Below are 56,446 nucleotides of genomic sequence, written 5' to 3' on the forward strand. Positions count from 1 at the left end.
ATGACTACGAACCCTAAAGTTGACTTCTTTTTCATCAAAGCCAAAAATTGGCAGGAAGAACTGGAGAGATTGAGAATGATCATCCTTGACTTCGGGCTTACCGAAGAGTTAAAGTGGGGTGTCCCTTGTTATACCTTAAACAACAGCAACGTAGTTTTGATCCATGCGTTTAAAGCGTACTGCGCCATCTTGTTTTTTAAAGGCGCATTGTTAAATAATGGCGATGGCATGCTGATCCAACAAACAGAGAATGTGCAGTCGGCGCGGCAGCTTAGGTTTACAAGTCTAATGGAAATAGTTGATCAGGAACCCACACTGAAAGCCTATATCTATGAAGCTATTGAAGTAGAAAAAGCCGGTTTAAAAGTAGAGCTTAAAAAAACCAAAGAGTTTAAAATGCCCGATGAATTTCGGCATAAATTAGACGCTATTCCTGCATTGAAAACCGCTTTTGAGGCATTAACGCCGGGTAGGCAAAGGGCTTATCTGCTATATTTTTCTTCAGCCAAACAATCGGCCACCCGCCAGGCAAGGGTTGAAAAATATATGCCGCAAATATTGAACGGCAAGGGGTTAGATGATTAGCCATAAGCTTTTCATCTCGTAACAATTTTTATACGCAGCAATAGTTATCATTGCATTAACATCGAAATAATATAAAACCGATTAACTTTACCAATGGATATTAAAACGTCCAAGATGTACAAGATGATCTTAACTTCGAAAATAAAAGCTGCGGCTGCGCTTAGCGCAGCCGCAATAGTGTTAATAGCAGCTTCTGCTTATAAAAAAGATGTTCCGGCTTCGGGTATTGAAAAGGTAAACCATGTTGTGGTTATCTACATGGAAAACCACAGTTTTGACAACTTATGGGGCGAGTTTCCGGGTGCTGATGGGCTATCAGATGCTAAAAAGAAAAACATAATTCAGCGGGATGCTATGGGGCAACCTTATGTTACGCTGCCGCCGGTACCGCGCAGTACTGCCTTTCCAACAAACCTGCCTAATAATTATTTTAATATTGACCAGTATGTGCCAAATGATCTGGTTACTCCTGACGTTACCCACCAGTATTACCAGGAGCAGTTACAATTAAATGGTGGTAAGATGGATCATTTCGTCCAATATAATACCAGCAAAGGTTTAGCTATGGGTTATTACAAAACGGCACAGATCCCATTGTATGATTTGGCTAAGCAATATACTTTATGTGATCACTTTTTTCATAGCGCATTTGGTGGATCGTTTCTTAACCACCAATGGCTGATAGCTGCTGCTACCCCAGTATTTCCAAATGCTCCTCTTACGATGGTGGCACAGCTGGACTCGGCTGGAAAACTGATCAAGGATGGCTCGGTAACCCCGGACGGTTATGCGGTAAACACACTTAATTCTATAAATCTTCATCCAAAAAACGCAGTTCTTGAAAGGCTGGTACCCAATCAAACCAACCCAACCATCGGCGATCGTCTTTCTGAAAAAAATATTTCATGGGCATGGTATTCGGGTGGTTGGAACGTAGCCAACGCCGGATCTACACCACCAATGTTCTCTTATCATCATCAGCCTTTTGTATATTTTAAAAACTATGCAGCCGGGACTGAAGCACGCAAAGAACACTTAAAGGATGAGTCAGAGTTTTTAACTGCTGCCAAAAACGGAACATTACCTGCAGTATCTTTTGTTAAACCCACCGGGGTGGAAAATGAACACCCGGGCGGTTCTACTGTTGCTGTTGCCGAAAAACACGCGGTTGCATTAATAAATGCAGTACTTAACGGCCCTAATGGCAAGGATGCAGTAATCATCCTGACCTATGATGAGAACGGCGGTTTTTGGGATCACATTGCACCACCAAAAATAGACAAATGGGGTCCGGGGTCACGCGTTCCTGCGCTTATAATTTCGCCATTCGCAAAAAAGAATTACGTCGATCATCATAAATACGAAACAGTAAGCATCCTGGCTTTTATTGAAAAAAGATGGAAGTTAAAACCATTAACCAGCCGGGACGAACATGCCGATCCGCTGAGCCATGCGTTTGACTTTTAAGGCAACCATTGCCTGCCTGCTGGCTGTTACCGGCTGTTGTATATTGGCTTTCCGGAAGGAAAAAATTGCAACCTCTGAGACTATTCGACAGGAACTTGTAATACAATCAGATGGCTTGTTGGCAGCTATACATCGATTACAAGTCGCCCCTGCCAAAGATCTGCAACAACGGTTCAGGGAGGCGCGATTGGCCTACAAACGCCTGGAGTGGGCGGTAGAATATTTTGACCCGCTAACCACCCGCCAGGTTAACGGCCCGCCCGTACCCGAAACCGAACTGACAGGATTGGTTATTGAGCCAGATGGGCTGCAGGTGATTGAAGGATTATTGTTCCCAAAGTTTACCTTATCTTCCCAAAAGGAATTAGCCAAGCGGCTAAATAGTTTGGCCGCTAATGCAACGCAATTTCAATACTATTTCACGCATGCCAACCTACAGGATTGGCAAATACTGGATGCTTTAAAACAGGAAATATTCAGAGTAGAGATATTGGGGCTGAATGATTTTGACGACCCGTTGGCTCGCCAATGCTTTGCAGAATCGGCAGCGGCTTTGCAAAGCACACAAAAGGTGGTACTGTGTTACCAAGGGATTTATAAATTACAATTGCCGTATCATTTTCAGCAAGCCATCCATTATCTTTCAAGATCAACAAATTTTGACCAGTTTGATCGCGCAGCATTTATTATAAATTACGCCAATCCGCTTACCCGCGCATTAACTAAACTGCATAAGCAATTGCACCTGCCTGATATCCGGTACAATCGCCTGTTAAAACAGGATACAGAAACGCTATTCGACCGTAATGCATTCAACCGTAACGCCTACATCGCAGCGCCGGAAGATTCGGCGACGGTACAAAAGATCGCTTTAGGAAAAAAGTTGTTCTTTGATCCACAACTATCCGGCAATGGTATGCGTAGTTGCGGTTCTTGTCATCAGCCAGACAAAGCTTTTACAGATGGGCTGGCAAAGAACCTTGATCTTAAAGGGAAACGTTTCCTTACCCGCAATACACCCACGTTGATTAACGCGGCATTGCAACCCTCACAATTTTATGATATGCGGGCCGCCTCGCTGGAGGACCAGGCGCATGATGTAATGAGTAATAAGGACGAGATGCATGGCGATATGCAGATCTCTACGGGTAAGCTTTGGAAGGATGCAGAATATCGTAAACTATTTAAGGATGCGTTCCCGGTTATTGACCGCAAGGCTATAGACACCGCCGAAATAATGAACGTATTAGCCAGCTATGTTCGCAGCCTTACAGAACTAAACAGCCGGTTTGATGTTTATATGCGCGGCGACAACAGCGCCTTAAATCAGTCTGAGATAAGAGGGTTTAATTTGTTTATGGGGAAAGCACGTTGTGCAACTTGCCACTACCTGCCTTTGTTTAACGGCAGCCTGCCACCCCGATATATGCAAATGGATGCCGAAGTAATTGGCGTACCTAAAACCAAAGCAGGTAAAGCTATCGACCCGGATGAGGGGCTTTACGGTATTTCACCATTTGCTTTTAACCACCACTCCTTTAAAGTCACCGCCGTTCGTAACGCGGCCCGTACAGCGCCTTATATGCACAATGGGGTTTATAAATCGTTAGAAGAAGTTATTGATTTCTATAATAAAGGCGGTGGCGCAGGGATAGGTTTAAATGTACCGAACCAAACATTGGCCACGGGTAAACTGAACCTTACGGCAGCCGAAAAAAAGCAACTCATCGCTTTTATAAAAAGTTTGGATAGCCGTTAGCATCCGCAGGAAATCTTTGTTACCTTTAATCCAACACGACCTAAACGGTAAGGCATGAAATATCTGATATTTGGTATAGCTATATGGAGCCTGGCTTTAGTTAGCTGCCATAATGAAGCAAAAACTAGGGAAACCCGAAAAGATTCGATAGTTAAGATAACCACTATTGCTACCACAAAAACAATAGTTACTTCAAACCCTGCGAACGATAAACAGGAGATTCAGACCCTGATAAGAAAAGTTTTAAATGAACATTCCATTGACCTGCTCCCTGCGATATTTAACAGGCAGGACAGCCTTTGCACCGGGTTTGATATGGGCATACTCAAACAAAACATGGAGAAATTGAAAGCGAGCAATCTTTTCTCGGCTACGTTTATAGAAAATTACAAACAGATCATTTTAACCCTTGATAAGAAGATCAAGAACAAAGAATTTTCGCCATGGCATACCGGAGAATTGCCAACTTTTATTTTTGCAAACGACGTTGACCCATGGACGCTTTGTCAGGATGTGCCCTACGACGAACCCAACGCGTTAGACTATGTTGAAGTAACACCTGCGAAGCTAAACGGCGACAGAGGTGAGTGGATGTGGAAATGGGGAAATTTGCCAAAGGGGCAAAATAGCGGTTGGAGAGATTTTAGCTATAAGTTTAATGTAGAGAAGGAAAACGGCGTTTGGAAAGTTTCCTATATGCAGGGCTTTGACTTCAAGGAAAGCACACATAAAGACGGCTTATAGATCATTTCTTTTATTATCACTATGAATTTTTTACCAACAGAGATCATCGATCTTAATACACACATTGAAAACATAACAGATGTTTACAAAAACATACCCGTAACGGAAGTTAACAACCATGTAGTGCGTTTAGCCGTAATGACCGAAGATTTTTATTGGCATTATCACCCTAACTCTGACGAGACATTTATGGTTATTGAAGGAACTTTGTTGCTTGACTTTGAAAATGGCACTATAGAGTTGAACAAGGGGCAACTAATAACCGTACCCAAAAACGTGGCACACCGCACGCGGCCGAAAGATGGCAGGTCGGTAAATCTAACCATAGAGCTTACTGCAATGGAAACAGTGAGGATAGAGAGGGAATAAAACAGTTTACCTTTAAAAGCAAAAAGCCTCCGGTTTTTCGAGCGGAGGCTTTTTGCTTTAGTTTATTTTACGCGTTCGATATAATCGCCGGTACGGGTATCAACCTTTATCTTATCGCCCTGGTTTATAAACAGGGGAACTTTTATTTCTACGCCATTTTCTGCAGTAGCAGTTTTTAACGCGCCGGATGAGGTGTCGCCTTTAACTGCAGGCTCAGAGTAAGTAATTTCTAATTCGACGTTGTTAGGCATTTGCGCCATTATAGGCTCTTCGCTTTCAAACGACACGATAATATTCATTCCCTCTGTTAAAAACCTTACAGATGGGCCTAAGAGCGTTTTAGAGATATTATGCTGATCAAAGGTCTCATTGTTCATGATCACCATAAAATCGCCGTCGTCATACAGGTATTGGTAATCGCTGGTTTCTACGCGGCAAATCTCAACCTGTTCGTCGGTAGCTAAGCGTGCCTCTACAATTTTGCCGGTTTTAATGTTCCTAAACTTATCTAAATAAAACGCGCCGCCTTTGCCCGGTGTACGATGCATAACTTCGGTAACAGTTACCAGTTCGCCGTTATAGCGTAATATATTCCCTACTTTAACTTCAGATGCCTTTGCCATGAAAATCCTTTTTTTGTTTTAGACCGCAAAGGTATATTAAGTTATGAGATTTTGAGAATTAGCCGAAATTTAAGCTGACATTATGCGTTACATTTATATTTTCGCTATTTTCGTATATATCGCATACAAACATGACACATCTAACTATAGATAATAAAAAATATGTGCTTATCCCGGAAGAAAACTACCAGGAGCTACAAAAACAAGCAGCATTAAAATCGAAGCCCGAAAAAACATTTTCTGTTGAGGAAGCCAGAGACTACAGCAAAAAGCTGATTAGAACATGGGCTTCAGAAAAGTAGCCATCAAAGAATCGGCAGCCGAAAGCATAGCCGGCATATCATGGTATTTGGAATCGGAAGGATTGCTGGCAACAGCCGAAAAATTTGCTGATGATGCATACGATTTTCTTTCGAAATTAGGAGACAATCGAAAAGGCTATCGGCCCTGTCGTGATCCTGAAAGAGATCTATTGGGTTATAAATGCATCCCTTATCGCAAAAAATACACCATTGTATTTATAGAACTTGATACAGAAATTATTGTATGCGAGTTTATACTATCAAAAAGAATTTATTGGTAACTCACAAAACATTCTTATCCCTACCCCAAATTCTCCTTAAAGAAATCAATAGTACGTTTCCAGGCTAATTCCGCGGCGGCTTTATCATAACGCGGTGTGGTGTCGTTATGGAAGCCATGGTTTGCGCCTTCGTAAATAAAGCCTTGGTACTTTTTGTTGTTTGCTTTTAATGCAGCCTCGTAAGCGGGCCAGCCACCGGTTATCCTTGTATCTAATGATGCGTAATGCAATAGCAATGGTGCTTTAATTTTAGGCACATCTTCGGCCGCCGGCTGGCTGCCATAAAACGGAACAGATGCCGCCAATTCAGGGATGCGCACTGCCATCATATTACAAATGCCGCCGCCATAGCAAAAACCAACCACGCCTACTTTTCCATTGCAATCCGGGTGATTTTTAAGGTAATTGAACGCATCTATAAAATTCTGCTCCATTTCGCCTTTATCGCGTTTCGCCTGCATTTCGCGGCCGGCATCATCATTACCCGGATAGCCGCCCAGGGGTGTTAATGCATCAGGTGCAATGCTGATAAAGCCGGCAAGGGCTGCGCGTCTGCCTACATCTTCAATATATGGGTTTAGTCCACGGTTCTCATGCACCACTATAACACCGCCAAGTTTGCCTTTGGCATCCGCGGGTTTTGATAATTGCGCTTTTATTGAGCCGCCGCCTTTTGGTGAATCGTATTTAATATATTCTGTTTTTAAACGCGGATCGTCCGGCTGAATTTGAATATTACCTTTATAATCAGGCATCAGAAAACTCATTAGTGCAGGTACAGTTAAGCTACCCACCGCATACAATGATAACTTTTCCATAAAGCCGCGGCGATCCAAACGATTATGCGCATAGGCATCATAAAGATCAAACACTTCCTGTTTGATATCTTCTTTTTTGATCTGATCCATAATATGATTGATGGGTTTATCCAAAAATAATGATTTACGGCGAAATAATACTATGGCGCTTTTGTAACCTTACTCCTAAAATAGCCTTCGGCTATATGAGTGACCTTTGCGTCTGCGCCCTTTTCTATTATCTTAAACTTAACTTTGCCATAAATACTATCTCCAATTGAATAGTTAGATTTATTTAGTGCTAAACTCTGTTCTATTACGTCAAATGTAGGTTCAGGTTTGCCTAATACAATATTATCGGTGCCGAAGTATGGCTTGACATCGAATAAATGATTCCGGCAATTAATAGTAAATCCCGACCATTCTTCGCCATCGCTAATCCCGATGTTAATTTTCAAAACACTGTCTATCACGAAGCTTTTGCAATTGTAATTCCGAGCATTAATGGTGTCGGTTAATTTCTGGAATCTATCGTTAAAATAGCTTACATCACTGGTTTTTGGCCACGCATAATAACCAACTTCTGGATAGTCTCTCTCTTTATCAAGTTTTTTATAGACGGGATTCTTAGTAATATCGGCGTTTATTATAATATTACCGGCTTCTATCTTGTGGCAAGCGGTGTTAAAACAACCGATAAACGCTATGCAGATCCATACCGGGAGACGTAGGCTTAAGCTGAATATGTTTGCGGTTTTTTGTTTCATACTGCTAAAATATTGACGCGTTGTTGCTTTTCTCAATTTTTGCAATTAGCTCACATTCAATACATTGTGTCGAAATCTTGTTTCATTTTGTTTCACTCGATTTTTACAATTAGCTTACTTACAGTTAGTTAAGCCCAAATCTTGTTTCACTTGTTTCATCTGTTTCATAAACATGTGAAACAAACAACCGTTATATAGCGTCCACTCCCGGTTTGGCGTTAATTTTCTTCCAGATGGTAAATCCCCCGAAAACAAGCATCAACCCAACAAACACATACACCCATGGAGATAAATTGCGCCCGTATATCATTAAATAAGTATAAGGTATACTATAGCCTATAGCAGCCAGCAGCATGGTTAATATGACCGGCTTTTTTTCTCGTAGTTTCTTGATGGTTACCCCTATAAAGATAACCATGGTGAGTTTACCTATAAAATATAGTGAGCCCAGCAACAATGGGTTAACATCATGTTTTTCGCCAAGGCCGATAATCCAATCTTTAAATACTATAAAATAATGCTCCATTGGCTGTAAGATATAAATTTTATAATTTAAAGCCTATTTAAACGAGATCAACGTATCAGGCAATGCTTCTACCCTTTCGCAGCAAAGCTGCTCCATGGCTTGTTTAAATTGCGTTTTAAGCATAGCTATGGTATGGTCGCCGCCTTTGTTACCCAGGGCTGATACACCGTACATAAACGGCCTGCCCATAAAGGTAAACTTAGCGCCGCATGCTAATGCCCTTGCAATATCCGGACCAGAACGCACACCGCCATCCATCATAATGGTTAGCTTATCACTGTATTTTGCCGCAAGGGTATGTAATGACCGGATAGACGATTCGCCGGCATCTATCTGCCTGCCCCCGTGGTTTGATACAATGATCCCATCAGCACCAAGTGCTATGGTTTTCTCCATGTCCTGCTCGCTGACAATGCCTTTTAATACCAGCTTGCCTTTCCATTGATCACGGATAGCGGCTATCTTGTCAACATCTACCCGCTTATCAAACGATGCATTCATGAACTGGCCCAGCTGGCCCATGTTCAGGCTTTTATCCATGTATTTTTTAAGGGTAGCAAACTCAGGGATACCATGCATCAGCGTAGAGATAGACCACTCGGGCCGAATGCACGATTGAAATATATTATTGATATTCATTTTTGGCGGCATAGATAAGCCTGCCTTGATCTCGCGATACCTGATACCGAACGACGGCACATCAACCAGTACTACCAAAACCTTGCATTCCGTATCTCTTAATCGCTGTAAAATATCATCGCGCATACTGGTTTTAGCCGGATGATATAACTGGTACCAAAATTGACCCTCGGACACTTCGGCGATGCGCTCTATACTGGCCGTTGATACCGTACTTAGGATATAAGGGATGTTATGCTTTAAAGCTGCCTTAGCCAAAATCTCGGGTGCGTTGGGCCACATTAAGCCCTGCAAGCCTATAGGCGCTATACCCATTGGCGCGTCATACCTATGGCCAAAAATATCTGCGCTGGTATCAACACCCTCATACTTTTTAAGGTATTGCGGCATCAGGGTGATGTCGTGAAAATCGGTCTCGTTTTTTAAAAGGTTAACCTCTTCGTTACAGCCGCCTTCCAAATAATCAAAAGCGAACTTGGGGATACGCTTTTTTGCTTTCTTTTTCAGATCGCCAATTGATGGATAACGTGGATCATAACTTAACAGGTCGGCCGGCATAGTACGTTGCTTATTTGGTTAATATTGGTAAAAGGTAATTTAGTTTTTAAAAGTATGACAAAAATCACCACCAAGCAACCCCTACAATCTTAAACCAATTACCGCCCGGTAAAAATATGCTTTATAAACTCCCATACCGACCTGCGTTTTTCGCCATATCCTTTCATGATATCAGGTACTTCATCCAACGTTATTACCAGATCATGGTTATAAACATAGCTCAAATGATCTTTAGGCACTTTCGTTAAAAAATCTGTATGCCACTCCATAAACCACGACCATTTAGCACCTTCGGCAAAAGCTTGTGCCGGGTCTGGCGGGATGCCGCATTCATGAAAAGCTATAGGCATTACATCGCCCACAATTGCCCGTGTTTGGTTATACATTTCCAAACGCGATAAATCGGCTTTGTAAGTATCGGGGCCGGCAATGTCTACATATTCGCGGCCGGGGTACCAGGCCGCGTCAGGCTTATCCATATAGCAAAGTACCCATATTAAGTTGTCCAGCTTTTGGTCATGCACGTAATAGTTGTACATGGTTATCCATAAGCGTTTAAACTGCGTGGGGCCCTTTTTGCCCCACCAAAACCAACTGCCGTTAAGCTCATGGAATGGGCGCCATAAAACCGGGATGTGCGCCCGCTGTAGCTTTTTAAGCAGCTTTGCTTTTTCTTTTAACTCTTTCCAAAAGGCATTATACTCGGGGGTACCTTCCTGGAAGATTTGATCTATATCAACCGCTTTTTTTGAATTTTCATAACCGCTGCCAATGCCGGGTGCGCCCCAGTGCCACATTATAGTGGGTATGCCGCCTTTGCGCCACCATTGCTTTGCAAACTTTATCTCCTTTTTATTTTTATTGCTGTCAATAAAATCAAGGCCCCTGATGGCAGGAAGTTTGCCGGTGGTTTCTTTAACATATTTTAGTTCATCATAGCCCCAGTTGGAGGTCATTTGGCCGGATAGTATTTTTTTGCCATACATATCCTGTATATACTTATACAGTGCCCTGGCTTCGCGCGATGCATTTTTATTGGAAAGCTCCAGCCGCTACTGGCTGTAAGCCCTGGTGTTTAAACCCGCCAGCAAAACAAAGCCGGCAAATATTTTAAATAGCATTGATGTGGTTAAAAATGAGTCTGTTTGTTACAGTCAAATATAACCGTCCGCATTCCAAAAAAATAAAATAAATTAAATATGGCTGATATTACCGGAACGAATAATCTATCAGCTTAAAATTCTGGCCCGCTGCAAGTGTATCCAGGTGCCATGATGACCCAACATCTTGAATATAATAGGTAAATCCGGCAGCTAATTCTGAGTTATCGTAAAATATCTTTTTTTCAAATACCAGTTTGTCAGCCAGCTTAGGTATGTCCTTAATTTTCATTGTGGTGATCGTCGAGTCGAAAAGAGTTTTTGTATGATTTCTGATAAACAGCGAGAAGGTAATGTTATGATTATTCGTCGAGAAATCTTGTTCGGTATATAAGTTAAATTTTATTGTCCGGGTTAATGGCAATGTTGGTGTTACTTCAACTTGTTTTGTGCAGGATGTGATCAATAAAAATAATGCGAAAATTGATACTGATAGTACTAAGGTTGTTTTCATTGTGATTAAGTAATATTTTAATTTTGAATAGACGCTACTTTTTGCAAAACGTTACAAAAAACAGCTACAAAGTGAAGACATTACGGAGGGATGGGTTAAATGGTTGCCCGGTTTTTATTGATCCTGTTTTGCTGAACCCTATCGTACTCTTTAACATAATCCGGGTGCTCTGTGCCCATCACTCTGTCCCAAAATCTAAAATACAGGCCATAATTGGCATTAAATTTACTATGGTGCAGGTTGTGGTGTACAGATGTATTTGAAATATTAAACAGTAAGGTATAACGCAACCATTTGGGTGCTATCTCATAACCCAAATGCCCATAAACATTTATTACAAACCCGATTATTACAAACAGGGTGATAGACAGCACGTTCATTGGTAAAATCAGGGTTATTACCAGCAACACCAATCCTTCCGTAAAAGCTTCGATGATATGGAACGAATAGGATGTCCAGGGCGATGGCACCGTAGACTTATGATGCACCACATGCGCATACCTGAATATTTTAGGGTGGTGCAGCAAACGGTGCATCCAGTAAAAATAGGTATCATGTATAATTAGGCTTAATACCACACTGGCAACTAACCACCACGTTGGATATGCACTAAAGCCGGTATAAACCCGGGTTATATTTTTAACCGGCGTATATAAAACCAGGCAGCCAATAACTGCGAAAACCAGTGTGGTTTGCATAGAGTGCAATATCTCCCTGATAAAATCACGGCGAGAGGCAGACCTGTCCTGTATTTTAGATTCGCTTAACCTTTCTTTAAGCCAGATATAATAGATAACAAAAGGGATACCGGCCAGTACAAAATACCTGGCTGCAGACATGCTAAAGATCTTTACAAATGGTTCAAACAGCTGTTGCATTGTCTGCCTTAAATTGTTAGCTAATTACAAATAAACGTTATTTGGATGAAGTTATGAAACCCTGTTGAAAAATCATTTAACCTAAATTAAACTATTTTACTTACAAGGTGTTATTCTTTTAAAACGCCAAGCCATGAATGATATTTTGTTTGCTCAGGAATTTGCTAAAGAGCTGGAGGCCGAGTCTCAGGCCAGCATAAAATGTTTGGAACGGATCCCAGCTGAAAAATTTGGCTTTAAACCTCACGAACGCTCAATGGAAATGGGTTATATGGCCCTGCTCGTCGCCGAAATCCCTGGCTGGATAAGCTATACGCTTGCTAACCCTCATATAGATTTTGCTACCTATCCGCATGATAAAGCGACTAACCCACAGGAACTTGTAGACCTTTTCAAGACAAACTCGGCAAAAGCTAAAGAGTCGCTATCGGCTATTAAAGAGGGTATTTTGGATGACCCTTTTGATCTGAGGAAAGGCGACGAAATACTATTGCGATCAACCCGGCGCGAACAGTTATCATCTATGATAAATCATTTGGTACATCACCGCGGACAGCTACGGTTTATATGCGTTTAAATGATATTATGGTGCCATCCATATATGGCCCATCGGCAGATGACAGGAGTTTTAAATCGTAGCTGCTTTGATTTATTATTGCAGATTGTAAAGACCATATTATAGCTAATTGTGCCGATTAATTCTGGCTTTAGCGAAAAAAAAAATGAAAACTTAAAACCTCACTTTTTGTTACATTAGCTCATAATTAGCCCCCTAAAAGCTATGCGAATAATTTTACCGGACCAACTATTACGCCGTGTTTTGTTATGTTTTTGTTTTGCGGTACAACCTTTCCTGGGGTTTTCACAAAATGTAATAACATATTCGCCCGACACTACCCTTATTTCGCCGGGAAAAATAAAAAAATTATCAGTTGAAGAACTGATGAATATTGAAGTAACGTCTGTTTCCAAACGATCAGAAAAGCTATCAGAAGTAGCATCAGCTATCCAGGTAATTACCGAGGAAGATATCCGTCGTTCCGGCGCCACTAATCTGCCCGAAGCTTTGCGGCTTTCGCCTAACTTGCAGGTAGCCCAGTATAATGCATACGCCTGGATCATCAGCGCGCGTGGGTTTAACAATGTTTTTTCAAACAAGCTGCTGGTGATGATAGACGGACGCACCGTTTACAGCCCGCTTTTTGCCGGTGTTTACTGGGATGCGCAAAGCGTTATGTTAGAAGATGTGGACCGTATTGAAGTTATAAGCGGTCCGGGCGGCACACTTTGGGGCGCAAACGCGGTAAATGGTGTTATCAATATCATTACCAAAAAAGCCAAGGACACACAGGGTGTTTATGTATCTGCCGCCGCAGGCACCAATCTGCATGATCAAATTTCGGCACGTTATGGTGGCAAGATAGGCTCATCTTTAACTTATAGAATATATGGAATGCGCAATGAGATCGATCCAACACTAAACGCAAACCGGATAAACAATAGCGACAACTGGCATATCAACCAGGGTGGATTTAGATTGGATTATGATGGTGGTGGTAAAAATAAGCTGTCGTTCCAGGGTAACGCTGAGGGCGGCACTGAGCATACTAACCCCGGCCCCAGCAGTTTTGATCACCAGGATATAATGGGGCAATGGTCTCATAGTTTCTCAACCGGATCGGATCTGCAGGTACAGGTTTATTACGACAGGATATGGCGCCGTGATCTGCCAAGCCTGTTTAATGATGAGTTAGAAACCTATGATATAGACCTGCAGCATAATTTCAAGATTGATAAAAACAATCACCTGTTATGGGGGCTTGGCTATAGATTTGCACATGACGACTCGCAAAACACCACCGCTTTTATTGGATTTTTACCTACTGTACGTAACCTGCATTTATACAATGGCTTTATACAGGACGAGATTCAGCTGGTTCCGGATGTTTTTAAGTTAACCGTTGGGACGAAGTTGCTGCATAACGATTATTCGGGTTTTGAAATTCAGCCCAGCGCCCGTTTTGCCTGGACACCCGGACAGCAACAAACCGTATGGGCAGCTGCATCCCGCGCGGTACGCACACCAAGCCGTATAGATGTTGATTATCATATCCCCACTTACCCGGTGCCTTCAACTACTCAAAGCGTTGGTGGCGGGCCAAACTTTGTGTCGGAAAAACTTTATGCTTACGAACTGGGTTATCGGGTACAAGCAGCTAAAAACCTATCCCTATCTGTTGCTACATTTTATAATGACTATGATGATTTGTATAGCGTTGAAGTAGCACCGGGCACTAAAACATATCTAATACAAAACGGCATGGAAGGAAATTCGGAAGGGATTGAATTTTCCGGTCTGTACCAGGCTGCTAACAGCTGGCGTTTACGCGGGGGATATACTTTTTTCCATAAAAACATCAAGGATAAACCGGGCCATGTATTTGACGTAACATACGAAGGTACCGACCCCCAAAACCAAATTGTGCTACAATCAATATTTGATTTATTTAAGCATTTCCAGTTTGATGTAACTGGCCGGTATGTAGGCGGTCGCCCGCTTTCTGTAATTGCAGGTGTACCAGCGGTATCTGCTTATTGCAACCTGGATGTACGTTTGGCCTGGCAGGTAAAATTTATGGAACTTTCGGTAGTAGGGCAAAATATCGCCAATAAAAGCCATGTAGAATTTGCGTCTAACCGTATTCCCAGAAATATATATGGCAAAGTTTCATTCAGGTTTTAATGGCTAACAGGATATTTAAAGTAGGTTATATATTAAAAGGCACCGGGCTGTCGGCCGTGATGCTTGCTTTTGCCCTGTTTTTTACTATCCAACAAACCCGTGCTCAAAATAAGCCCGCGCTTGAATACCAGGTTAAGGCGGCATTCCTTTATAATTTTACAAGGTTTATTAGCTGGCCTGCGTCGGCATTTAATTCGCCTAAAGCTCCGTTTATTATAGGCATTGTAGGGAACGATCCGTTTGGATCATACCTGGAGGATATAATTGACCAGGAAAAAGTTGATGATCACCCAATAATAGTTCAACGCTATCATGATATAAGGGACATCAATAACTGCCAGATTTTATATATATCTGCAGGCGATAATAATAAGATAAAAGAGATTATTGCCGGGGTGGCACATAAAAATGTGCTTACTGTAAGTGATGCTGATAAATTTGTAAACTGGGGAGGTATAATCAACTTTTTTAAGGATGATAATAAGCTGAGAGTACAAATAAATACGGCTGCCGCAAAAGCCGCCGGGGTAGAAATAAGTTCAAAGTTATTGAAGATATCTAAAATTCATTGATTAGGCTATAATGATTAACAACATCAAAAACACATCTATTCAGCGCAAACTGATGCGGGTAATACTGGTTACCTGCTCGGTAGTTTTAGTGCTGATGTGCGGTGCATATCTTGTATTTGAATACTTTAGCTCGAAGAATACGATCAAAAACAACGTATCCACATTAGCGGTAATCATTGCTTCAAACAGCTCGGCTGCGCTTGCTTTTGACAGCCCGGCCGATGCCACTGAGATATTGGATGCTTTAAATGCAAACAAGCATATTGTAGCTGCTGCCCTTTATAATAAGAACGGAAAACTCTTTGCCAAATATCCGGCTGATATTGCTACTAATCTGTTACCCTCAAAACCCGCAGCAAACGGCTATCAGTTTAATGCATCTTACCTCGAAGGCTATCAGCCGGTTATGCAGCAGTCTGTAACTATGGGTACGTTATATATTAAATCAAACCTTGAGGTAATGTATAGCCAGATAAACCATTTATTATTGATAGGGCTGTTGCTTACGCTGAGTTCGTTGGTTATTGCTTACCTGCTCTCTAATATCTTACAAAAAACAATATCCCGGCCTATTCTTGATCTTGAAAAAGTGGCTAATATGGTTTCAAAGGATCATGATTATTCTACACGTGTCTTAAAAACAAGCAATGATGAAATCGGCTCACTGACCGACGCGTTTAACCAGATGCTGACCCAAATCGAGCAGCAAAATTTAGCTATAATAAGTTCGGAAGAGGCCAGTTCAAAACTGGCTGCAATAGTTGAATCATCAAGCGATGCCATCATCAGTAAAACTCCTGCCGGTATTATTACCAGCTGGAATAAATCGGCCGAACGAATACTGGGTTACAGCGCCGAAGAAATGATCGGTCAATCTATCTTAAAGATCATCCCCCCCGACCGTCAGGACGAAGAACCACAAATAATACAACGTTTATTGAGCGGAGAAAGGGTAGAAAACTTTGACACGCTGCGTCTTAAAAAAGACAATACCTTAATAAATATCTCGCTATCCATTTCCCCTATCAGAGATACTAAAGGAACTATCATAGGTTTCTCAAAAATAGCACGCGATATCACCGAAAAGAAGCAGGAGGAAATGCGAAAAAATGACTTTATAGCCATTGTAAGCCATGAATTAAAAACGCCTTTAACCTCGGTAAAATCTTATATACAGGTATTGCTGGCAATTGCTAAAAAAGACGAAGCAACATTTAGCCTGAACGCTTTAACCCGGGCCGATATCCAGATAAAGAAAATGACCACCCTGATACAGGACTTCTTAAACCTTGCCCGCTTGGAAGATGGTAAGATGCACCTGAACAAGGAAAACTTTGAGCTGCACTCATTTATAGAAGAAATAGTAAACGAAGTGCAGTTTTTGGCTGTAAACCATACTATACTTTTTACAGATTGCAAGGGAATTATTATAAATGCCGATAAAGAAAAGATGGGCCAGGTATTAAATAACCTGCTAAGCAATGCTATTAAGTACTCGCCTAAAGGGGGTGATATTAATATTACCTGCAAAACAATTGATGGTAAGATTAGGATAGCCGTGACCGATCAAGGCGTAGGGATAAATAAACGCGACCAAAAGAAACTATTCGACCGCTTTTACCGGGTAAAAAACGAGAAGTTGAAAACAGTTTCAGGGTTCGGGATAGGGTTATACCTGGTATCAGAAATTGTACGTTACCATAATAGCAAAATAGAGGTGGAAAGCACCGAGGATCAGGGTTCTACGTTTTATTTTGACCTTGATATCAAATCAAAGTAACATAAGCTAAATTTAAGCGTTTTAAAGCAAAGCCGCCCGTAATATGCATAAAAGACTGATCCTGCTGTTTTGTATTTTCACCAATTTCGCGCTGGCGCAAACCACCGAAAACTGGGACCTGAAAGAAAACAAAGACGGCGTAAAAATATTTACCAGGGATATAGAAAACTCTAAAATTAAAGCAATAAGGGTTGAGTGCCAGGTGCAAGCCTCGCTATCACAGGTAGTTGCAGCGCTGATGGATATCCGCAACAGCGAAGAATGGCTATACCATACCGCCGGTAATTACATGGTAAAGCAGGTATCGCCTGCCGAATTATATTATTACTCGTTAATAGAAATGCCCTGGCCCGTAAGCAACCGCGATTTCATAGCCCACCTAAAAGTAACCCAGGACGAGGCTACCAAAGCCGTAACCGTCGACGCGCCATGTTTGCCCAACATGGTACCGGTAAAACCCAATATAATCCGCATAGCCAACTCTAAAGGCAAGTGGGTACTATACCCTGTTAATAAGCAGGAAGTCAAAATTATTTATACCCTGCATGCCGATCCCGGGGGCAGCATACCTGCCTGGCTCACCAACCTTTTTGTAACACAGGGGCCATCGCAAAGCTTTAAAAAGTTTAAGGTGCATATCCAAAAGCCTGTGTATAAGAACGCTAAGCTGGATTATATTACAGACTAACCCCGCCTATTTTATCCCGCTGGGTAAGGTACTAACCGACGTCCACCCACCATCTACAATCAGGCTTTGCCCGGTGATGTGCTTAGCCTTGTCCGACACCAGGAACAGCGCAGTATGAGCTATATCGCTAACATAGGCCGGCCGGCCCATAGGGGTAATTTCGGACCACACCCGCTCATAATCTTCCTCAAGTGTAGTACGCTCGGTTAAGGTAGCGCCGGGGGCAATGGTGTTTACGTTGATCTTATAAGGCGATAGCTCAATCACCAGGTTTTTGGCCAGCATCTCAAGGGCCGCCTTGGTCATGGCGTAGGCGGCAAGATCCTTCAGTGCCTGGTGGCCCACTACCGACGAGGTGAACAGCAGCGCGCCCCCGTTGGGTTGCAGCTTCATTTTATTGGAAGCCGCCTGTGCCAGGAAGAACGTCCCGCCCAGGTTAACCTGCAGCACTTTAAAGAGCGCCTCCTGGGTATAGGTGGCAAAATCTCCGTATAGGGTGATGCCGGCATTGGCTATAACAATGTCCAGCTGGCCGTACTGGTCAACCGCGAAATCAACCATTTTATGGATAAAGTCCACGTCGCTTGCATCCCCCGGGAAGGCTATACAGCGTTTAGCCCCCTCGGTATTTATTTGATTAGCAGCCTTTTGTGCAAGTGTTTCATCCAGGTCGTTTAGTAATACGGTGGCCCCGCCGGCAACAAGCAAGCGGCAGATCTCAAAACCAATACCCTGGCCCGCGCCGGTAACGATGGCTACTTTATCTTTAAACTCCATATCTAAATTAATGCTGATAATTGGTTATCAAAATTGGCCCGGACTTTATATCCGGGCCACCAAATTAAGTAAATATTTTACATGTTTTTATTTATGCACAAAAACCTCCCGTTTATGCATAAAAAGTTGCCATTTAAGCACCATTTCGTGGCTGTAAATGCACCATTTGTTACCACATAAGTACCATTATTTACCATTTGTATTGCGCACTCATCAAAAAAATTATGCATTGTATTGTATTTGGTTTTTTGTAGGTTAGTGTCACGGTTTAATCGTCACCAATTACAATTTTTCAGACCCTATCCACCATGAAGACCAGCTACTTTTTGCCGCTTTTATTTTTAACATTTTGCGGGCTGCATACCCTGGCCCAAAACGCGGCGGTGCGCCAGCCCGGCGGCTCATTAAAACTTTTAAAAACCGGCACCGGCAAACCCCGCAACATCGTCTTCATTTTGGCCGACGACCACCGCTACGACGCCCTCGGCTTTTTACATACCCAGGACTTCATCGAAACCCCCAACCTGGACCGTATGGCCCGCGAGGGCGCCTACCTGCCCAACGCCTTCGTCAACAACTCGCTTTGCTCGCCGTCGCGGGCTTCGATCTTGACGGGCCTGTACTCGCATAAGCATACCGTTATTGATAACAACCACGCGGTGCCCAATAATTTGATCTTCTTCCCGCAGTATTTGCAGCAGGTGGGCTACCAAACCGCCATGATAGGCAAGTGGCATGCCGGTAATGATGGCGACGAGCCCAAGCGCGGCTTTAACTACTGGCTGTCGTTTAAGGGGCAGGGCTCCTACTGGCCCGTGAAGAACGGCCTTAACTTTAACGGCAAGCACATCCCCCAAAAGGGTTATATTACTGACGAGCTTACCGACTACGCCATCGACTTCCTTAGCCACCGCAAACGCGACAAGCCGTTTATGCTGTACCTGGCCCATAAAGGCGTACATGCCGACTTTATCCCCGCCGACCGCGACAAGGGCCGCGCCGCCAAATACCAGTTTAAACCACCCTTCACTATGGACCCCAAGAATGTTGAGGGCGCGCCTATGTGGGTGCAGAACCAGCGTAACTCGTGGCACGGGGTCGACTTTCCGTACCATAGCGATCTGGACATAGGCGAGTATTATAAACGCTATGCCGAGACGCTGCACAGTGTGGATGAGTCGGTTGGTAAGGTGATGGAATACTTGAAGAAGGAAGGTTTGCTGGAGAGCACCCTTATTATTTATATGGGCGATAACGGCTTCCAATTTGGCGAGCATGGTTTGATTGATAAGCGCAACGCTTACGAAGCCTCTATGCGCGTGCCCCTGCTGGCCTATTGCCCGCAGCTCATCAAGCCCGGCACCGTGGTAAAACAAGTGGTGGCCAATATTGATGTGGCCCCAACCCTGCTTGATGCCGCCGGCTTAAAGGCCCCGGCGTACATGGATGGCGCAAGCTACCTGCCCCTGCTTCAGGGCAAAACCGTTACCAACTGGCGCAAGGGGTTGCTGTACGAATATTATTGGGAGCGCTCCTTCCCACAAACGCCAACCATGCACGCCCTGCGTAACAACCAGTTTAAATACATCCATTACTACGGCATCTGGGATACCGACGAGCTGTACGACCTGCAGGCCGACCCGCTGGAAACCAAAAACCTCATCCGCGACACTGCCTACGCCAAAACGGTAAAATCCATGAATAAGCAATTGTTCCAGGCCCTGGCCGATACCAAAGGCATGTACCTGCCCCTAAATACCGACGTAGGCGGCCAGCAAAACCTCCGCAACAAACACGGCGCGGCCGAGGCTAAGTTCCCGGGGTATTTGATAAAGGAACCGAAGAAGGGGAAGGATAAGGATTAATTAACAGGTGGTGACAAAGTTGTGTCACCATTTTATTGGGTAGGGTTGCCGTACTTTGTAATGTTGGCTGAGGTGATGGATTAATTAGGGCTGGCGCAAGTATGTCGGGCGGGATAAGCGGGCAAAGGCTACTTGTGCCTTATATAACTTTTCAACGAATTATAAATTATACTTATATTTAATTATGAGTACCAAGTACAAGTTTCATGACCAGGAGAAGTTATATTTTATAACATTTGCGGTAGTTGGTTGGATAGATTTGTTTATAAGAAATGAGTATCGGCAAGTATTATTGGACAGCTGGAAGCATTGTCAAAAAAACAAAGGCTTGCAAGTTTTTAGTTGGTGTATAATGACCAGCCACGTGCATATGATAATTGGCACCGAAAAGGATAACATGGAAGACATACTGCGCGACATGAAACGGCATACCGCTATGGCCTTGAGAAAATGTATAGAAGACCACCCACAGGAAAGCCGGCGCGAATGGATATTGAAATTAATGAAAGCCGCAGGAACAGCAAATAGTAATAATACCGGTTTCCAGCTTTGGCGGCAAGACAATCATCCTATTGAATTATTCACCCAAAAAGTAACCCAACAAAAATTAGATTATATTCATAACAACCCGGTAACAGCCGGCTTTGTTGAAAGTCCGGAAGAGTATTTATATAGCAGTGCTAAAGATTATTATGGTTTGCAGTCAGACTTATTTCCGGACATTATGTTAATAGAGCCGATGGTAATGAAATAGTTTGATAGGCACAAGTAGCATTTGCACGCATGGCTTGCCCGACATACTATTAAGGCTATTAAGGCACAAGTAGCATTTGCACGCATGGCTTGCCCGACATACTATAAGGCTATTAAGGCACAAGTAGCATTTGCACGCATGGCTTGCCCGACATACTTGCGCCAGCGGGGCAGGCTGCTCGACATACTTGCATTATGAAGAATTGATTACTCATTGTTTAGCCAAGTTTATTTTTTTAACAAATTTAATTGTGCAACTAATGTTGACGGATTTTTTTTTGAGAGTTTTGAAATATACTCATTTAAAATATGCAATCGTTTTCTATCGACCGAGTTAATGTAAGCTAGCCAACCTTGAACTTCATCTATGAGGTCAAAATTGCTTTGCTGGTTTGCCAATGTTAAGTGATGTATTTTAGCTCTAACAATTTTCATTTTCTTTACCCCAATTCCAAATGAATCGTTCGAAATTATTAAACCAGTTACCTTTTTTGCCCTTGCCGCCCCTGCTATACGAGTTTTTTTCTCATTAACTTCGAATTTCTCACTATTTATAATGTTCTTGATAATAGGAATAATTTGAACTAGCTTACTGGGGTTAAATCCTGAAAACGTTAAATCGTCTGCATATCTTGTATAAGTTAACCCTCTTTTACCTACATATCCTTGAATTCTAACATCTAATTTCCAAAGTATCAAATTTGCCAATTTCGGAGAACAGGGCCCACCTTGGGGTAAGGCTCCATTGAAAGTACATATATTGGTCATCAAAGTGGCAATATCTCTATTATAACCAACTGATTTAAATACATTATATACCATGTTTGATTTAACGGAAGGGAAAAAATCTGACAAATCAATAGACAAAACTGTACTAGCGAATTTGTGAGGCTCAACATTATCACTTATGGAGGTCCCACGCTCAAATCCTTTACAAGACGAGGATACTTTTAGTTTGTTAAGGATATGAAACAAAATCCAAGATTGCAGCCCTTTTAGTCTCCTATTAGGCTGGGATATCAATCTAGCCTTTCCGTTACTTTTTAGAATTTCGTAAGTTTTGTAATGATATTGTGAATGCTTTGATAACTGAAAAATTGTATATTTTGATACATGAGTTATAATAGAAAAATCATCTATAGTTTGAATTATTGGAAGTCCAAAAAAACTGAGTCTTATGTTGTCTGATTTATCCATCTTAAAAATATAGGAAAGCTACTTTTACTTCATAAATTTTGAGTGAAGTTTTCGACTAAAACCTACCGGATTTTAGTTGAAAAATTTGCGATTACAATGCTTAGTTTTAAACTCGAATGTCGGAACAACATTCCATCACCGAAGTGTCTAAAAGCCAGCTTTACCTATATTCTAAGTTTTTTATTTCTCAGTTTTAAATTTAAAATTTCTAACCTTAAATCATCTAAAGCGGTAGTTTCATCTTGTATTTTAATCCTACTGCTTGTTTTTTTTAAGCTAAAATAATGCTTTATTCCTAATCCCGTTAATTTATACCCTATATGAGTTAATTCTATGAATTTTTTTTTAGTCATTATGGTTAGCGCAGTTGTAGTGATTTGAAATGAATTAGAAGTATCCGTTATTACCGCTTCGACAAGTTTTACTAGGTTTTCTTTACTAATTGGTTCTAAGAGGTAGATAGCAGGCAACAAGAAATTATCTAGCTGCAAAAGGTTTATCTTTTCTGTCTTTTTTGTACTTACCTTTTTAATCTTTCTTATAGATGATTGGATATCTTTAATATGTCTTAATATCAATTCAGGATTTATATATATTATTCCCTCCTTATTTGCTTTTTTTACAAGTTTTAATGGCCCTTGATTAATAAAGCTTTTATCCTTTTTATATTTTTGATCGACAAGGCATATTAATTTTCCTCTTAGATTTTCATCATTAGCAAAAGCTCCAAGTTCTGAAAATGATCCGGGACTTTCTGGTATTAACAAAATCACATCGATACTTTCAGCAAGTAGATTTTCTAAAGAAAGCAAATCCTTACCTTTGGAATTGTATAATAACTCGTCAAAAATATCCTCAGGAAATATTAAATCATATAAATAAGAATTCCATTCTGTTGAAAGAGCTCGCGATACTTGGTATCTTATCTTATCTTTTTTATTGATGTCAGCACCACATAAAAAAACTGAAGTCTTATAACTGTTTATCGGCTTATAAAACTCACTTTGGATTTTTGAGGCAAGTTTCCAATACTCATTTGACGATATTATGTGTTCACCCTGCATACTCTTATAATCCATTTAATGCATAAATATAAATTTACGATAAATTATATGCATTTTCTAATTGTTCAAGAATATACCAATCTAAGCAATTTTTAGGAGTAACCATTTCATGATTAATCAAACAAAGAAGTAAATGTTCAACAATGGAAAAAAAGTCGGGGTTGTTGATTAGTGGTTTTTATGCGTTATAGGGTTTCTCCGCCCCCCCCCCGCTGGCGCAAGTTTGTCGGGCGGGTTAAGCGGGCGAAGGCAACTTGTGCCTTATAGCAAGTATGTTAGCCCTTCAAACAGTAACAGCCCGACCAACTAAGTCAATCTACTACATAAAAATCTTTGAATACCAGGTGGCTTTATCGAATACGGTCGTCCAGTTGCGTTCGCGGTCACGGCCCATTAAGCCGGATTTTGCATTGGTCTGCACAGAAATAGAATTGCCATTATTGATCAACTTCCAAATCTCTGTTACGTAAACCAATTCTTGTTTCTGAATATTTACATGGTAAGGAGTGGCAGTCATCAAGCGTACAATTGAATTCACAGTCATAGTTTGACCATCAGCCGACCACTTTACGGTAAACGTCTTCCCGAATCCCGGCACACGATGACCAATTTCGGTTACTTTATCGAAGATAAGTTTTTCCTGGCTTTTAGCCGGGCCATAGCGGGGAGACGGATCTGATACCGCTATACTTAAAAAATTCGCCTGCTGTGCTATTTTCATGGTTTTATATAGCATACGGTCGCCCTCGGTGTAGGTGCAAACAATATTTCCGCCCATACTTATCGACTCTTTAGACTTCCATTCGCCGGAAAAGTCAGCACGATGAATGCCCTTTTTTTGCTGAGCCTTTACAGGAAAATAAATTATGCCAACCAGCATGACAACCAGGCCGAACAAAACATTGCTATTATTTTTCATATCTATCAGAATTAGTTCAGCAAATCTACTTTGATAGTTTTCGGCCCGGCGAATCTGTATTGTAAATATTAATGTAAACTTTGTAAATAAAATATTGACATTATGCTTCTTACCCGCTGTCGCGTTAGTCCGGATTTATAATCCCGGACTAACGGGCTAACACCGGCAGGTTTAATTTACAAGCCTTGTAAAACAATTAATTATACTGTCGGTTAGCTTTTTGCGGGCACAAATAGCCCGCGCCTGTTATGGAACCCAGAACACCAACCAAGATACTCAGCCAACAAGAACTCCGGCATTTTTTTATCAGTCATTTAAACCGGATCTATTGTGCCAAAAGCCAGTTGGTAGAAAAACTACCTGAACTTGAAAAGCGCTCGCACTACCTGGATCTGCAGCAGGCGATAGGCGAAACCGTGGATGTTGTTACCATCCAGATACGGCGGATGAAAGAGATCTATATTATGCTGGATACCTTTTACACCCCGGAGAGCTGCGCGGGCCTCGCCGGGATCATGGACGAGGCGTTCCAGTCCATAGGCAAACCCGGCGACAGTGCGGCACTGCGCGATCTTTCTATTTTATTTTACCTGCAAAATATTGAAAGCATAGAAATGGCTTCTTTTAAGATGATGATATATGTAGCCGACAAGCTGGAACAACCCGATGTTTCGCAGTTACTACTGGAATGCTATGATGAGGCTAAAGAAGATAAGGCATTGCTTAAAGCGATAACGGCCAATTATGTTAATTGAGCCGGCTACCCCATCCTGGTAAAAGCCCCCTCATTTTTATCAAAAACGTTACTTAATTTATAGCGGACTGAAAAGAAGAATAACTTATATTAGCTATTCAACTATTTATCAATGCTTTATTACAAAACTGCCGGCAGCGGAAAGACTATTGTTTTTATTCATGGTAACTCTCAGTCTACCGGGATTTGGGACGGATTTATAGACGAGCCATCATTGGCCGGGTACAGGCTGGTTAGGGTAGATTTGCCGGGGCAGGGGCAATCTTTTAGAAGTACAGACCCCGAAAAAGATTATACGCTGAAGGGCATGGCTGTGCATTTGCTTGATTTTTTGCAGCCATTTGATGATTACATAATAGTAACCAGCTCGTTGGCCGGTAACGTTGTTGCAGAAATTATTACCCAACTAAAGGGCTGCAAAGGGCTTTTTTTAACGGGAGCGTCCATAATAGGTGAAAAAGTTACCGTAGCCGACATTGTAAAACCCAATCCTTTTTTTTCGGCAGTTTTTACAGCGCAGCCAACTGACGAAGAATTGAAAGGGCTGATAAGTAACTGGGCAATACATATAAACGAGGCATCCAAAAAAGATTATATAAAGCTATTTTGGGCTACCGACCCCGCCGTACGAACGCAGTTGGGCGCAGCAATTGCCCTGGCCGACTGGAGCGACGAGGTGGCTAATTTAGAACAGCTGGAATACCCCGTTGCTGTGGTGTATGGCGCGGAAGAAAAAGTGGTTTTCGCTGATCATCTTAACAAAACGGATATTAAACTGTGGCAGCACAGCATTATTGAAATACCGGAGGCCGGGCATTGCTGCCAGCTTGATCAGCCTGCGCAATTGGCGGGTTTAATTAGCCGGTACGCTGCTGATATTTTCAGATCAGCCGGTTCCTGATAGCGAAGGCCACCATTTCGGTTATGTTTTTGGTATTGGTTTTGCGCAGCATATTTTGCTTGTGGTTTACTATTGTAAACTCGCTTAACGACAGCTTATCTGCAACTTGTTTGCTGCTGTAGCCCTCGCTTAAATATTGCAATACAACCTTTTCCTGCCTTGTTACCAGCGAGTCCTCAAAATTCGGATAAAAGTAATTGGAGCTGACCAGTTCCTTTTTACTGTCAACAGCCCTGGCAATGGTGTGCACCATTACCGTATCTGTTTTAAACTCAGTAATATCAAGGATCATCCCAAGGCTGTATAACGGCAGCCCGGTTTCTTTGGATGTTATAAAAGAGTTACGCTGTAATACGTGCGCCAGCTTTTTATCCTGCCGGGTGAACCTGAAATTATACGAGAAAATATATTGGTGATGATCTTGCTGCGATGTTTGTTTTAAAAACGCGGTATTATGCGTAAACACCTGCTGATTAAAGATCCGGAAATCATCCTTATGGTACACCTCAATCAGTTTTTCGAGCCGTGATTCTATAAACTCGCGGGGATGATAGCCGGAGATCCCCTGGATCTCATTGGTCATTACCAGGTATTGCTGCGCTGTGTAATCAAGCACATAAAATAAAGGGACGGTATGGTGAAGGAACCCGCCCAAATTTTTGAAATTTTGCAGCAGGTCCTGAATGTTCCGCAAATCTGCAACCTCACCGGCATACCATGCTTTTTGCAGGTTTCCCATATAGGTTATGTCCAGGTCGTTCCGGCTTTTCATGTTTCAGCTTACAATTATAAAAGATGGATTCGCAATATACGCCACAAGGGATAGGCGTATACAACAGTTAAAAATAGCAATATATTACTATTTTTTAGCATAGGTTCCCTACTTAATTTTAGTCCGTCAGTAAATTAAAACAAAGCCCCTTTTTAAAAACACATGAATTACCTGTTACATGAAACAACTTAAAACAGCCTTAATTTTAATTTTAGTTGCTTCGATAACCATAACCGGCTGTTCAAAGTCCAGCGACCCGACACCTGCTGACAATACTGGCGGCACTACCGGGGGAGGCACTAACGGAGGAGGTACTAACGGCGGTGGTACTAACGGGGGAGGTACTTCGGCAACGGTTACTACGCCCAATACACAGTTTCTTGCGCAACAAGATTATAGCGTATCAAACGCCGGCGCTTATTCTACCCAGCAATTTACCTTATCGGCAACTACTAAGGTGGTTTTTCGTTTTACATCGCAATACCAGGCGCAGGCAGCAATAATAGCTCCTGATCAGTTAAGCAATTTCCAGGGCAATAAATCATTTACCGGCTATGGCATATTTGATAAACAGCTTGGCATCAATCCGCTAACATTAGCCCCGGGCACTTACTATCTCGCTATCAGGAATGCCAGTACCGGTGCCAATAAATGGAGCGTAGAACTTGACTACGCCATTACCCTGCCGGCATCAGATAAGGCAAGCTATTATGATACCTATGTTAGCGGCGCAAAAAGCTTAACTGCCGGCACCCGTTTTTGGCAGCCTTTTACCGTACAAAATGGTTACAGGTACTTTTTGGATGGATGTAACGTAAACTGCGATGTTCGCATTATTTCTGCAAGCCAGCTGGCAGCTTTCCAGGCCAATCAAACCTATCAATATTTTACAGATTACTACCAGGCAGGCGGTGCTTCGCCGGGACTGTCAGAACTAAAATTACCGGCAGGAGATTATTACATGGTGTCTTATAATTCGGTCGCGGGGGCATTGGTTTACAACATGGAGCGATGGAAGCTTAATTAAAATACTTCCAATATTAAAATTTACTCCTGCAAATTGGATTGGTACCGCAATAAATAACATTAACAAACATGCGGGTTACCTCGGTTAGGTGGCCCGTATACTTCAATCTGCCCGGTATGGGGATTGAGCATTTAAGCGTATAAATTTAGTAACTGTGCTTTATCAATTTGGTTGTTGCTTTCAATTTGTTAAACTCCTGCGCCGCCTGGCTTCCTGCTATAAAAATAGCCTGATCGCTGTAGCTATGGCTGTTTTATTAACAGGCAATATAAGTTACGGGCAGGTATGTTCGGGCAGCCTTGGCGACCCAATAGTAAACATTACGTTTGGTGCAGGTACAGGCAACGGGCCGGCACTTGGTGCCAATATTACCAACCTTGGCTATACCACATCGTGCCCGACAGACGGGCAGTACATGATCGTCAACCAAAGTACATCTTGTTATACTGATAACTGGCATATTGTAACCCAGGACCATACCGGCGACACCAATGGTCGTTTTATGCTCATCAACGCCCAACTGGCCCCCAATGATTTTTATGTACAACGGGTAGATAACCTTTGCGGCGGTACTACCTACCAGTTTGCAGCCTGGGCGTTAAATATGGTAACCCGGATAGGTAATAACCCAAACATCACCTTTAGTATTGAAAAAACCGATGGTACACCATTAAACAGCGTAACCAGCGGGGCTATCCCCGTTACCGCTGCAAGCACCTGGCGGCAATATGCTTTTTATTTTACTATCCCGGCGGGCGTAAGCTCGGTAGTGATCCGTATGCGCAATAATGCCCCTGGAGGGTTGGGGAACGACCTGGCTATAGATGACATTACCTTCAGGCCCGCCGGGCCGGCCATTAGTGTAGGGATACAGGGCACCGCCGGCACATCAGTAACCGTGTGCCCGTCGGCCTCGTCGGCGGTTTCTTTATTTGCAAATGCAGGCGCCTGTTATTTAAATACCGCCTACCAGTGGCAGCAAAGCACCGACAATGGCACCACCTGGGCAAATGTAACCGGTGCATCATCATCAACCTACCAGTTACCAGCCTTAACAAGCGGCACCTATTTATATCGCGCCGTGGTAGCCGAGGCCGGCAATGTCGACTTAAATACCTGCCGGGTAATATCAAATCCTTTAACGGTTGTTGTCAGTCCCCCTGCAACGTCAAGTGTTGCTATTACTGCATCGGCAACTACCACTTGCACCGGTACAGCCGTTACTTTTACCGCTACACCTACCGGCGGCGGTACTACGCCGGCATATCAATGGATGATTAACGGCATAAATGCCGGTACCAACAGCGCAACATTTACCAGTACTACATTACAAAATAACGATGTGGTGAGCTGCGTACTAACTCCAGGTTTAGCCTGCTCGGTCCCGGCAACGTCAAACCAGGTAACTATAAAAGTTGTATCACCCGTTACTTCGGTTGTTGTAAATGCATCGGCTACCGCTACTTGCCCCGGCACGGCCGTTACTTTTACCGCTACAGCTACCGGCGGCGGAGGATCCACACCAGGCTATCAATGGTTAATTAACGGGATAAATGCCGGTACCAATAGTGCAACTTTTACAACTGCCACCTTACAAAACAATGACGTGGTGAGCTGCGTAGTAACAACTGGTTTAGCATGCTCAGCTCCGGCAACGTCAAACCAGCTAACGATGAAAATTCTTTCTTCCGTTAACTCGATCACTATAGGCGCATCAGCTACTACCATTTGCCCCGTCGCAGCCGTTACTTTTACGGCCACCCCTACCGGCGGCGGTGCTACACCGGCATATCAATGGATGGTTAACGGCATAAATGCCGGCACCAACAGCGCAACTTTTACCAGTACTGCATTACAAAATAACGATGTAGTGAGCTGCGTACTAACTACGGGTTTAGCCTGCTCGGTCCCGGCGACGTCAAACCAGGTAACTATAAAAGTTGTTGCTCAGGTTACTGCGGTTGCCATTACTGCATCGGCAACTACCATTTGCACCGGCACAGCCGTTACCTTTACCGCTACACCTACCGGCGGCGGTACTACGCCGGCATATCAATGGATGGTTAACGGGCTAAATGCCGGTACTAACAGCGCAACCTTTACCAGTACTGCGTTACAAAATAACGACGTGGTGAGCTGCGTGCTAACTACAAGTTTAGCCTGCTCGGTCCCGGCAACGTCAAACCAGGTAACTATAAAAGTTGTTTCTCCGGTTACTGCGGTTGTTGTAAGTACACCGGCAGCCAAAATATGTAACGGGCAGCCGGCAAATTTCACGGCAACGGCAACTAATGCCGCCCCCGACGTAGTTTACCAATGGACGGTTAATAATTTAGCTGCCGGCACCGACGCCAACACCTTTACAAGCTCCACGCTGATGGATGGGGATGCTATAGCCTGTTCGGCCACCAATCCGGCTATTTCCTGCACTGTGCCGGTTGTTGCAAAATCTTTACCGGTAATCATAACAGTTGAAAGCCTGCCAGTAATTAGCTTTAGCCAAAGTAATTACACCATTTATGAGGGAGAAAAAATCAGTTTACAGCCTGTAATAACCAGCGGTACGGGCGCCACCTATGTATGGTCGCCGGCTACGGGCTTAGACAATGTTACTATCGCCAATCCTGTAGCGTCACCAACAAAAACTACTGAATATACATTAATGGTAATCTCTGCCCTGGGTTGTACAACTACCGGCCTGCCTGTTAAGGTTACGGTATTGTATAAAAACATTGTAGTACCTAATTCTTTCACCCCGAACAATGACGGCATTAACGATACCTGGGTAATTCCCGGATTAGAAACCGACCCCTCGGCTATTATAACGGTTTTTAACCGCTATGGCGGCATTGTTTACGAAAGCCACGGTTACACCACACCCTGGAATGGCCACTATAAAAATACCCCGCTCCCATTTGGGGCATATTACTACGTAATTGCAATTAAAAACAATACGCAAAAGCTTAGTGGTTGTATTACTATAATTGATTAATGATGGTGACTTGTCCGCTAACCCACCCTTTTTTGCAGTAGCAGTCCCGATAGCTATCGGGATAAGTAGCAGTTGCAGTTGATTTGCAGGATGGTTATTATTTGCAGAAATTGATGCGCCTTTAGGCGGCCTGCAGGCGTATGAGTGTAAAGCGCGGCCCGGATTTAATCGGGAAAACGCCAATAATTACCTATGCTGTAAGATACATTAACTTAAATAGTCCATTTTCGTAATAGCATTTGGCACCAAATGGCTGAAATGCTGAAAGTTTATAGAATGAAATCCACCAGCAGGGGAGCCGCTGTTAACAAAAGTCTTCTCGCGGCCAGCCGTTCTTATTTTTGAATGTTCGACATACCCTTGCTCAATAAGTATAATTTCTGGCCGGGCCCAGGTTTTTTTTGGGGTGGGCGTGGCTATTTTGTTTTCTGTTTCCATGCAGCGGGCTCCTTTGATAAATTATATTAAGTGCTTGTTTTTGAGTAATTTGCTGCAATATAAAAAATATCCTAATAGTTTACATTAGTTAAGTTCGTCACCATTTTAATCGGGCACCATTTATAGGTACCTAAAAGTGCCGGAAACAGCCCGGACTTATTTTCACGATGCAACACTATTGTAAAGAGTTTGTGGAACATTTCCCGAGCCCGCCGGGCCAGCGACCAAATAAGGCTGATTAGGCGTATTCTGGATTTCATGAAAGCTGGTGATATTTCCTTTAGCATCCACCTCATTTCCTGAAATAATTACTATTTCTGGGCGGGACCAGGTTTTTTTTGGGGTTGGATCGGCTATTATGTTTTCTGTTTCCATACAATGGGTTACTTTGATAAATTAAATATATGTTTTTTGCGTAAACAGCGCCTAAAATAAAAAACATCCAAATTGTTTACGTTAGCCATTTTATGAAAAACCTTCCCTACTTTAATGGCGATGAAAAAGCCGATGCCTTATGATTTTCTGCTGGATTATTTACCGCCCGCGGTGGTGATCAAACAAAATTTTGGCATGTACTACGTTTACTGGGAAGGCAAGATCGTATTGATCCTGCGTAACCAACCAAAAGACAGCCACCACAACGGTATCTGGATCTCGACCAGGTGCGGGGATCATGCCAGCCTGAAGGCGGACATACCGGCCATTACCGATTTTGTGTTTAATGAAGGTGAGGTATTTGATACGGCCTGGCTATTATTACACCCGGATCATGATGATTTTGAAACCGCCGCCATCGGCATCTGCGACTTGATAACGCACCGCGACAAAAGAATTGGAAAAGCCACCAAAAAGGCAGCCGAACTGGTCCGGCTACAATAACGCGTAAGATTCGCGCAGGTAAACAAACAAAGCCGGGCGCAAATCATCAAGCACCGAAATGCGGATGTGGTTCTCGAACTTATTACCTAAGGCAGCGCTTTTAACTACCGGTTTCTCCGGGTGCGCCGTTTTTGAATAAAACTTTATATCCAGTTCCTTTTTCATCGGCCGGATAACCAGGAAGACCCATCGCCGGGTAAAGACGATACAATTTGGCGTGGTGCCAACCAGCACGCCGTCCCAGTCGGCAACCTCGGCCAGGATCTTATCAAACACCAGCACCAGTTCGGCGGGGCGCCCCTCAAAAAGGCTGTCCACGCTTACCCGCGCGCAATAATGCCGCTGTTGGGGCCGGGGTAATTCACGATCGCATTTTGGGCAAGTCCAGCTCATAAATCTTTAACCGTAAAGATAACGAACTGTTTTTTTACAGTTAGGTAAAGATTGCAGTAAGCCCGCCATAAGGCGTTTCGAGCGCATGCATAATCTGCGTTAACCGGTGTTTGGCGCCGTTAGTTGCAGGATTATCCAGCATGGTTTCTATATTCCTGTCAACCGCCGCTCTAACGTCGTGCTGGGTAACGGCGCGGTTAATGCGAATGCTTTCGGGCAGATCTTTACCGGTAAAATAGTCAATCAGTTCTTGTTCGGTCATGCGGTAAAGGTAAGATTTAAATAGTCGCGCTTCGCCGCACCCATCTGCTTAAAAAAATAAATTTGCATATTTAAAAATAGTTGGTAAGTTTACACTTACGGTAAGCAAATACTTACCATGTAAAATATAAATTATGAGTGCAAGCAGTAATGCCTTTAATGCTTTAGGCGACCCAACCCGCCGGGCGATATTTGAAAAATTACAGGGCCGGCCCTTAGCCGTTGTCGACATCTGGGATGGTTTGCCCATTAGCCGTCCGGCAGTATCTCAGCATTTAAAAGTGTTGAAAGAAGCCAAGCTCATCAATTTACGTGCAGATGGCAATAAAAATATCTATGAGCTTAACCGTGAAGGGATATTGGCGATGCGGGATTACCTTGACAAATTCTGGGATGACGCGCTGACTAATTTTAAAATGCTGGCCGAAAACATTGAAAAAGAAAATAACACACCTCAATAAATAAGTATGCAAACCATCAGCTTAACTTCCATCAAAAAAGAGTTTACGGTCGAAACCACGCAAGAGAGGGCCTTTAAAGTATTTACCGAAAAAATGGACCTCTGGTGGCCGCGACAGCACCACATAGGCAGCACAGCTATGACGGAGATGGTGGTAGAACCTTACGTAAACGGGCGCTGGTACTCAAAACATACCGACGGCAGCGAAGCTAACGTGGGCCGCGTGCTAACCTATCAGCCTTATGACCTTTTTGTGCTGGCCTGGCAGATTGACGGCAATTTTAAATGTGACCCGAACCTGGTTACTGAAGTTGTAGTAGCGTTTATCCCCGAAGGGCCAAAAACTACGCGGGTAAAATTTGAGCATAAAGACCTGCAAAAACTGGCGGACGGCACCAAGGTGATAGAAAGCATGGACGAGGGCTGGGGCATGATAATGGAGCAGTACAAAAACATAACTGAAAAATGAAAGCAAAAATTTTATTGCGTATCGGCAGTGTTATTATGCTGCTGCATACTTTGGGCCACACCATGGGCGCGCTAACCTGGAAAGAAGCCCCCAACGCGGCCGTGAAACAAGTTGTTGACGGGATGCTGAATAACCGATTCGATTTTATGGGCCGGTCGGCCAGTATTGGTGATTTTTATACAGGTTATGGCTACACCATGATCGGTGTCCTGTTACTCATCGCTGTTTTACTGTGGCTGTTATCAACACAACCTTCGTTGCCGGTAATATTGGCGCTTGGCCTGTTCTTGCTGTTTATGGGTGTGATATAGTTTATTTATTTCTTCCCGTTTGCCGCCGCGTTTTCGCTTTTGGCGGGGATAGCGACTTTATTGGCTTATCGGAAATTAAAATAACGGTAGTCAGCCACGACGGTCTTAAAATAAAAAGGAACTGCCTCCCGGGAAGCTGTTCCTGTTACTTATTAACGGCGCTACCCGGTTATTTTTTACTCTTGTTGATGATCTTATAGATATCAAGCCGCCGGTCCTTAAGGTTGCGTACAGCACCAAAATTGTGGAGCTCCTTTAACAAGTCAACGTCCACGTCAGCTATCAGCGTAGTTTCGGTATTCGGGGTAGCTTCGGCTTTAATACCGTTACTGGGGAACGAAAAATCTGAAGGTGTAAAAACGGCCGACTGCGCATATTGGATATCCATATTGTGTACCTTGGGCAGGTTACCCACACTACCCGCAATGGCAACGTAACATTCGTTTTCAATGGCCCTGGCCTGCGCGCAGCACCGCACCCGGGTATAACCGTTTTGGGTGTCCGTCATAAATGGTACAAATAAGATCTGCATCCCCTGGTCGGCTAACAGGCGGGGCAGTTCCGGGAACTCCACATCATAGCAAATCAGGATCCCGATCTTGCCGCAATCGGTATCGTAGGTTTGAATGGTATCGCCGCCAACCATCCCCCAGGCACTTTGCTCGGCCGGTGTAAGGTGGATCTTCCGGTACATTTCATATGAACCGTCGCGCCGGCAAAGGTAGCCTACGTTTTGCAGCACGCCGTTTTCAAGGAAAGGCATGCTGCCGGTAATGATGTTGATATTGTAGCTAATGGCATATTCCATAAATTTATCGCGCAGCGGGATCGTAAAATTAGCGATCTCGCGCATGGCATCTGCCCCGCTCAAATGGTTATAAGCGGTCATCAGCGGCGCGTTGAACAGTTCAGGGAACAGCACAAAATCGCTTTGATAATCGCTGATCACATCTACGAAAAACTCGATCTGCTCGCATAACGACTCAAGGTTAGGGAAAGGCCGCATCTGCCATTGTACCAGCCCCAGGCGGACAACGGATTTTTTGGAATTGATGTGTGCGGCTTCTTCGTTATAATAAATGTTATTCCATTCTAATAGCGACGCGTATTCCAACGATTGGGTATCACCAGGCAGATAGCCTTTTAAAATCTTGCGGACGTGAAAGTCATTAGCCAGCTGGAAGGATAAGGTAGGGTCATAGATCTCTTTGCCCTTCACTTTTTCCAGGTAGACTTTTGGCGTTAGCTTGTCTGCGTAATCTTTATATTTGGGGATGCGTCCGCCGGCAATAATGGCCCGCAGGTTATGTCGTTCGCAGATCTCCTTGCGCGCATCATAGAGGCGGCGCCCGATACGCATGCCGCGGAAATCGGGATGTACAAAGAAATCGATCCCATACAATACATCTCCTGTTTCATCATAGGTAGAAAAGGTATAATTACCGGTGATCTGGGTATAAGTATGATTATCGCCAAACTTTTCATAGTCGACAATAAGAGAAAGCGCGCAGCCGGCTATATGTCCGTTAACCAGGATACAGATCTGCCCTTCCGGAAAGATCTCTACCAACTGGCTGATATGGGTTTCGTCCCAAAATGAGGCACCCTCCCATTCGGAGTAAGCTTCCATCATGGAAGCTTTTAAACCGAGGTAATCATCTTTGGTAAGGGTCCGTAATTCTATCTTAAGGTCTTCGTTCTTAGTTTCGTTTTCCATTTGTTTTACTCCGCAGGCTCGTTGGTCTGGCCCGGTCTGCAAAGTAAAGGGATAAAAATGATAAAAGTTTTATTATAAAAAAAAAGGAACCGCCTCCTAAGAAGCGGTTCCTTTTACATATCAATATTTATTGTTTTTAGAATAAAGAGAACTCTACCCTACGGTTTTGCTGACGACCGGCTGCGGTTTTATTGCTCGCAATTGGTTGGTTAGGCCCGTAACCTGTAGCTTCAATTGTTGAAGCATTAGCACCTTTAGATACCAGGTAAGCTTTTACTGCTTCTGCTCTGTCTTTTGACAAGCTTAAGTTAAGCGCCATTGAACCTGTATTATCGGTATGGCCGGCTAATTTAAGGCTGAAATTCTTTTGAACCAACAGGTCCGCAACGCGGTCAAGTGTTGCGTATGATCTTGCTTTGATAGTAGCTTTACCCAAATCAAATTCAAGGTTCCTGATCGCTTCACCTACTACCTTACGGTCGGCTTCGGTCACTATCACTTTTTCGCGGATAATTTGTTTTGGCGTGCTTAACGGGCAACCTGCGCCATCAACAACAGTGTTAGCAGCAGTGCCGGGGCATTTGTCAAATTTATTGGCAACACCATCCATATCGTCGTCACCCATATCTTTAGCATATTGGGCAGCAGCGGCATCAAAAGCAGCCTGGTCACGCAAACGGTTTTGTTCGGCAATAGCTAAACGGTTACGCAATTCATTTGCTTCAGCAGCACTTTCTTCGCGGATAGCGGCAATAGCACTGAAGTTTTGCAATTGTGAAGTTTTCTTTTTACCCAATGCGATCTCGATACCGGCATGAGCGTAAGCATAACGATCATTTAACGTACCTACAACGCCATCAAAATCACGTGCTTTAACAAAAGCAACGGTATAACCCAGGTCGATATTAACTACGCGTGATAAACCTAATTTAAAACCGGCACCAATTGGTACAAACCAGTTGTTATGGTAATTGCTGTTGTTACCGGCGGGGGTATTAACAACATGCGCGCTTGATGACATATAACCGGCACCCGCTGTTAAGTAAGGTGCAAGGAAATTGCGTTTTTGATTAAGGCTAACGTTTGCTACCGTAAAGTTTGCACTAACTGATCCTGACCAGTTGATGCGGCTGTTATAGCTGCTGGCATCCTGCGCGGCAGAACCTGCAGGCAATGTATTTGCGCGTACACCTTTAACGGTACCGGCAAGGAAATCGGCCTGTATGCCAAAGCCTGGTAAAATTTGTTTTTTGATGTAAGCTCCGTAACCCCAGCTAATTTGCGGGCTTCTGAAGTCGCCATTGTTTTCGTTGTTAAATGGGGTAGCTGCAGTTAGAATACCACCATTAAGGCCAATTGACCAGGTGCGGAATTGTCTTTTTTGAAAACGGTTTGTTGAATCGCCCATGTTTTGGGCAGACGCTGTAACTGATAAGCCTACTAATGCAAGGGCAACCAGCGATTTTGTAAAATTAAAGTTCATTCTATAGATAATTTGTCCAGTCAGGGCTTATGCCCGACGGTGTCCTCTTTCCAATTATCTTGCCTCAGATGAATTTTGAGCTATTTTTAATAAAGTTTGGCAAAATTGGGGGTGTAAAACATAACACAATATAATTGTCGTGCAAATTTTTTTTTGTGCTGTTTAACCGACACAAGTGTTCGCTGGGCGGGAATTTTATTAAAAGCGATCGCTTAAAACTCTTTATCGCCTACCTCGCTGGTTGGTAGTTTTATTTTGCTGGTAAACTTGTTTAAGTTAAAGCTGAGGTTGATCAAGAACACATCCGTTTCTGAAATGTAATTGGTAGTAGTGTAAAAGTTAGCCCCCGAAGTGGTGATGCGTTGCTTGTTGGCGCCAAGGAAACCCATGTTCATGTTTTGCCAAAGTAACGATGCGGCTAACCTGCCATTCATAAAAGTTTTTTTGAAGGATGTATTGGGGACAAAGAACGCTCCGTCCTGGCCCTGCGCTGTCGGCCTTTTAGACAAGTAGTTTACATTTGCGCCAAGGGTTAAGGTTTTATTAAGCATAAAACTGGTGTTACCATTAATGGAATAAGCCCAGTTGGTATTATTGATTGTAACGGGCGTGTTTAATATATTGATGTTGCCCTGTATTTTGTAGTTGTATAAATTACCGCCCAAATATATCGTCCACCACTTAAAGGGCGACAGGTTAGCACCCGCTTCCAGCCCGAACAAGCGCGCAGTGCCTGCATTTGTATAAACCCTATTAAGAATAGTATCGGCATAAACGCTGTTTAACCTTTGTATGGGGTTTTTAATATGCTGGTAATATAAAGTAGTAAAGAACGACCCTTTGCTAAAGTTACGGATCAACCCTAACTCTGCCAGGTCAACAAATTCAGGCAGCAGGTCGGGGTCGCCTTCTTCCAGCGTTTCAGAGTGTTCGCGTTCGGGTATGGGGTTTAGTTCTAAATTGGTGGTGCGTTGTACCCGTTTGCTATAACCGGCTTTTAATTTCAGGCCATCATTAACACTGTACAACAAACTGGCCGACGGGAACAGGTTGGATAAGTTAAGGTTATGCGGATTAGCATCATACGATAAATTAACCGTGCGTGTAGCGTACTCATACCGTAAACCGCCGTTATATTCCAGTTTGTTTACTTTACCCGAGTATTGGCTATAAACAGAATTGATCTTATTTTCGGCATGAGTGGTCCCGCGAAATTTAGCGATATCAACCTGCGAGGTGGCGGGTGTTACAAAATAGCTAAAGATGCCGTCCTGCGTATCATACCTTAGCTGGTAGCCGCTTTCCAACTTACCCTTACCAATGTTTATGCTGTGATCTAATTTAAACCTGTAGGCGCTTATAGGGCGCGTGTATGGGTTATTTACGTATTGTATGGTATCGGCAGTGTTTGGATATTTTAAGTTACGGTTTTGAGTACCGCCATACAGGTTATCACGCTCATATTGAAAGCCGGCGGTTAAGGTTGACTTATTGGCAAAGGTGTGGGTATAGTCCAGGTTGCCCAGGTTAAATGTGCCCTCTTTTGTTTGCAGGTTGCTGTTAAAATAAGTAGTACTGCTAATGAGTGCGTTTGTTGCCAGGTTTGAGGTGGTATTGTGATACAGCAGGTTGGCTAAGCGGGCCTGGTATCTTTTACCGCTATAAAAACCTGCCGAAATAACGTTGTTTGCAGCGGCAGTATAATTGATGGTAGCACGCCCGGCATAATTATAACGGTCGAAACTTCTTTCGCCGGTAGACGGGAAGCGGGTAATAGTATTATTAGCGATATTTTTCGTGTAGACACCCCCTTCGCGAAAGCCCTCATTATCATTACGAGTATAATTACCACCTATAGAAAGATCCCACTTGCCTTTGCGGTAATTAATGGTTGCGTCGGCTCCAAAGCGTCTGGGCTTTTTCAGGTTATTGTAATCTGTAGTGCTTGGCAGGCCTGCCTGGGCATTAGCTGCTAAGGTTACGCCATCATTAGCGCCTTTTTTTGTTACGATATTAATGATGCCGCCGCGGCCGTCGGGATCATATTTAGCAGAAGGCGCCGTTATAAGTTCTATATTATCAATAACATTGGCCGGCAGTTGTGTCAATACAGTTTGCGCATCGGCCAATACGGGTTTGCCATTAATTAACACCATAAAACCGGCAGATCCGCGTACGCTAATATCACCCTCAGCATTAACTGCCACCGACGGCAAATTTTTTAACACATCAATTGCCGACCCACCTTTAGCCGATTCGAATTGCCCGGCTTTGTAGCTTTGCTTATCTATTTTATTAAGCGCGGTAATCTTTTGCCCGTTTACAGCTACCTCATTAAGCATTTTGCTGGATGGGTTAAGTTGGATAGTGCCTAAATCTACTGCCCCATTAACAACCCTGATGTTTTTCAATGATTTTGTATCGTACCCTAAAAAAGTAATTTTAAGCTGATAATTGCCTGCAGCTATATTACCAATTTCGAATACACCATTGGCTTTGGTTATGCTGCCTTCAACTAAGGCCGAGTCGGCAGCTTTAAATAAAGCTACGCTTGCATATTCAACCGGCGATTGATTTTTAGAATCAATGACCCGGCCTTTAACCGTGATGCTTTGTGCCAAAGCCGTAATTGCACCAAAAACTAAGGCGATAAAGAAAAAGGCTGATATTGTTTTCATAAAAGGCTGATACAACGTAGCGAAATACCACTTTAATCTGTAGATATTCTGTTTATACTTATGGGCGAAGTTACCAATAACAGTCGGCCAATAAAGTAACAGTCTTGTGGTTATCCGTTAAAAATAAGCCATCCTGGAAAATTAATTCAATAAGATGGACGACAGATTTAGCGCTTACCGGCATCGTCACTTCGTGCTAATCAAAAAAGGCGGCGATGATGTAAGTGCTATTTTTTTGTGCTGATAAATTTGCTACCTTAATCCATCAAAACCTAAGGCCAATTACGATGAAACTGTTTTTCTGCCCACTCGCCTGTATGCTATTGAGTCTGAACCTTTGGGCGCAGCAAGGCTTTTCAATTACCGGTATCATTAAGGATGAAAATGGTACGCCGTTGCAGTCGGTAACGGTTTTTATTGATGGATCAAATAAATACACCATGACGGATGTTAGCGGCCACTATTCGTTCACCAGTATCGAGGCAGGCACTTACAGAATAGCTACCAGTATGGTGGGCCGCGGATCAGAAAGGGTGATAGTTAACATACGCAATAAGCCGGTAACTACGGATTTTGTAATGAAAGTAAAACCTACCGAATTAAATGAGGTAGTGATAGGCACCGACTCCAGGCGGAACGAAATGCTTAGGGTCTTTACCAATAAGTTTATCGGAATGACAGAGAATGCTAAAAGCTGCACCATCATCAACCCTAAAAATATTGAGTTTACTACCAATAAAAATATCCTGTTAGCTACCACGCCCGATTTCCTTATCATCGAAAACAAAAACCTGGGGTACCGTATAAAGTACCTGGTTAAAATATTCAGGTATGACAGAAGCAAGAACATCACCAGCTATACCGGCGACTGCATATTTGAAGAACTACCCGGAAGCACCAGGCAGAAGAAAGAATGGGTAAAAAACAGGCAACTTGCTTATGCCGGTTCATTTATGCATTTTCTGCGGAGTTTGTATGCCGATAACACCCGCGAGCAAGGTTTTAAATGTTACGCTTTTATTGAGGGCTCAAAAACACCAACCATAAGTGACGAGCTTGTAGATATGAGCCAATATGTTACCCGCATTGATAGTAATTTTATACGGCTGGCTTTTAAAAAGCAATTCCAGGTAGCGCACAGCAGCAATAAAGTAATTCTTATAAAACACGGCCCGGCATTGTCCAAGTTGTTAGCTGATACTTCTAAACAGTCAGCGTGGGCTAAGCCAAATACAAACAGCAACGCTATTGTATTAAATGCCGATCAGCCGCTTACAGACGAATTGAGAAAAAAACTAATAGCCGCAAATATGTCTTCTCTAACACCCCGTAAAGATGCAGGCGTTGTTAAAATGTACCTTGATTTCACCGTAGTCGATCGCAATGGCAATTACCTCGACTATCGCAGCTTCTTGCTGGAAGGACTGTGGAACGAGTTGCAGGTTGGCGACCGGCTGCCTTTTACTTATCAGCCTTAATTAACCAGCACGAAATTTAATTATTTAATAGTATTCGAAACAGATAGCCTTTACTTTTTGTAATAAGAGTATGGCAACTAAAACTGATGTAACAATAGCGCGCGACGGAGAGCTGCAAAGCCCCTGGCAAACTGATTTAAATGAGATCAATGCAACGGCAACCGTTTCGCCGGATAAGGTTTATGATGCACTGATAGTAGGTGGCGGTATTACCGGTGTTACTACCGCGCTGTTATTGCAAAAAGCAGGGAAACAAACCATCATCGCGGATGCGCATACCACTGGCTTCGGCACAACGGGCGGCACCAGCGCGCACATCAATACTTTTGCTGATACCACTTATAAAGAGGCCGAAAGCGCCTTTGACGAAGAAGGCGCACAGCTGTTTGCAGATGCCATACGGGAGGGTTATGCCCTTATTAAAGCTACTATTTATGATCTGAAAATTGATTGCGATTACGAAAATAAGCCCGGTTACATCTACGCTGAAACTGACGACCAAGTAAAACAGTTGGGCGATATTTACGACGGAGCAGTAAAGGTTGGTGTAGCGGTAAACTATACTGAAGATGTGCCTACGCCAGTGCCCTATAAAAAAGCCCTTATTTTTGAGTACCAGGCACAATTCCATCCTTTAAAATATTTGCAAAGTTTGCAACAGGCCTACCTGGCTGCCGGTGGTATTATTTCAGAAAACACATTAATAACCGGTATTGAAACGACCGAGGGTGTTCATACGGCAGCGTCAGCAAATATTTCTGTTCGCGCTAAGGCCGTGGTTTATGCTACACATATGCCGCCCAATATTAATCTGTTTAATTTTGAGTGCGCCCCTTACCGCAGCTACGTTATCGCTGTGAAATTAAAAAGCGGCAACTACCCCGACGCGCTGATTTATGACACGCAGGAACCCTATCATTACGTACGCTCGCATACCATTGACGGGCAGCAACTGTTGCTGGTAGGTGGCCTTGATCATAAAACCGGGCATGAGGATGCTGAAAAAGCCTTCGCCGACCTGGAAAAATATACCCGCAAATATTATAATGTATCATCGATTAAGTACCGCTGGTCGTCGCAATATTATGTTCCGGTGGATGGCTTGCCTTATATTGGCCAAATGCCGCTGGCTGCCGACGGGATTTATTGCGCTACCGGTTATAACGGTAACGGGATGATGCTGGGCAGCATAGCGGCTAAAATATTGAGCGACCTGGTAAGGAAACGCCCTAATAAGTACCAGGACCTCTTTAGTCCGTCGCGCGTTAAACCTATAGATGGCTTTAGCGAATTTGTTAAAGAAAACGCCGATGTAGCTTACCATTTTGTGACCGACCGTGTTAATATCCACGAGACAGATTCGTTGAAAAGATTGCAGCCGGGCACCGGTAAGGTAGTTGAAGTAAACGGTGAAAAGATTGCTGCTTACCGTGATGATGCCGGCACCATCCACGCGCTTAGCCCTGTTTGTACCCATGCCAAATGTATTGTTAACTGGAACGGCGAAGAAAAAAGCTGGGATTGCCCCTGCCACGGCGCGCGGTATGATATTGAGGGTAAAGTATTAACCGGCCCCGCCACCCGGGACCTTCCAAAAATCAACCAAAATGAAAGCTAAAGATGTGCTTACGGCCGGCATTACCGGCACTACATTTATGACGCTGTTTAGCTACCTCGTATCTGCAGCCGATGGCGAGAACTTTAGCGAGCCAGAGCGCCTGGGCCAGCTGGCCGACCGCCTGCTGCCAACATTAAGCAAGGAACAATGCCAGGCCCTGGGCTGGTTGGGGCATTATGGTGTTGGCTTGCTGTTTTCATTAGTTTACGTCGAGCTGTGGCGGCGCAGATGGCCAAAATCTTCTATTAAAAATAATTTAATTGTCGGCGGTATCAGTGGCATTATCGCGGTAGCTATCTGGAAAACTACTTTTAAGCTGCACCCGCTGCCACCGGCTTTGAGTTTTAATAAATACTACTTGCAGCTTATTCCGGCGCATGTGGTTTTCGCGGTGTTTGCGGGTATCGGTTATCAGCTTTTAAAAAAGATAGAGAACCATGGAAGCAAAGATCAATAATTGCGCTAAGCTGATGGCCGAACAGGGCCTTACCATCGCCTTTGAATGGATAGTTACCGAGCGTAATTAGCTGTCATTAACAATGTTTATATTTGGTAAACAACTAAACATAGTTAACCATGAAAACTATATTTAATGGCTTTATGCCTGTTTTACCATCTGCAGACATTGCAAGGGATATTGAATGGTACAAAAATCAAACCGGCTTTGAAGTAAAATTTGCCGACAATATGTATGCTATTTTAAACCGGGATAATCTTTATCTGCATTTACAATGGCATGCGGATACTGAATCCGACCCTTTACTTGGCGGTTCGGTAATAAGAATTGATGTTCAAAACATCCGCCCGCTTTATGAAGAATTTTTAAACAGGGGCACCATTAAACCAGATGCATTAAAAAACAACACTCCCTGGAACACCAATGAGTTTGGCTTTTACGACCTAAATAAAAATGCAATCTTCATTATGGAGGGAAGTGAATAAATTACGGGCTAACAAAAAAAGCCCCAATCAGTGACCGGGGCTTTCCATTTTATATTTCTATTTGTTATAAACTATCTTAAAAATAGCGCCTTTTAAATCATCGGCCACATACAGTGCGCCATCAGGGCCTTGCGCCAGGCCCATTGGGCGGTACTTCATCGCGCCGGTTGGATGTTCTATATCCGATCCGGTAAAGTTATCAGCAAAGATCTCCCAATCGCCGGATAGCTTACCGTTAACAAACGGAACAAAAGCTACCAGGTAACCCTTAACCGGCGAGATAGCACGGCCGTGTAAGACAACAAACGCGCCGTTTTTATACCGCTTAGGGAACATATTGCCGGTGTAAAACAACAGGTCGTTTGGTGCAAAGTGGCCGGGGAACGCTACTGCGGGGTCGGCATATTTATCCGTGCTGGTTTTGCCATCACCGCCATACTCGGGCGATACCATTTTCTTTTTCAATTGCTGATCGTAATACGCATATGGCCAGCCAGCGTCTAACCCTTGTTTCAATTCGTAAATAGTTTCGGCAGGCAGTTCGGCACTTTTTTGGCCGGTAAAATAGGGTGGCGATAGCTTATCAAAGCTGCGGCCATGCTGCGTAGCAAATACCGTTTTTGATCCCGGGTTGTAATCAATACCAACCGCGTTTTTTATCCCGGTTGAAAACTTGACTCCATCGGCATAAGTTTGGTTCAATTTATCGGCTTTAAATTTCCAGATACCCGCTGCCGAATCCAGTATCGGACAGCCCGGCATACCCACGCCAGAGTTTGGCTGACGACAAGCATCAGACCATGAACCTATCGTAACATACAGATTGTTTTGCGCATCAAGCGCGATAGATTTTGAATTATCGTGCTGCCTGTCTAATAATCCTTTTACAATTACTTCCGGATTGTTGACATCAATAACCTCGTCTTTATCATTCAGCTTATAGCGGAATACGCCGGTGTTTGATGAAGCATACAGGTAATGATCTTTTATTTTGATCCCGGTACCTGCATAATCGGCAAACATTGTTTTTTTATCCAGGCGTCCGTCATGGTTGGTATCGCTCAGAAAAAATATGCCCTTGTTGCGGCGTACCGAGTTCATCTTTACATAAACATCGCCTTTACTTGTAACAGCCAAATGGCGCAATGAGCCAAGCGAGTCGGCCACAATAGTTGCCGAAAAACCTTCGGGTAATTTAAGGTCGGCTTTATAAACAGTAAAGTTTTTTGTAGCGATAAAAGCGGTTAACCCTATAGACACTGCCAGCACACCGGCAGACCAAAGCATTATTTTTTTCATTGAGTGTTTTATTGTAATATATAATTGCGGGTAGAAAGATACACATAAGTGTTAATTGGGCAATTGTATATCGGAATAGTTACTTAATGATATCCTCCTCCCGTCATTTCGAACGAAGAAAGAGATGACAAGAGGGATTGAACGACTTATTTAACCTCGCCCTCCAACCTTGCCACCACGTACGGCGCGATCATACTCTTTGAAGCTTCAACTCCCGGATGCAGGCCATCGGGTACCGCTTTTAGATAAGCGTCTTTGCCTTTGTCTAACAGGGCCTTCCAATGCGGGTAATGATCTATCAGCAACAAGTGGCGGCTTTTGGCCACGTCGCGGTATAGCTGGTAATATTTTAACAGGTCGGGGCGGGCAGTGCCGTGGCCGTCCAGCGCTATATCCATGATTTGGAGGATAATTTCGCAATCGGGATTGTCCAGTTTAATACGGTCGATCATGTAATTCAGGTTCAGCTTTGCAAGTTCGACACTGGTATTGTAAGCTGTAAAGGCGTCGTTCATACCAAATTCAATCAACACTGCATCCGGGTGCTTTTTAATAACGCTATCTTCCAAATGCTGCACCCCCCAGGTAGACCACATGGCGCTTTTAGCCGAGTTAACCGTTTTTAACAAACCATTGTATTTTTTATTCAGCGCGCTATCAACCGAATAAACCCAGGCTTTGCCACCTACAGCGGCGGTAAGGCTGGTGCCATAGGTTACCAATACCTGCGGTTTACCAATCGCTAAATTTTTAACCAGTTTGCTTTGGGCAAACACGGCGTTCCCTGCCAGCATCACCATAACAAGCAGCGCTATTTTAAAAAATGTAGGTTTCACAAATGTGGTTTTAAATGGTTATTACAAATATGTGAAAACTATTTTTTAAAACGACTCATTCAAATTCAGGAAAAATCCTTTGTTGCCAAATTTGCCGAATGCATAATCCAAAGCCAGGTTGGTGCGGGTGGCTTTGTTAAACAGTACTCTTAACCCACCACCGTAACCCGGTTGAAACACCTGGAACAACTTAGTGCCATGTTCGTCGTTAGCACTTTGCATGCTGCCAAAAACCACGCCGCTTACAAATTTATTGGCAAGGATTGGGAACCTAAACTCGGCTTCGGTATCGTTAAACTGTGTGCCCTTGAAATATTGCGAAGTATAACCCCTACCACTGCGGAAAGAGCCATCGCGGGCGGTGCCGGGCAGTTCTAAATAAGGCACATCGCCGCTAACCAGGTACGATCCCCAGTTCCAGAAAGCCAGCACCGTTTCGGGGTTGCTGTCAGACAGGCTTAAATATTTTCTTAAGTCAGACGTTATTTGTACAGAGTCTTGGTACTGCCTATCAGTTTTTGATTGATCCGGATACCGGCATCAAAGTAAATACCTTTGTAAGCCCGGTTAGGGTTGTCGCGGGTGGTGTACGCAATGTTAAACAGGAAACCATCGGCCGAATAATGATCTTGCGGGAAACCATGCTCATTATTATACGCGCTGGATGGTGTAGCGTTGTTGGCACTGTCTTTTTGAGTAATGTTACGCCTTATCTCGAAAGATAAACCCGCACCCACAAACACATTTTTACCTATGTTTTTATAAATCTTTTCGCGGATGTTGTAGTAGTACGATCGTACGGCATACACTTTACGCGCATTATCAGCCAATACATTTTCGGGCGCGGTGCCGCCAACAATATCCCGGCCAATGCCCATACCAAAATCAGGCGTTACGGTTTTAGCCGCTACTATGTTACCCTGGAAGTTCCACTTATTGCCGGGGGTAAATACATTATGGTTTACATAAAAGTAAATGATACCCTTGGTGGTAATAGATGCCGATGTAGCCGCTACCGATAACAAAGTTTTAGGATCATTACCCAAACGTTTGCCTGCCACCGCCTTAATACCCAGCTGCGCTCCTATGGTGGGGTTAGCCGCGATATTGGGCACAATAGTAATGCCCGAGTTTTTCTTCTCCGGATCAACCTTCCTGCCCGGGTGGAAGATGTTGCGGGTTAAATCGTTAAAATCATATTGCAGCGCAAGGTTATCTCCCGGCTGGAGTGTTAGGCTGGTCTTTTTTATCTTTAGCGAATCGGCTTTTAATGAATCAGCAGGTGCATTAACCTGGCCCAAAGCTAATGCGGGCACGGCAAGCAACAGTAATTTCAGCAATCCATATTTCTTAATTACATTCATTATAGTTTCGGTATATCAGGTTAATTATACAATTATCCTTTTTCATAGTTAGTTAAGCGTTATAACAGGTATTTTGTTTGTGATGGCTTTTATGATGATATTTCTATGACGGCTTCACTTCTGCAAAGGAATACAACAGCAGGAGGCAATAAACTTTAAGCTCCTGTTCTGTAAAAAATATGTCGCAAATAATGGCGTGCAGAAAAAGTTGTTAACTTGCAGTCTGCTTGTTATAACTATAAACCACCTAAAATTATACCGGATAATATTTGGCTGCGCGATGTAATTATCGCTTTGCGAAACTGTATCCCCAACGCAATTGATATGAAAAAAGGTCTACTATTATTTGGCTTTGCCGTTGCTGCACTTGCTGCAACCGCGCAGGTTAAAACCGCTGCTACCGGGCCGCTGCAAAAAACAACTTTCCAAACCGGCAGCCCGTGGATCCCGCAGATTGATGTGCGATCAGACGTGGCCATAGTTTACGGCACTAACGACCGCCCGGGAATGACCTTTGAGCAGCGCGTACAAACCTGGCGCGACCACGGCTACCAAACCGCTTTTATGACTGGCATTGCCTGGGGTAATTATGCCGATTTCTTTTTGGGTAAATGGGATGGCAAAAACCACCTGGACCTGGCACAAGTTGAGCAAAACGGCACGCCCATTATGCATGGCCGTAATATCCCTTACGTAGTGCCAACGCAGGTATTTATTGATTATATGAAAACCGGCGTAATGAAACGTGTTATTGACGCAGGTATTAAAGAGATATTTTTAGAAGAGCCAGAGTTTTGGGCACGCGGCGGTTACAGCGTTCCGTTTAAAGAGGAATGGCAAAAGTTTTATGGCTTCCCCTGGAAACCACAGGACGAAAGCGCCGAGAGCACCTACCTGTCAAGCAAGCTGAAATACCAATTGTATTATAACTGCATTAAACAGGTATCAGACTATGCCAAGGCTTACGCCAAAAGCAAGGGCACTACCGTTAAGGTTTATATCCCCACGCACTCGCTGGTTAACTATTCATCATGGCGCATTGTAAGCCCCGAGGCAAGTTTGGCGTCATTACCCGGCATTGATGGCTATATAGCACAGGTTTGGACCGGCACCTCACGCGAAGCAACCTACTTTAACGGTGTACGTAAAGAGCGGGTTTTTGAGAATGCCTTTTTAGAGTATGGATCGATGGTATCAATGACCGCGCCTACAAAACGCAAGCTTTTCTTTTTAACCGACCCGATCGAAGACGCCCGCCGCGACTGGGCCGATTATAAACGCAATTACCAGGCTACTTTCACCGCTAAAATTTTATATCCCGGCGTTGCCGATTATGAGGTGATGCCATGGCCCGAGCGGATCTACACCGGTCGTTATAAAATGGCCAACAGCGATTCGAGCGTATATATTCCCAAATACTACTCTACCCAAATGCAGGTGATGGTAAACTCGTTGAACAGTATGCCGGTATCAACCAATAAAGTAACAGGCGTTAATGGCATTGGGGTGCTAATGAGTAACTCGCTCATGTTCCAGCGTTTTCCTACGCATAATGGATTTGAGGACCCGCAGTTCTCGATATTTTATGGCCAAACCCTGCCGTTGGTTAAACGCGGAATCCCGGTACAAACCGTACACATGGAAAACTTAGGCTATGCCGCTACCTTAAAAGACATTAAGGTTTTGGTGATGAGCTACGCTAACATGAAACCAAACAGCGCGCAGGTGCATGAGCAATTAGTGGCCTGGGTTAAAAAAGGCGGCGAACTGATCTACATCGGAAAAGACGATGACCCGTACCAAACCGTTTTAGAGTGGTGGAACACCAAGGGTAACACTTATACCGCGCCGTCGCAGCACCTGTTCAAACTATTAGGCATTAATGCCGATAGCGGTAAACAGAAATACAAAGTTGGCCTGGGTACGGTTTACGTTATCCGCGAAAACCCTAAAGATTTTGTAATGCAGGCTAACAACGATGGCAACTACTTGAATACCGTAAAGCAGGCTTACGAGGTTGATGCCAGGGCGGGTAAACTAACCATCAAAAATAACCTGTATTTAGAGCGCGGGCCGTATGATATCATCGCGGTAATGAACGAGAATGAGGACATCAAACCTTACGTAGTAAAAGGCCCGGTTATCGACCTGTTTGACCCGACATTACCGGTGCTTGCCGAGAAAACAGTAAACCCGAGCGAGCAATCGTATTTGATCGATATTAAGCGTGTGGCCAATAAAACCAAGCCACAGGTACTGGCATCGGCGTCAAGGCAGTATGATGAGCAGATTGGGGCACGTCAGTATAGTTTTATTTCAAAAAGCCCTGCAAATACTATTAATGCTATGCGTATTTTGCTACCTGCCGCGGCTAAGACAATTACCTTAACCGACAACAAGGGACAAACCATTACAGGTGCTAAAAGCTCGTGGGACGCGTCGTCAAAAACGCTGTTTTTGAGCTTTGACAATAGCCCGGATGGAGTGCATGTGAATATTGGGTGGTAGGAATATAAAAAAATCACAGCCGTTATTACCCAGTAGGGGCTAGCCCCTTGTAGCAAACAAATAAAATTCAAAAATTGCGCCGTAGGTTCTACTCATAGCGATAGGTAAGCCTGTCTAATAAGGGTAGCACCTATGGCGCAAAACATCTGGTGGTTTAATTATTCTACAAAGGGGTAGTCCCTACGGGACATGCTTGTGCGTTGGTGGACTTAACTGTTTTTCTTCAAAATATAGAAATACATCTTACACCGGATTGCAAAACCCATTTGCTCATAAATTTTAATAGGGCGTTCATTATCGCATTTAACATGCAGGAACGGCGTGTTGCCTTCGGCAATGATGCGATTTACCTGCCATTGCAATAGTTGTTTGGCGTAGCCTTTGCCGGCATAGTCCGGGTGGGTGCAAACAGCGCTTACTTCGGCATAGGGTAACGGGTTCATGCGTTGGCCTGCCATAGCCACTAATTTATCGCCGTCGAAGATCCCACGGTAGTGGCCAAAATCAATAGTACGTTCAGAGAACGGGCCGGGGTTGGTTAACTTAGTAAGCGCTACCATTTGGGGGATATGCCTGTCTGTTAAAACAATTAAATTGCTTTCATCTACATGATTTGGATCGCCGCTGTGCACCATCTGGAAACATGGTACCTGGTATATCACTTGCCATTGTTTAGGTATCTCTGCTTCAATAGGCGAAACAAAACCTACGGGCCGTTCATACGGTATCAGCTCATAAAGCTTTTCAAAATTAGCGGGGAAGTTATCATCAAATCCAATAAATGGCGAAACTTCGCTATCAAAATATTTGACGCGATCGGTGCCGTTAGCAAGATTTGCGTTGCCGGTATTTAAAGCGTTGTAGGCCGGATTATCTAATACGTGCTCCATCAGCGCAAACCTATAAAAAAGAAAGTTTAATTAAATGCAGTCATTTGGCATACCTCAAACTTTTACTGTGTAATTACTGTTGTGCTGATATGAAATATATAGCATTAGGTTGCCTGGCAACTTTATTATTAGCCGCCTGCTCATCGCCCAATAGCGACACAGCAAAAACAGATACCATAATTAACAACGATTCTTTGGCCAAAGCCAAAAACACGGCGGTTAATAACAATACGCCAACCATATACTCGCTATGCTTTTTAAGTAAAAAAGGCCGCGACAGCACCAGTGTCGAATTAGTTGTACACGGCAACAAAGTAACAGGGCAAATGAACTGGTTACCTTACCAAAAAGACAGCCGCAAGGGCACGCTTTACGGCACAATTATAAACGATACCATCCACGCCACCTGGACCTTTATGCAGGAAGGGATGAAGGATACTTTGAAGCTAAATTTCCTGTTTAAAAACAGCCAATTATCGTTAAAACCGTTGAAGCTAAACACCAAAACCGGCAGGGAGCAAACCGATGAGAAGGCTGGATATGAAATTGCTTTTGACTCTGATACGAAGCTGCATAAATAGGTTAGCTTTTTAATCGTAGATCTCGCGAAGCGCTAGGCCGAGGGTAATACCAAGTGCCGCGCCAATGGCGTGGTGGTGCATGATGATCCCGGCGGTCATGCCCAATACAAATCCGATGATAGAAACTATATTCTTTTTGCGTTTGATATCCACGGCGCAAAAGTAATAAACATAACCCATCGCCCAACAAAAAACCCGGCAGCGGCGACCCATACTGTTCCATCAATTTTTTAACAGAAACGCCGTCGATATCTTTTATCGGCTGCGTTTCTGTGCGCGTGCCAAATTTGTTCATCAGGCCGGCATTTAATTTCTTAATGAACGGTCGTTCGTATTTAAGTTTTTGCACGCTGTTTACAAATTAACTTTAGCTACAGATAGTTCTCCAAAGGCAGAGAATTGCTGAAAGTCTGCAATATCAATGATATGGTCCCAAGAGTAGCGGATAAACATTTTACCAACTGTGTATTCGGTAAATGGCTCAACATCCTCTCACAAAGCCATTCGCACTAATGCCGCGGGCTGGTTTTGGCCGGCACCCGCAGTCAAATAGATCCACGCCGGAAAGCGCGGATTAATTTCCATTATAAAAAATTCGCCATCGGCATCGCACATTATCTCCATCTCAAAACCACCCTTCCATTTAGTGGCCTTTACAAATTTTTGCGCCAGTTTTATCAGGTCGTTATTTTCAATAGTGATACCTGCCCAGGCTTTACCTTTATCGGTAATATATAGCTTGCGCATAGGTATAACACTTATAGTATTGCCTTTGCCATCGCCACGGCCGGCAATATTTATTTCGGTACCTTTTATAAATTGCTGTGCTATAACCGGCAGGCCCCATTTGGCACTTAACAGGTGAAATGATTTTTGTGCAACATCGGCCGTATGGTTAACATATGCCTCGTAATATTTACCCTTTACTACCAGCGGATAGCCTAACTCTTCGGCGGCTTTGGTCAGGTCGATGATGCTGTTCACCTTTTGATCTGCCGGTACGCTAAAGCCATGTTTCTTACCAAACTCGTAGAGATTTATTTTGTCACGGACTTCCAGTTGCTCGTGGTTTGGTAAAAAGGTTTTTATTCCCTTTGATTTTAGCAAGGGTGATATCTTTATAAAATTGTAAAGTTCGGCATCGTAATTAGGGATGATCAGGTTCAATCCTTCCTGCTCATGAATATATTCCAGGCGGTCTTTCAGGGCTGCTGTTCCTGCTGTTGGGTACGGGATCTGGTAAGTTTTATCCACTACGGTGTCCAGGTAAATGCCTGGCTCTAACGATTCGTAACTTAAACCGATGATGGTTAACGCCGGGCCAAATTCTTCGCGTAGTGCCCGTATAACGGCTACACCCGGACCCGGGTTATCGTTAGCGTTTAAACCTGTTATTGCAATGATCATTGTGAGGGTGAGTAAAAGTGTTACTATATAATAACGTTTAGTTTTCTAATAAATTTGCTTCTTTAAGCTGTACCATCCAGTCTTCCCAATCGCGGTCAAGTTGGTCGGCAGTAACCTCATATTTTTGGAGGATGCCGTGCTTTATCTGGTCGGCAGCCGTACCTGTTTTCATCGCTAATATAATCTCAGAAGCTAAGCTATTGCCAGAAAACGAATCGCCCGTTGCCGGGTTAAAAATGAACCCGTTCTCGCTGGTGGCTATGTTTTTTTTTATTCTCATTTTAATTGGTTGGCCCCACAACGAGGTGTGGGCTTATAAATATACCTATTCGGCTTTTATAAAATCAAAGTCCTTCTTACGATGCTATTAAATATTCCATACGCGATGCCAGTACTTCCATATCTAATGGCTTAATAAACAAGGCGTCGCATTTAAAACAATCGGCTTTAGCTTTTTTTGTTTTGTAGGCTGTTACCACAATAAGCGGAATGTTACTTAGCTGCGCATCGTTTTTCAGATCACGGCAAATTACTTCGCAATCATTATCCAGTAAAGGGTAGTCAAGAATTATCAGGTCGGGCTTGCAGGCTTTGGCTTTATCAAGTACCGTGTTAGGGTCGTAAGTAATTATAACATCCCAATCCCCGTACCACATCATCTCGTCAACAACCGATGCTATCCTGTTATCCTTGTCCAGTACCAGCACTCTTTTTTGTTTGCCAAGCAATTCCATATCCAAAAATTTTAATAATTGATTTATATACTAAAATTCTGATTATTAGCAGGTATACCGCGCGATGTATCGGTAAATAGTTGGAATGTATCGATGAATGACACAATAAAACCGGAGTTACTGATAACCTGTGCTTTAGTATTCCCCGGAAGTGATGATTGCGCCCTTACGCGATTTGTTTTATCTGTTTGGTAGCCGATTGCATGGCCAGGTGGCCGTTGTAAACACCGCCGGCTTCAACCAGCAGGGTGGTGGTTTCAATGTCGCCGGTAATTTTTCCGGTTCCCTTAATTTCAAGCGATTGTGTGCTAATATTGCCATTTACGGTGCCGTAAACTACCATTTCTTTGGTGTTAACGTTACCTACAATAAGTCCTTTTTCACCCAGTATCAAACCCTCGTCAATATTTACATCGCCGGTCACGTGGCCGTCAATACGAGCAACCGCAGGGGCTTTAAGGTTGCCTGAAATTGTACTGCCATCGCTAATTAATGTAGATATAGCTTGCAGATCAAGCGCTACTTTATCCTTTTTAGAAAAAACACCCATAACCTGCTTTATTAATTGTTTAAGGTTAAAAATTTAACCGGGTTTACCGGCTTACCATTTTGCCTTACTTCGTAATGTAAATGCGTACCGGTTGAGCGCCCGGTTGAGCCAACTTCGCCAACCTTATCGCCTACTGATAATTTCTGGCCAACACTAACCGTAATTCTTGACAGGTGCCCGTACAAAGTTTCATAACCATTGGCGTGTGCGACCCTAACGCAATTGCCGTAACCACCATTCCAGCCGGCGGATACTACGCGGCCGTTGGCGGTAACTTTGGCAATATCGCCGCGGTGGCCTGTAAAATCAATGCCGGGATGAAACTCGGCATGCGCCGTGTTAAAAGGATCACTGCGGAAACCGAAGCTTGATGTCATTGCGCTTATGCGCGGATAACCCATGGGTGTAAAACCTACCGAATTAACCAAATGCGTTAAATAATCATTATAAGCCATATAAACTTCCTTGTCAGAAAGTTTGGCACCTTCGGCATTTCCATCACCACCAACAGATTTTGTTGAGAAACCTTTTAAGCCGCGTTTTCTTAAATAATCATTAATGTTTTTAAGCTTGCCTTCTATAGCCTGGACATAACTTTGTGCCGAATTTTTTTCGCTAACTTGTTGCAAAGCAACAGGAATTTGTCCTTTAAGACTTACAATCTGCGTAAGCAGTTGTTGCTTTTCAAGATCTTGCTGCGTTATATTTTTTTGGAGTAACACAATAGCTCCCACTAAAAGTGCAAGTACAGCTACCAGGGTCATTGCATAATATTTTAAGCGTGCTATATGCCGGGTGCGTATTTGTATGGTTTTAGTACCTTGCTTATTCTTATTAAGGATAACAATTGTACTAATGTCCTTTGGGTTAACTTTCATTACCTTGTTAAAATAGGGATTGCAATTTAAAAAAAGGCGGCAACAAATCAATATTAAATTTTAAACAAAAAAACGTTTAGTTTGTATGCAGTTTGTCAGCAATGTGTTATTATTACGAATAATAAAACTTTCATGTTTCGTATTTATTACTTTTGTGGATAAATTATTGAAAATAGAACCACCTACGTTATGATGTATCCAGAATATTTAGTGACCCCGATGAGGGAAGAATTAACCAGAGTTGGATTTGAGGAGTTGAAAGATGCCGAGGCGGTGAAGAATGCTATTGAAGCACCGGGCACCGTATTTGTTATGGTAAATTCTGTTTGCGGCTGCGCTGCTGCCAATGCACGCCCTGCAGCACGCATGGCTACTCAAAATTCAAAACACCCTGATAAATTTGTAACCGTTTTTGCCGGTATGGAAAAAGAAGCTGTTGATACAGCACGTAATTATATGTTGCCTTACCCTCCGTCATCACCTGCTATGGCGTTGTTTAAAGATGGTAAATTAGTGCACATGATAGAGCGTTACCAGATTGAAGGCCGCCCTGCACAAATGATAGCTGACAACCTGGTTAGCGCGTTTGATCAGTATTGCTAGGTTAGAGATAAGAGGTTGGTGATTAGAGATTAGTTGCCCGTCTTATTAAAATTATATTGAAGCGATGAGTAACCTCATCGCTTTTTTTATTTAATAATAAAGCAATCTGCCCAATCTTTACTAAACAATCTTCATCCCTGTAACATTTCCCCTATAACGTTGTCTTAAATATCAATTAAAACTTTTATTTTCGCTTAAAACTGATCTTTTATACTGATGAAAAAAACCACAATAGCCGGTTTAGCTGCCGGTATGGTAATTACCGTTGGCGCGCTAAGCACGGTAATGGCCCAGGCGCCAAAAGCCGAGGACCCTAAAATGAAAATTTACCGGGCAACCCAACCCCGCATTAACGACTTGGTACACACCAAGCTTGATGTGCGTTTCGATTACAAAAAACGCTATATGTATGGCAAGGAATGGGTTACTTTAAAACCTCACTTTTACCCAACCGATACTTTAAGATTAGATGCCAAAGGCATGGATATCAAAAATATCTCGGTAGTAAAAAACGGCAAAAATATCCCGCTTAAATATAAATACCAGGACAGTCTGAGCCTGGCTATCCAATTGGATAAGGTTTATCATAATAACGAAACCTATACCGTTTATATCGACTATACTTCAAAGCCTAACGACCTGCATGTAAAGGGCAGCGCAGCTATAAACGATGCTAAGGGTTTATACTTTATTAACCCGGACGGCACCGAAAAAGACAAGCCAACCCAGATCTGGACACAAGGTGAAACCGAAAGCTCATCATGCTGGTTCCCTACTATCGACCAGGGGCAGCAAAAAACTACTGAAGAGATTGCTATGACCGTACCGGCGAAGTACGTTACGCTATCAAACGGTTTGTTAAAATCACAAAAAGTTAATGGCGACGGCACTCGTACCGATGTTTGGAAACAAGATTTGCCACACTCGCCATACCTGTTTATGATGGCTGTAGGCGA

Annotated in this window: 61 protein-coding genes (1 of these 61 only partly in view); 30 read left to right on the top strand and 31 right to left on the bottom strand. The window is 43.3% G+C overall.

Going from position 1 to position 56,446, the window contains the following annotated elements; translation table 11 throughout:
• The 5 genes from ABIB50_RS08215 to ABIB50_RS08235 all read left to right on the top strand — a co-directional run bounded on the left by ABIB50_RS08215 (position 1) and on the right by ABIB50_RS08235 (position 4,924).
• Entirely contained in the window at positions 1-585 is a 585-nt protein-coding gene (locus tag ABIB50_RS08215) for a YdeI/OmpD-associated family protein (RefSeq protein WP_429378818.1), read from the top strand.
• 93 nt (positions 586-678) lie between these two features.
• Complete coding sequence (gene acpA, locus ABIB50_RS08220) at positions 679-2,052, top strand: acid phosphatase (RefSeq protein WP_429378819.1); 1,374 nt, start codon at positions 679-681, stop codon at positions 2,050-2,052.
• The gene (locus ABIB50_RS08225; protein WP_429378821.1) at positions 2,036-3,811 is read left to right on the top strand and encodes a cytochrome c peroxidase; all 1,776 of its coding nucleotides are present in this window, start codon (positions 2,036-2,038) and stop codon (positions 3,809-3,811) included. The genes acpA and ABIB50_RS08225 overlap by 17 nt, the downstream gene beginning before the upstream one ends.
• Before the next feature lie 54 nt (positions 3,812-3,865).
• Positions 3,866-4,555: a hypothetical protein gene (locus tag ABIB50_RS08230; RefSeq protein ID WP_429378822.1), complete on the top strand. Its 690-nt coding sequence runs from the start codon at positions 3,866-3,868 to the stop codon at positions 4,553-4,555.
• Between the two features lie 21 nt (positions 4,556-4,576).
• Positions 4,577-4,924 carry a cupin domain-containing protein gene (locus tag ABIB50_RS08235; protein ID WP_429378824.1) on the top strand — a complete coding sequence of 116 codons (348 nt, stop codon included), beginning with the start codon at positions 4,577-4,579 and terminating at the stop codon, positions 4,922-4,924.
• A gap of 62 nt (positions 4,925-4,986) precedes the next feature.
• On the opposite strand, the gene efp is transcribed toward ABIB50_RS08235, so the two are convergent.
• Entirely contained in the window at positions 4,987-5,547 is a 561-nt protein-coding gene (gene efp / locus ABIB50_RS08240; RefSeq protein WP_429378825.1) for an elongation factor P, read from the bottom strand.
• Between the two features lie 131 nt (positions 5,548-5,678).
• Here efp and ABIB50_RS08245 point away from each other — a divergent pair, with 131 nt between their 5' ends.
• The gene (locus ABIB50_RS08245; protein WP_429378826.1) at positions 5,679-5,849 is read left to right on the top strand and encodes a hypothetical protein; all 171 of its coding nucleotides are present in this window, start codon (positions 5,679-5,681) and stop codon (positions 5,847-5,849) included.
• Positions 5,831-6,130 carry a hypothetical protein gene (locus ABIB50_RS08250; RefSeq protein ID WP_429378827.1) on the top strand — a complete coding sequence of 100 codons (300 nt, stop codon included), beginning with the start codon at positions 5,831-5,833 and terminating at the stop codon, positions 6,128-6,130. Before ABIB50_RS08245 ends, ABIB50_RS08250 begins: the two co-directional genes overlap by 19 nt.
• A gap of 20 nt (positions 6,131-6,150) precedes the next feature.
• Here the strand turns inward: ABIB50_RS08250 and ABIB50_RS08255 are convergent, their stop codons facing one another.
• From ABIB50_RS08255 to ABIB50_RS08285, 7 genes are all read right to left on the bottom strand, one after another.
• On the bottom strand, positions 6,151-7,038 hold the full coding sequence (locus ABIB50_RS08255) for a dienelactone hydrolase family protein (RefSeq protein WP_429378828.1): 888 nt from the start codon (positions 7,036-7,038) through the stop codon (positions 6,151-6,153).
• Between the two features lie 50 nt (positions 7,039-7,088).
• Positions 7,089-7,694, bottom strand: coding sequence for a hypothetical protein (locus ABIB50_RS08260; RefSeq protein WP_429378830.1), 606 nt, complete (start codon positions 7,692-7,694; stop codon positions 7,089-7,091).
• 190 nt (positions 7,695-7,884) lie between these two features.
• Positions 7,885-8,220 carry a hypothetical protein gene (locus tag ABIB50_RS08265; protein WP_429378832.1) on the bottom strand — a complete coding sequence of 112 codons (336 nt, stop codon included), beginning with the start codon at positions 8,218-8,220 and terminating at the stop codon, positions 7,885-7,887.
• 33 nt (positions 8,221-8,253) lie between these two features.
• Positions 8,254-9,417 carry an alpha-hydroxy acid oxidase gene (locus ABIB50_RS08270; protein WP_429378834.1) on the bottom strand — a complete coding sequence of 388 codons (1,164 nt, stop codon included), beginning with the start codon at positions 9,415-9,417 and terminating at the stop codon, positions 8,254-8,256.
• A 98-nt stretch (positions 9,418-9,515) separates the two neighbouring features.
• Positions 9,516-10,466: a glycosyl hydrolase gene (locus tag ABIB50_RS08275; protein WP_429379243.1), complete on the bottom strand. Its 951-nt coding sequence runs from the start codon at positions 10,464-10,466 to the stop codon at positions 9,516-9,518.
• A gap of 160 nt (positions 10,467-10,626) precedes the next feature.
• Positions 10,627-11,031: a hypothetical protein gene (locus ABIB50_RS08280; protein WP_429378836.1), complete on the bottom strand. Its 405-nt coding sequence runs from the start codon at positions 11,029-11,031 to the stop codon at positions 10,627-10,629.
• A 95-nt stretch (positions 11,032-11,126) separates the two neighbouring features.
• Complete coding sequence (locus ABIB50_RS08285; protein ID WP_429378837.1) at positions 11,127-11,909, bottom strand: sterol desaturase family protein; 783 nt, start codon at positions 11,907-11,909, stop codon at positions 11,127-11,129.
• A gap of 133 nt (positions 11,910-12,042) precedes the next feature.
• On the opposite strand from ABIB50_RS08285, the gene ABIB50_RS08290 reads away from it, so the two are divergent.
• The 5 genes from ABIB50_RS08290 (at position 12,043) to ABIB50_RS08310 (ending at position 17,692) form a co-directional block, all read left to right on the top strand.
• Positions 12,043-12,486 carry a DinB family protein gene (locus ABIB50_RS08290; protein WP_429378838.1) on the top strand — a complete coding sequence of 148 codons (444 nt, stop codon included), beginning with the start codon at positions 12,043-12,045 and terminating at the stop codon, positions 12,484-12,486.
• 204 nt (positions 12,487-12,690) lie between these two features.
• On the top strand, positions 12,691-14,652 hold the full coding sequence (locus tag ABIB50_RS08295) for a TonB-dependent receptor plug domain-containing protein (RefSeq protein ID WP_429378840.1): 1,962 nt from the start codon (positions 12,691-12,693) through the stop codon (positions 14,650-14,652).
• Positions 14,652-15,224, top strand: coding sequence for a YfiR family protein (locus ABIB50_RS08300; protein WP_429378841.1), 573 nt, complete (start codon positions 14,652-14,654; stop codon positions 15,222-15,224). Before ABIB50_RS08295 ends, ABIB50_RS08300 begins: the two co-directional genes overlap by 1 nt.
• A 10-nt stretch (positions 15,225-15,234) precedes the next feature.
• Positions 15,235-17,004 (top strand): PAS domain S-box protein, encoded by a 1,770-nt coding sequence (locus ABIB50_RS08305; RefSeq protein ID WP_429378843.1) that lies wholly within the window; start codon positions 15,235-15,237, stop codon positions 17,002-17,004.
• A 43-nt stretch (positions 17,005-17,047) separates the two neighbouring features.
• On the top strand, positions 17,048-17,692 hold the full coding sequence (locus ABIB50_RS08310; RefSeq protein ID WP_429378844.1) for an START domain-containing protein: 645 nt from the start codon (positions 17,048-17,050) through the stop codon (positions 17,690-17,692).
• A gap of 6 nt (positions 17,693-17,698) precedes the next feature.
• On the opposite strand, the gene ABIB50_RS08315 is transcribed toward ABIB50_RS08310, so the two are convergent.
• Positions 17,699-18,469 carry an SDR family NAD(P)-dependent oxidoreductase gene (locus tag ABIB50_RS08315; protein WP_429378845.1) on the bottom strand — a complete coding sequence of 257 codons (771 nt, stop codon included), beginning with the start codon at positions 18,467-18,469 and terminating at the stop codon, positions 17,699-17,701.
• Between the two features lie 308 nt (positions 18,470-18,777).
• Between ABIB50_RS08315 and ABIB50_RS08320 the strand changes: the two genes are divergently transcribed.
• Together ABIB50_RS08320 and ABIB50_RS08325 are read left to right on the top strand one after the other, a co-directional pair.
• The gene (locus ABIB50_RS08320; protein WP_429378846.1) at positions 18,778-20,334 is read left to right on the top strand and encodes a sulfatase family protein; all 1,557 of its coding nucleotides are present in this window, start codon (positions 18,778-18,780) and stop codon (positions 20,332-20,334) included.
• Between the two features lie 184 nt (positions 20,335-20,518).
• Positions 20,519-21,088, top strand: a complete 570-nt coding sequence (locus tag ABIB50_RS08325) for an REP-associated tyrosine transposase (protein WP_429378848.1) — start codon at positions 20,519-20,521, stop codon at positions 21,086-21,088.
• A gap of 227 nt (positions 21,089-21,315) precedes the next feature.
• Here ABIB50_RS08325 and ABIB50_RS08330 read toward each other — a convergent pair whose 3' ends face one another.
• From ABIB50_RS08330 to ABIB50_RS08340, 3 genes are all read right to left on the bottom strand, one after another.
• Positions 21,316-22,284: a retron St85 family RNA-directed DNA polymerase gene (locus ABIB50_RS08330; protein ID WP_429378850.1), complete on the bottom strand. Its 969-nt coding sequence runs from the start codon at positions 22,282-22,284 to the stop codon at positions 21,316-21,318.
• A 164-nt stretch (positions 22,285-22,448) separates the two neighbouring features.
• Entirely contained in the window at positions 22,449-23,363 is a 915-nt protein-coding gene (locus ABIB50_RS08335) for a retron St85 family effector protein (RefSeq protein ID WP_429378852.1), read from the bottom strand.
• Positions 23,364-23,667: 304 nt separating this feature from the next.
• A complete protein-coding gene (locus ABIB50_RS08340; RefSeq protein WP_429378854.1) occupies positions 23,668-24,267 on the bottom strand; it encodes a hypothetical protein in 600 nt (199 codons plus the stop codon).
• Positions 24,268-24,515: 248 nt separating this feature from the next.
• On the opposite strand from ABIB50_RS08340, the gene ABIB50_RS08345 reads away from it, so the two are divergent.
• Positions 24,516-25,022: a DUF892 family protein gene (locus tag ABIB50_RS08345; RefSeq protein ID WP_429378855.1), complete on the top strand. Its 507-nt coding sequence runs from the start codon at positions 24,516-24,518 to the stop codon at positions 25,020-25,022.
• Between the two features lie 111 nt (positions 25,023-25,133).
• Positions 25,134-25,922, top strand: a complete 789-nt coding sequence (locus ABIB50_RS08350; RefSeq protein WP_429378856.1) for an alpha/beta fold hydrolase — start codon at positions 25,134-25,136, stop codon at positions 25,920-25,922.
• Here the strand turns inward: ABIB50_RS08350 and ABIB50_RS08355 are convergent.
• Positions 25,903-26,694: a response regulator transcription factor gene (locus ABIB50_RS08355; RefSeq protein WP_429378857.1), complete on the bottom strand. Its 792-nt coding sequence runs from the start codon at positions 26,692-26,694 to the stop codon at positions 25,903-25,905. The two genes, ABIB50_RS08350 and ABIB50_RS08355, sit on opposite strands and share 20 nt — an antisense overlap.
• 178 nt (positions 26,695-26,872) lie before the next feature.
• Here ABIB50_RS08355 and ABIB50_RS08360 point away from each other — a divergent pair, with 178 nt between their 5' ends.
• Both ABIB50_RS08360 and ABIB50_RS08365 read left to right on the top strand, forming a co-directional pair.
• Entirely contained in the window at positions 26,873-27,721 is an 849-nt protein-coding gene (locus tag ABIB50_RS08360) for a hypothetical protein (protein WP_429378858.1), read from the top strand.
• Positions 27,722-27,965: 244 nt separating this feature from the next.
• Positions 27,966-30,713, top strand: coding sequence for a gliding motility-associated C-terminal domain-containing protein (locus ABIB50_RS08365; protein WP_429378859.1), 2,748 nt, complete (start codon positions 27,966-27,968; stop codon positions 30,711-30,713).
• A gap of 207 nt (positions 30,714-30,920) precedes the next feature.
• On the opposite strand, the gene ABIB50_RS08370 is transcribed toward ABIB50_RS08365, so the two are convergent.
• Both ABIB50_RS08370 and ABIB50_RS08375 read right to left on the bottom strand, forming a co-directional pair.
• Positions 30,921-31,151 carry a hypothetical protein gene (locus ABIB50_RS08370; protein WP_429378861.1) on the bottom strand — a complete coding sequence of 77 codons (231 nt, stop codon included), beginning with the start codon at positions 31,149-31,151 and terminating at the stop codon, positions 30,921-30,923.
• 162 nt (positions 31,152-31,313) lie between these two features.
• The gene (locus tag ABIB50_RS08375) at positions 31,314-31,526 is read right to left on the bottom strand and encodes a hypothetical protein (protein WP_429378862.1); all 213 of its coding nucleotides are present in this window, start codon (positions 31,524-31,526) and stop codon (positions 31,314-31,316) included.
• A gap of 120 nt (positions 31,527-31,646) precedes the next feature.
• Here ABIB50_RS08375 and ABIB50_RS08380 point away from each other — a divergent pair, with 120 nt between their 5' ends.
• Positions 31,647-32,030, top strand: coding sequence for a hypothetical protein (locus ABIB50_RS08380; protein ID WP_429378864.1), 384 nt, complete (start codon positions 31,647-31,649; stop codon positions 32,028-32,030).
• Here the strand turns inward: ABIB50_RS08380 and ABIB50_RS08385 are convergent.
• Positions 32,022-32,423 (bottom strand): DUF5655 domain-containing protein, encoded by a 402-nt coding sequence (locus ABIB50_RS08385; protein ID WP_429378866.1) that lies wholly within the window; start codon positions 32,421-32,423, stop codon positions 32,022-32,024. The genes ABIB50_RS08380 and ABIB50_RS08385 overlap by 9 nt on opposite strands.
• A 40-nt stretch (positions 32,424-32,463) precedes the next feature.
• A complete protein-coding gene (locus ABIB50_RS08390) occupies positions 32,464-32,685 on the bottom strand; it encodes a DUF6965 family protein (RefSeq protein WP_429378868.1) in 222 nt (73 codons plus the stop codon).
• 133 nt (positions 32,686-32,818) lie between these two features.
• On the opposite strand from ABIB50_RS08390, the gene ABIB50_RS08395 reads away from it, so the two are divergent.
• From ABIB50_RS08395 to ABIB50_RS08405, 3 genes are read left to right on the top strand one after another with little or no spacing between them, the layout of a single operon-like run.
• Complete coding sequence (locus ABIB50_RS08395; RefSeq protein WP_429378869.1) at positions 32,819-33,145, top strand: ArsR/SmtB family transcription factor; 327 nt, start codon at positions 32,819-32,821, stop codon at positions 33,143-33,145.
• A gap of 6 nt (positions 33,146-33,151) precedes the next feature.
• Positions 33,152-33,613 (top strand): SRPBCC family protein, encoded by a 462-nt coding sequence (locus ABIB50_RS08400; RefSeq protein ID WP_429378870.1) that lies wholly within the window; start codon positions 33,152-33,154, stop codon positions 33,611-33,613.
• Entirely contained in the window at positions 33,610-33,924 is a 315-nt protein-coding gene (locus ABIB50_RS08405) for an LIC_13387 family protein (protein WP_429378871.1), read from the top strand. The genes ABIB50_RS08400 and ABIB50_RS08405 overlap by 4 nt, the downstream gene beginning before the upstream one ends.
• A 169-nt stretch (positions 33,925-34,093) precedes the next feature.
• Here ABIB50_RS08405 and ABIB50_RS08410 read toward each other — a convergent pair whose 3' ends face one another.
• From ABIB50_RS08410 to ABIB50_RS08420, 3 genes are all read right to left on the bottom strand, one after another.
• Positions 34,094-35,641, bottom strand: a complete 1,548-nt coding sequence (locus ABIB50_RS08410) for a GNAT family N-acetyltransferase (RefSeq protein ID WP_429378873.1) — start codon at positions 35,639-35,641, stop codon at positions 34,094-34,096.
• A gap of 136 nt (positions 35,642-35,777) precedes the next feature.
• Positions 35,778-37,124, bottom strand: a complete 1,347-nt coding sequence (locus tag ABIB50_RS08415; protein ID WP_429378875.1) for an OmpA family protein — start codon at positions 37,122-37,124, stop codon at positions 35,778-35,780.
• A 212-nt stretch (positions 37,125-37,336) separates the two neighbouring features.
• The gene (locus ABIB50_RS08420) at positions 37,337-39,802 is read right to left on the bottom strand and encodes a TonB-dependent receptor domain-containing protein (RefSeq protein ID WP_429378877.1); all 2,466 of its coding nucleotides are present in this window, start codon (positions 39,800-39,802) and stop codon (positions 37,337-37,339) included.
• Positions 39,803-40,089: 287 nt separating this feature from the next.
• Between ABIB50_RS08420 and ABIB50_RS08425 the strand changes: the two genes are divergently transcribed.
• The 4 genes from ABIB50_RS08425 to ABIB50_RS08440 all read left to right on the top strand — a co-directional run bounded on the left by ABIB50_RS08425 (position 40,090) and on the right by ABIB50_RS08440 (position 43,840).
• The gene (locus tag ABIB50_RS08425; RefSeq protein WP_429378879.1) at positions 40,090-41,280 is read left to right on the top strand and encodes a carboxypeptidase-like regulatory domain-containing protein; all 1,191 of its coding nucleotides are present in this window, start codon (positions 40,090-40,092) and stop codon (positions 41,278-41,280) included.
• Between the two features lie 70 nt (positions 41,281-41,350).
• Positions 41,351-42,898, top strand: a complete 1,548-nt coding sequence (locus ABIB50_RS08430; RefSeq protein WP_429378880.1) for an FAD-dependent oxidoreductase — start codon at positions 41,351-41,353, stop codon at positions 42,896-42,898.
• Complete coding sequence (locus ABIB50_RS08435) at positions 42,888-43,355, top strand: hypothetical protein (protein ID WP_429378882.1); 468 nt, start codon at positions 42,888-42,890, stop codon at positions 43,353-43,355. The genes ABIB50_RS08430 and ABIB50_RS08435 overlap by 11 nt, the downstream gene beginning before the upstream one ends.
• A 119-nt stretch (positions 43,356-43,474) precedes the next feature.
• The gene (locus ABIB50_RS08440; protein WP_429378883.1) at positions 43,475-43,840 is read left to right on the top strand and encodes a hypothetical protein; all 366 of its coding nucleotides are present in this window, start codon (positions 43,475-43,477) and stop codon (positions 43,838-43,840) included.
• 57 nt (positions 43,841-43,897) lie between these two features.
• Here ABIB50_RS08440 and ABIB50_RS08445 read toward each other — a convergent pair whose 3' ends face one another.
• From ABIB50_RS08445 to ABIB50_RS08460, 4 genes are all read right to left on the bottom strand, one after another.
• Entirely contained in the window at positions 43,898-45,139 is a 1,242-nt protein-coding gene (locus tag ABIB50_RS08445) for a PQQ-dependent sugar dehydrogenase (protein WP_429378885.1), read from the bottom strand.
• A gap of 146 nt (positions 45,140-45,285) precedes the next feature.
• Positions 45,286-45,975, bottom strand: a complete 690-nt coding sequence (locus ABIB50_RS08450; RefSeq protein ID WP_429378887.1) for an SGNH/GDSL hydrolase family protein — start codon at positions 45,973-45,975, stop codon at positions 45,286-45,288.
• 45 nt (positions 45,976-46,020) lie between these two features.
• The gene (locus ABIB50_RS08455; protein WP_429378889.1) at positions 46,021-46,407 is read right to left on the bottom strand and encodes a hypothetical protein; all 387 of its coding nucleotides are present in this window, start codon (positions 46,405-46,407) and stop codon (positions 46,021-46,023) included.
• Positions 46,408-46,457: 50 nt separating this feature from the next.
• Positions 46,458-47,339, bottom strand: coding sequence for a hypothetical protein (locus tag ABIB50_RS08460; RefSeq protein ID WP_429378891.1), 882 nt, complete (start codon positions 47,337-47,339; stop codon positions 46,458-46,460).
• Between the two features lie 324 nt (positions 47,340-47,663).
• Here ABIB50_RS08460 and ABIB50_RS08465 point away from each other — a divergent pair, with 324 nt between their 5' ends.
• Positions 47,664-49,847 carry a hypothetical protein gene (locus tag ABIB50_RS08465; RefSeq protein ID WP_429378892.1) on the top strand — a complete coding sequence of 728 codons (2,184 nt, stop codon included), beginning with the start codon at positions 47,664-47,666 and terminating at the stop codon, positions 49,845-49,847.
• A 209-nt stretch (positions 49,848-50,056) separates the two neighbouring features.
• Here the strand turns inward: ABIB50_RS08465 and ABIB50_RS08470 are convergent, their stop codons facing one another.
• Positions 50,057-50,737, bottom strand: coding sequence for a GNAT family N-acetyltransferase (locus ABIB50_RS08470; protein WP_429378894.1), 681 nt, complete (start codon positions 50,735-50,737; stop codon positions 50,057-50,059).
• An 89-nt stretch (positions 50,738-50,826) separates the two neighbouring features.
• Here ABIB50_RS08470 and ABIB50_RS08475 point away from each other — a divergent pair, with 89 nt between their 5' ends.
• The gene (locus ABIB50_RS08475; RefSeq protein ID WP_429378895.1) at positions 50,827-51,318 is read left to right on the top strand and encodes a hypothetical protein; all 492 of its coding nucleotides are present in this window, start codon (positions 50,827-50,829) and stop codon (positions 51,316-51,318) included.
• A gap of 9 nt (positions 51,319-51,327) precedes the next feature.
• Here ABIB50_RS08475 and ABIB50_RS08480 read toward each other — a convergent pair whose 3' ends face one another.
• The 6 genes from ABIB50_RS08480 to ABIB50_RS08505 form a co-directional block, all read right to left on the bottom strand.
• Entirely contained in the window at positions 51,328-51,471 is a 144-nt protein-coding gene (locus ABIB50_RS08480) for a hypothetical protein (protein WP_429378897.1), read from the bottom strand.
• Positions 51,472-51,810: 339 nt separating this feature from the next.
• On the bottom strand, positions 51,811-52,725 hold the full coding sequence (locus tag ABIB50_RS08485; RefSeq protein WP_429378898.1) for an ATP-grasp domain-containing protein: 915 nt from the start codon (positions 52,723-52,725) through the stop codon (positions 51,811-51,813).
• 37 nt (positions 52,726-52,762) lie between these two features.
• On the bottom strand, positions 52,763-53,005 hold the full coding sequence (locus tag ABIB50_RS08490) for a PqqD family protein (RefSeq protein ID WP_429378899.1): 243 nt from the start codon (positions 53,003-53,005) through the stop codon (positions 52,763-52,765).
• Positions 53,006-53,081: 76 nt separating this feature from the next.
• Positions 53,082-53,459 (bottom strand): response regulator, encoded by a 378-nt coding sequence (locus ABIB50_RS08495; protein WP_429378901.1) that lies wholly within the window; start codon positions 53,457-53,459, stop codon positions 53,082-53,084.
• 166 nt (positions 53,460-53,625) lie between these two features.
• The gene (locus tag ABIB50_RS08500) at positions 53,626-54,009 is read right to left on the bottom strand and encodes a bactofilin family protein (protein WP_429378903.1); all 384 of its coding nucleotides are present in this window, start codon (positions 54,007-54,009) and stop codon (positions 53,626-53,628) included.
• Positions 54,010-54,020: 11 nt separating this feature from the next.
• Positions 54,021-54,887, bottom strand: coding sequence for a peptidoglycan DD-metalloendopeptidase family protein (locus ABIB50_RS08505; protein WP_429378905.1), 867 nt, complete (start codon positions 54,885-54,887; stop codon positions 54,021-54,023).
• A gap of 192 nt (positions 54,888-55,079) precedes the next feature.
• Here ABIB50_RS08505 and ABIB50_RS08510 point away from each other — a divergent pair, with 192 nt between their 5' ends.
• Complete coding sequence (locus tag ABIB50_RS08510) at positions 55,080-55,490, top strand: BrxA/BrxB family bacilliredoxin (protein ID WP_429379245.1); 411 nt, start codon at positions 55,080-55,082, stop codon at positions 55,488-55,490.
• A 216-nt stretch (positions 55,491-55,706) separates the two neighbouring features.
• Positions 55,707-56,446, top strand: the 5' end (the start) of a protein-coding gene (locus ABIB50_RS08515; protein WP_429378907.1) for a M1 family aminopeptidase. Its footprint extends 1,756 nt past the window's final position; the window shows 740 of its 2,496 coding nt (coding positions 1-740); its start codon is at positions 55,707-55,709; the stop codon falls past the right edge of the window.

The sequence above is a fragment of the Mucilaginibacter sp. UYCu711 genome (assembly GCF_050433825.1).
Classification (GTDB): domain Bacteria; phylum Bacteroidota; class Bacteroidia; order Sphingobacteriales; family Sphingobacteriaceae; genus Mucilaginibacter.

What these genes read in the sequence shown, in the direction of transcription:
- ABIB50_RS08350 (WP_429378856.1), top strand. Translation starts at nt 25,134, where the DNA reads ATGCTTTATTACAAAACTGCCGGCAGCGGAAAGACTATTGTTTTTATT.
- ABIB50_RS08390 (WP_429378868.1), bottom strand. Translation starts at nt 32,685, where the DNA reads ATGACCGAACAAGAACTGATTGACTATTTTACCGGTAAAGATCTGCCC.
- ABIB50_RS08265 (WP_429378832.1), bottom strand. Translation starts at nt 8,220, where the DNA reads ATGGAGCATTATTTTATAGTATTTAAAGATTGGATTATCGGCCTTGGC.
- ABIB50_RS08280 (WP_429378836.1), bottom strand. Translation starts at nt 11,031, where the DNA reads ATGAAAACAACCTTAGTACTATCAGTATCAATTTTCGCATTATTTTTA.
- ABIB50_RS08270 (WP_429378834.1), bottom strand. Translation starts at nt 9,417, where the DNA reads ATGCCGGCCGACCTGTTAAGTTATGATCCACGTTATCCATCAATTGGC.
- ABIB50_RS08435 (WP_429378882.1), top strand. Translation starts at nt 42,888, where the DNA reads ATGAAAGCTAAAGATGTGCTTACGGCCGGCATTACCGGCACTACATTT.
- ABIB50_RS08340 (WP_429378854.1), bottom strand. Translation starts at nt 24,267, where the DNA reads ATGAAAAATAATAGCAATGTTTTGTTCGGCCTGGTTGTCATGCTGGTT.
- ABIB50_RS08485 (WP_429378898.1), bottom strand. Translation starts at nt 52,725, where the DNA reads ATGATCATTGCAATAACAGGTTTAAACGCTAACGATAACCCGGGTCCG.
- ABIB50_RS08415 (WP_429378875.1), bottom strand. Translation starts at nt 37,124, where the DNA reads ATGAACTTTAATTTTACAAAATCGCTGGTTGCCCTTGCATTAGTAGGC.
- ABIB50_RS08370 (WP_429378861.1), bottom strand. Translation starts at nt 31,151, where the DNA reads ATGGAAACAGAAAACAAAATAGCCACGCCCACCCCAAAAAAAACCTGG.
- ABIB50_RS08430 (WP_429378880.1), top strand. Translation starts at nt 41,351, where the DNA reads ATGGCAACTAAAACTGATGTAACAATAGCGCGCGACGGAGAGCTGCAA.
- ABIB50_RS08365 (WP_429378859.1), top strand. Translation starts at nt 27,966, where the DNA reads ATGGCTGTTTTATTAACAGGCAATATAAGTTACGGGCAGGTATGTTCG.
- ABIB50_RS08320 (WP_429378846.1), top strand. Translation starts at nt 18,778, where the DNA reads ATGAAGACCAGCTACTTTTTGCCGCTTTTATTTTTAACATTTTGCGGG.
- ABIB50_RS08400 (WP_429378870.1), top strand. Translation starts at nt 33,152, where the DNA reads ATGCAAACCATCAGCTTAACTTCCATCAAAAAAGAGTTTACGGTCGAA.
- ABIB50_RS08355 (WP_429378857.1), bottom strand. Translation starts at nt 26,694, where the DNA reads ATGAAAAGCCGGAACGACCTGGACATAACCTATATGGGAAACCTGCAA.
- ABIB50_RS08335 (WP_429378852.1), bottom strand. Translation starts at nt 23,363, where the DNA reads ATGGATTATAAGAGTATGCAGGGTGAACACATAATATCGTCAAATGAG.
- ABIB50_RS08310 (WP_429378844.1), top strand. Translation starts at nt 17,048, where the DNA reads ATGCATAAAAGACTGATCCTGCTGTTTTGTATTTTCACCAATTTCGCG.
- ABIB50_RS08380 (WP_429378864.1), top strand. Translation starts at nt 31,647, where the DNA reads ATGAAAAAGCCGATGCCTTATGATTTTCTGCTGGATTATTTACCGCCC.
- ABIB50_RS08325 (WP_429378848.1), top strand. Translation starts at nt 20,519, where the DNA reads ATGAGTACCAAGTACAAGTTTCATGACCAGGAGAAGTTATATTTTATA.
- ABIB50_RS08225 (WP_429378821.1), top strand. Translation starts at nt 2,036, where the DNA reads ATGCGTTTGACTTTTAAGGCAACCATTGCCTGCCTGCTGGCTGTTACC.
- ABIB50_RS08315 (WP_429378845.1), bottom strand. Translation starts at nt 18,469, where the DNA reads ATGGAGTTTAAAGATAAAGTAGCCATCGTTACCGGCGCGGGCCAGGGT.
- ABIB50_RS08465 (WP_429378892.1), top strand. Translation starts at nt 47,664, where the DNA reads ATGAAAAAAGGTCTACTATTATTTGGCTTTGCCGTTGCTGCACTTGCT.
- ABIB50_RS08425 (WP_429378879.1), top strand. Translation starts at nt 40,090, where the DNA reads ATGAAACTGTTTTTCTGCCCACTCGCCTGTATGCTATTGAGTCTGAAC.
- ABIB50_RS08410 (WP_429378873.1), bottom strand. Translation starts at nt 35,641, where the DNA reads ATGGAAAACGAAACTAAGAACGAAGACCTTAAGATAGAATTACGGACC.
- ABIB50_RS08375 (WP_429378862.1), bottom strand. Translation starts at nt 31,526, where the DNA reads ATGGAAACAGAAAACATAATAGCCGATCCAACCCCAAAAAAAACCTGG.
- ABIB50_RS08470 (WP_429378894.1), bottom strand. Translation starts at nt 50,737, where the DNA reads ATGGAGCACGTATTAGATAATCCGGCCTACAACGCTTTAAATACCGGC.
- ABIB50_RS08345 (WP_429378855.1), top strand. Translation starts at nt 24,516, where the DNA reads ATGGAACCCAGAACACCAACCAAGATACTCAGCCAACAAGAACTCCGG.
- acpA (WP_429378819.1), top strand. Translation starts at nt 679, where the DNA reads ATGGATATTAAAACGTCCAAGATGTACAAGATGATCTTAACTTCGAAA.
- ABIB50_RS08395 (WP_429378869.1), top strand. Translation starts at nt 32,819, where the DNA reads ATGAGTGCAAGCAGTAATGCCTTTAATGCTTTAGGCGACCCAACCCGC.
- ABIB50_RS08290 (WP_429378838.1), top strand. Translation starts at nt 12,043, where the DNA reads ATGAATGATATTTTGTTTGCTCAGGAATTTGCTAAAGAGCTGGAGGCC.
- ABIB50_RS08285 (WP_429378837.1), bottom strand. Translation starts at nt 11,909, where the DNA reads ATGCAACAGCTGTTTGAACCATTTGTAAAGATCTTTAGCATGTCTGCA.
- ABIB50_RS08505 (WP_429378905.1), bottom strand. Translation starts at nt 54,887, where the DNA reads ATGAAAGTTAACCCAAAGGACATTAGTACAATTGTTATCCTTAATAAG.
- ABIB50_RS08215 (WP_429378818.1), top strand. Translation starts at nt 1, where the DNA reads ATGACTACGAACCCTAAAGTTGACTTCTTTTTCATCAAAGCCAAAAAT.
- ABIB50_RS08475 (WP_429378895.1), top strand. Translation starts at nt 50,827, where the DNA reads ATGAAATATATAGCATTAGGTTGCCTGGCAACTTTATTATTAGCCGCC.
- ABIB50_RS08445 (WP_429378885.1), bottom strand. Translation starts at nt 45,139, where the DNA reads ATGAAAAAAATAATGCTTTGGTCTGCCGGTGTGCTGGCAGTGTCTATA.
- ABIB50_RS08360 (WP_429378858.1), top strand. Translation starts at nt 26,873, where the DNA reads ATGAAACAACTTAAAACAGCCTTAATTTTAATTTTAGTTGCTTCGATA.
- ABIB50_RS08420 (WP_429378877.1), bottom strand. Translation starts at nt 39,802, where the DNA reads ATGAAAACAATATCAGCCTTTTTCTTTATCGCCTTAGTTTTTGGTGCA.
- ABIB50_RS08385 (WP_429378866.1), bottom strand. Translation starts at nt 32,423, where the DNA reads ATGAGCTGGACTTGCCCAAAATGCGATCGTGAATTACCCCGGCCCCAA.
- ABIB50_RS08250 (WP_429378827.1), top strand. Translation starts at nt 5,831, where the DNA reads ATGGGCTTCAGAAAAGTAGCCATCAAAGAATCGGCAGCCGAAAGCATA.
- ABIB50_RS08230 (WP_429378822.1), top strand. Translation starts at nt 3,866, where the DNA reads ATGAAATATCTGATATTTGGTATAGCTATATGGAGCCTGGCTTTAGTT.
- efp (WP_429378825.1), bottom strand. Translation starts at nt 5,547, where the DNA reads ATGGCAAAGGCATCTGAAGTTAAAGTAGGGAATATATTACGCTATAAC.
- ABIB50_RS08460 (WP_429378891.1), bottom strand. Translation starts at nt 47,339, where the DNA reads ATGAATGTAATTAAGAAATATGGATTGCTGAAATTACTGTTGCTTGCC.
- ABIB50_RS08495 (WP_429378901.1), bottom strand. Translation starts at nt 53,459, where the DNA reads ATGGAATTGCTTGGCAAACAAAAAAGAGTGCTGGTACTGGACAAGGAT.
- ABIB50_RS08305 (WP_429378843.1), top strand. Translation starts at nt 15,235, where the DNA reads ATGATTAACAACATCAAAAACACATCTATTCAGCGCAAACTGATGCGG.
- ABIB50_RS08490 (WP_429378899.1), bottom strand. Translation starts at nt 53,005, where the DNA reads ATGAGAATAAAAAAAAACATAGCCACCAGCGAGAACGGGTTCATTTTT.
- ABIB50_RS08405 (WP_429378871.1), top strand. Translation starts at nt 33,610, where the DNA reads ATGAAAGCAAAAATTTTATTGCGTATCGGCAGTGTTATTATGCTGCTG.
- ABIB50_RS08245 (WP_429378826.1), top strand. Translation starts at nt 5,679, where the DNA reads ATGACACATCTAACTATAGATAATAAAAAATATGTGCTTATCCCGGAA.
- ABIB50_RS08500 (WP_429378903.1), bottom strand. Translation starts at nt 54,009, where the DNA reads ATGGGTGTTTTTTCTAAAAAGGATAAAGTAGCGCTTGATCTGCAAGCT.
- ABIB50_RS08255 (WP_429378828.1), bottom strand. Translation starts at nt 7,038, where the DNA reads ATGGATCAGATCAAAAAAGAAGATATCAAACAGGAAGTGTTTGATCTT.
- ABIB50_RS08235 (WP_429378824.1), top strand. Translation starts at nt 4,577, where the DNA reads ATGAATTTTTTACCAACAGAGATCATCGATCTTAATACACACATTGAA.
- ABIB50_RS08295 (WP_429378840.1), top strand. Translation starts at nt 12,691, where the DNA reads ATGCGAATAATTTTACCGGACCAACTATTACGCCGTGTTTTGTTATGT.
- ABIB50_RS08440 (WP_429378883.1), top strand. Translation starts at nt 43,475, where the DNA reads ATGAAAACTATATTTAATGGCTTTATGCCTGTTTTACCATCTGCAGAC.
- ABIB50_RS08330 (WP_429378850.1), bottom strand. Translation starts at nt 22,284, where the DNA reads ATGGATAAATCAGACAACATAAGACTCAGTTTTTTTGGACTTCCAATA.
- ABIB50_RS08510 (WP_429379245.1), top strand. Translation starts at nt 55,080, where the DNA reads ATGTATCCAGAATATTTAGTGACCCCGATGAGGGAAGAATTAACCAGA.
- ABIB50_RS08300 (WP_429378841.1), top strand. Translation starts at nt 14,652, where the DNA reads ATGGCTAACAGGATATTTAAAGTAGGTTATATATTAAAAGGCACCGGG.
- ABIB50_RS08260 (WP_429378830.1), bottom strand. Translation starts at nt 7,694, where the DNA reads ATGAAACAAAAAACCGCAAACATATTCAGCTTAAGCCTACGTCTCCCG.